The organism is Wandonia sp. (genome assembly GCF_984588085.1).
Window position 1 is genome coordinate 57,672 of the sequence record NZ_CFIGVI010000004.1, and the last position, 57,671, is coordinate 115,342.

Genomic DNA, 57,671 nt, shown 5'->3' on the forward strand with positions numbered 1-57,671 from the left:
ACCTTGAAGTAGCAGATATCGGAAAGCTGCATATTGAACCGGACGCGCAGGAATTGCGACTTCGTCAGGTGAAATCGATGCTTCAATTAGATGAACTCCTTTTCTTGTCTACCTGTAACCGTGTAGAATTTATGTTGGTATCCGGAGGAGAATGTGACCCGGATTTTCTGGAGCGTTTTTTCTTCGATCTTTATCCGGATATGGAAGAAAGCACACGCGCCGGCTTTGTAAAGGCAGCTGAGGTCTTCGAAGGAGAATCAGCCGTTGAACATATTTTACGTGTAGCGTCTTCTATTGACTCTATGGTTATCGGTGAACGTGAAATCATCACACAGGTACGTTCATCATTTGAGTCCTGCAAGCGTATGGGATTAACAGGAGATTTTATCCGCCTGTTAATGCGACACACTATTGAAACCGCTAAAAAGGTATATACCAATACTTCCATTTCTACCAAACCCGTATCGGTTGTTTCTCTTGCCTATCACAGGTTAAGAGAAATGAATATTCCGCTTACTGCCCGTTTTCTGGTCATCGGAGCCGGAACAACCAACACGAATATGAGCCGCTTTCTGAAGAAGCATGGTTTTACAAACTTTGTGGTGTTTAACCGCACACTTTCCAAAGCACAAACACTGGCAGGTGAACTGAAAGGGAAAGCTTTCCCGCTGACAGAGCTTCCGAAATATGCAAACGGGTTTGATGTAATCATTACCTGTACAGGCGCTGAAGGACATATTATTACTCCGGATATATACGGTAACCTCCTTCAGGGAGATACTACCCGTAAAACGGTAATCGATCTTGCTATTCCTTATGATTTGGATCCTCAAATCGCAGATCGATTTGCTGTAAAACACATTTCAGTAGACTATCTGAAGGTCATTAGTGAGGCAAATCTGAAAGAACGCGCCAAAGAAATCAGGTATGTAGAGGAAATTCTACTGAAAGAAATGGACACTTTCCGTATGATGTACAAACAACGTCAGGTGGAAATAGCGATGCGCGATGTTCCTCAAAAAATAAAAGATATCAAACAAACGGCAAAAGCCGTTTTTGCACAGGATATGGACAATCTGGATGATTCTGCCCGGGAAACACTGGAAAAGATGTTGGACTTTATCGAAAAAAAATACATCAGTGTTCCTATGAAAATGGCGAAAGAAATTCTGGTCAAATCCTGATAAAAACAAGCAGACTATGAGAAAAATTATCATTGGTTCCAGAGGAAGCGATCTTGCACTCTGGCAGGCTCATCATGTAAAATCACAGCTCGAAAACATCGGGTGTGAAGTGGAAATCAAAATTATCAAAACACAAGGAGATATTATCCAACACCTCAGTTTTGATAAGATGGAAGGTAAAGGTTTTTTTACCAAGGAGATTGAGGCAGCGTTGCTTGAAAAATCAATTGACCTCGCGGTTCATTCTCATAAGGATCTGGAAACAAATTCCCCTGAAGGATTGGTAATTGCCGCCGTTTCCGAACGCGAAGATCCTGCTGACTTATTGCTCATCCGTAAAGAGTCGGTTGATGCCAATGAAACCTTCCTGCTGAAGCAAGGAGCAATTACCGGAACCTCTTCTGCCAGAAGAAAATCACAAATGATGCGTTTTCGTCCGGATATCGAGATTAAAGACCTCAGAGGAAATGTCCCTACGCGGATTCAAAAATTACGTGATGGAAATTACGACGCAATTCTTCTTGCCAAAGCCGGAGTTTCCCGCCTGAATATTGATCTCTCGGAATTCGCTGTCGTGGATCTCAATCCTCGTGAATTTATCCCCGCTCCTGCGCAGGGTGTACTCGGGCTTCAGATTCGTGAAACGGATACTGATCTTGCAGAAATTCTTCGCCAACTGGATACCCCTGAAGTTCGTCGCCGTATCGCCGTAGAGCGCGGAGTACTGAATAAGTTGGACGGAGGATGCCAACTTCCGCTGGGAGTCTATTGCCCCGATGACCATCATGTTTTTGTTTCTTTCAGTACCAACTGGGAAGAAGGAGCTATCTGGGAAGAGTACGAAGTAGATGACCTTGAAGGAATTGTAGACATAATCGTTCAGGACTTACAGGAAGAACAGGACTGATAATCGTATGAAAACGCTTTTTATCAGTCGGAAAGTTGAAGAGGAAGGAGAATTAGCAACATTTTGTCAAAACCATAGTCTACAGCTGATTGCTCTTCCTCTGATCGGTTTCAAACCGGTTATTGCGACTGATATTCCTACAACGGACGTCCTGTTTTTTACTTCCCCCCGATCGGTTTCATTTTATTTGGAACAGGCTACTATTCTTCCCGAACAACAGGTAGCTACCGTCGGAGAAAATACCTCCAGAGCTTTACGGGAACGTGGTATTACTGTTGATTTCACCGGAAGCACTCCTACTCAACCGGAAAAAATTGCTCTGGATTTTAAAAATTGGGTCGGTTCAAAAACCGTTCTATTTCCACAATCTTCTGTCTCCAACCGTACCATGCAACAAGCTCTGAGTAGTCAACAATACACGGATCTTGTTGTTTATGAAACAGTAGCATGTCCCCGTAAGATAGTTCCGGTTCCCGATCTTCTTATTTTCTCAAGTCCTTCAAATTTCCGTTCGTTCCTGAAAACCAACGCTGTTACAGATCAACAGATACTATTGGCATTTGGCAGTACAACACAAAACTACATTGCAGAGTGCGGATATACCTCCCAGATACTCTCCGGAATTTCAGAAGATGAAATGGTTCGGTTTATTACACCACTCCTACACTGATCACTTATCCAATCTGCTCAGCCGCGTCCTGCTTTTCTTTGCGCTTTGCAAAAATCAGCGCTCCCACAGAAAGAATTGCATACAATACAAGTATGGAGACCATCTCTCCCCATTTTGTAGTCAGTTCATAATACAAAATCAATCCTCCTCCGATCGTAAGTCCGATAATTGCCAAAGTGGTTAACAATGTAGAAGAGTTTGTCTTCGCCCTGATCTTATGGTTTGCTACAGCCATCAATAGTGAAACCAGCAAAAACGTGATACTTCCGAATTCGAGAATCAACTCCAACCCACCCGCAAGAATCAACAGGCTGGCACAGGCAGCCATACAAAGTATCGCGTTTCTGGGAATGTTATTTTTCCGAATAGCTAGCCCTTTTGGGAAATAACCGTCTTTTGCTACTACTGCCATTTGGCGGGAAGAACCGAATACTGTCCCGCTTATCGCACTACTTGTCGCCAAAATTGCTCCCAGGATAACAATGTTTGTTCCCAACGATCCGATTGCATCTCCGGCACCGGCTGCCAGGGCATACTCCTGATTTTTAATGATGTTTTCCGTAGGAATAGCAAAAAGAGCCCCCATAGAGATGACTACATAAATCAGGATGGCCAGAGTAATAGCAGAATAGATTGCCCGCGGGATATTCTTTTCAGGATTTGTCATTTCATTCACCGCATTTATCACCAACTGAAATCCTTCATACGATACAAATGTGATAGAGGCCACGATGAGAATAGAAAAGAAATTCGAATTTTCCGCATCGGTGACAAGGTTGTCTACAAAAGTTGGGAAATCCGTATTTCCATGCTGCATCAATACCACTGAGATAATAATCAACAACACTAGTTTGGTATACACCATTATGTCTTCTATCTTCCCCATTCCATTTACACTCCAGACATTAATCGCAGTGAAAAGCCCTACTACTCCAACGGCTATGAGTTTTCTCAGCAGAACATTGTCCGCAAAGTCCGTACTACTTATAGCATAAGAGGAAAATGTGTAAGCATAGAGTGCCAGGGTGCTGATGTAGCCAAATATAATGAACCAGCCAATCATAGACGCCGAAAACTTCGATCCCGGATAGGTCTTCTTAAAAAACGAATAGGTCGCCCCCTCATCTTTGTAATATAATCCTAACTTCACATAACTGTATGCCGCCAGAGCAGCAATCAGCCCGCCTATTATAATCGCTATGGGAGTAAGGTTTCCAATCATGGAAACGGAAATTCCGAGTATGGTAAAGATCCCTCCCCCGACCATTCCGCCTAATGCGATAGCAATCAGTTCGGGTAGTCCCAGTTCTTTATTCCTCTTTCTATGCTGTGTCATCTCTTGTTTTTATCCGGTTGTATCGATTCGGAAATTTGCGAATTATATCTGAGAATATCAATAACTTCTCTGTAACACTTTATTATTTTTCCGCATTCAACCATCGGGGATTGTACCGTAGTACTTCCTTGTAAACAGGACAATCCTCTGCATGTGCTCCACGGAGATACCCCGAACTCATCAGGAACTCCCCCACGATCTCTCCTCCTGTAAACCGAAAGTTTTTCCTGAACAAGCGTACCCACTCTTCTTTTGACAACGGATGATGATATTCCAGCCACTTTTTAAATGAACCAAACTCCTCCTGTAGTACTAAAATCACCTTTGCATTTTCAATGGCTGCATTTACTTTTAACTTATTCCTGATAATTCCCGCATCTGCCAAAAGACGTTTCCTGTCTTCCTCTGTATAGGCTGCTATTTTCTCAATCGTAAAATTATCATACGCCTTCCTGAATGCTGCTTCTTTACGTAGGATCGTTTCCCAACTTAACCCCGCCTGATTAATCTCCATTATCAGACGACCGAACAACTCATTGTCATCGTCAATCGGAAATCCATATCGGTTATCGTGATAGTCTTTGTGAAGGAGTTTTCGCTCCTCCGAAGGAATGGTTTCTATATAAGCACAATAGGACATATTCTGTTTTTTTAACAAAACGAATATACATGATCTGCAATGTCACGTCAAACTTTTCCTACATTTCTTCTGCCAGTTCTTTATTCACCATAGCCCCGGTAAGATTTCCTGCTGCCACTGCATTAGCTACCGACCTCATCGGAGAAGTAGCATCCCCACAAGCAAAAATATCGGGAACCGTTGTTTTCTGCAATTTATCTGTCTCAATATGTCCTTGTTCTGTCAGGGCACAGCCCAGTAACTCGGGTGTTTCAGAATGCTGAATAAAAGGAATCCGTGCATACATCACCTCACAGATCAACTCCGTATTATCCTTAAAAACAATGCGATCAAGATGTCCGTTTTCATGTTTAATACGATCAATTCCGGATGCAATAATTTCTACAGACAACTTTTGCAGGGTCTCCTGCTCCTCTGCTGAGAATTGAGGTGTACCATTGGTTAATACAATTACCTCATGTGTTAAACTCTTTAGCAACCCGGCTAAGTGTACCGCTGTCGGGCCATTGGCTAATACGGCTGTTTTCTTTGCACGGTATTCATAACCGTGACAATACGGGCAATGAATCACTGAAATTCCCCAACAATCAGAAAAACCTTCAATGTCGGGCATCACATCCCGGACACCTGTAGCAAAAATCAATTTTTTTCCGTTAAAAACAGTCCCCGATAGTGTTTTGACTTCAAAACCGTTTTTCGTTTTATTGGCACTCACGACAAAATCTTCCCTGAATGTTACCGAATCATATTTTTCGACCTGTGCTCTTCCTATCTGTGAAATCTCTCCCGGAGTTTTTCCATCTTGTGTAAGAAAATTGTGAGAATGCGGCGTGTAGGCGTTACAAGGTTTGCCGCTATCTATTACAAGTGTCCGTCTCATCAACCTTCCCAATGACATTGCCGCAGACAGCCCTGCATAACTCCCCCCTATAACAATAGCTTCATAATTCGTATTTCCTAACATACCTTGTTGTTTGCATTTGCAACAAAGATAAGACAAAACACAATTTATGCAACACTGTTGCATAAATAGAATTACTTCTTTTCTCTTGTTTCTTCGCGTTTCTCCAATAAAGCATTATACTTTTCCAGCAGTAACAGGTATTTATTCTTCCAAAATTCTACCGTCTCCGAAGACTGGATATATTGTAATTCACTTTCGTTAAACGTCTCTTTTTCCAGTCTGGCAAAATACTTACTAATTCGGGGTAATAAAGAAGAGAAATCGTAATGGATAATCTTGCCTATCTCCAGGATTGTTTCAACGGGCAATTCGGGATTAGCAAAGAGGTTATAAATATGCCTTCTGCTTTTTCCCAAACGATCCGCCAGCTTTGTTATCGAATAGCCACTTTCGCGAACCGCCTTTTCCACTATTTCCCCTCTATGTATCATGTTTCACAAGTATATGAAGCAAAAGGAGAAATAACATTCCCGTTTTTTATACACAAAAGAGAAATAAAGCCCCGAAACAACGCCGTTTTAGTCCATTTTTTATCTTCCGGTCATTCATTCAACTTTTTATTACTATCAAATTAGTAGAAATTTAAGTTATTATTAATTAGAAAAATGACGAGATCAATTTCTTCTCTGAATCTTTTATTTTGCATAATTCCATAGAAAAGAATAAATCTAAAGCGGGAAATTATAAAAATATACACTTTAGTAAAAACGCCTTCTGTTATCTGATTGAGTCTACCAGTTATCCCTACCTCAACAATCAGGTCACCGACAGTGCATTACTACTATAATTTAGCTCCCTTATTTCTTCAACTACCAATACTTTGTTAAATTTGTCATTCAAATTTCAGAACATGTACAGAACTCATACTTGTGGTGCCTTGCGCGCTCAGAATATTGGAGAAAAAATAACGCTTGCAGGATGGATACAACGTTCGCGGGATCTCGGAGGAATGACCTTTATTGACCTGAGAGACCGTTACGGGGTAACTCAACTTGCTTTTAATATGGAGGTGAACGCTGCTCTTTGTGAACAGGCTCGCAAACTTGGAAGAGAGTTCGTTGTACAAATAACCGGTTTGGTAATCGAACGGGCGAGTAAAAACAAAAACATTCCTACTGGAGAGATTGAAATTCAGGTAGAAGAACTTATTATTCTGAACAGCTCAAAAACACCTCCTTTCACGATCGAAGATGAGACGGATGGGGGAGAAGAATTACGTGCCCAATTCCGTTATCTGGATTTGCGTCGTAATCCGGTTCAACAAAAATTACTTTTGCGCAATAAGGTTTCGATTGAAACCCGTAAATATCTGGACGCCCAGAATTTTATCGATGTGGAAACGCCATACCTTATTAAATCAACTCCGGAAGGAGCAAGAGATTTTGTTGTTCCAAGCCGTATGAATGAAGGAGAGTTCTATGCACTTCCTCAATCTCCACAGACCTTTAAGCAATTATTAATGGTATCGGGATTTGACCGTTACTATCAGATTGTTAAATGTTTCAGGGACGAAGATCTCCGTGCTGACCGCCAACCTGAGTTTACCCAGATTGACTGTGAAATGGCGTTTGTAGAGCAGGAGGATGTATTACAAACGTTCGAAGGACTGGTTAAACATCTTTTCTCGACAATACGCGGCATTGAATTTGAAGGAAACTTCCCGCGAATGGCATACGCAGATGCAATGGCAAAATATGGATCCGATAAGCCTGATATCCGTTTCGGGATGGAGTTCGTTTACCTTGATGAGGTAGCCAAAGGAAAAGGATTTCAGGTTTTTGACAGCGCTGAAACAATTATTGCTATTAACGCTGAAGATTGTTCCGAATACACCCGTAAACAACTGGATGCACTTACAGATTGGGTTAAACGTCCGCAAATTGGCGCAAAAGGGTTGATTTATGTAAAGTGTAACCCGGATGGAAGCTACAAATCTTCCGTAGACAAGTTCTTCAATCAAGAGGATTTAAAAGCCTGGGCAGATGCTGCCGGAGCCAATCCGGGAGATTTATTACTGGTTTTGAGTGGTGACCTTGATACAACTCGTAAGCAAATGAATGAACTGCGCCTGCACATGGGGAATGAACTTGGTCTTCGCAACCCGAATGTATTCAAGCCGCTTTGGGTACTTGACTTCCCGCTACTGGAATGGGATGAAGAATCCGGACGTTGGCATGCTATGCACCACCCGTTTACATCACCAAAACCTGAAGATATTCATCTTATTGACAGTGAACCGGGGAAAGTACGTGCAAATGCGTATGACCTGGCAATGAATGGTGTTGAGTTGGGAGGAGGTTCCATTCGTATCCACGATCGTCAGCTACAAGCCCGCATGTTCGACCTTCTCGGGTTTACAAAAGAAGAGGCACAGGCTCAGTTCGGCTTCCTGATGAATGCGTTTGAATATGGTGCTCCACCGCACGGAGGTTTAGCATTCGGACTGGATCGACTGGTAGCCACAATGGGCGGATCGGAATCAATTCGCGATTATATTGCTTTCCCTAAAAACAATAGAGGTCGTGATGTTATGATTGACGCTCCTGCTCCTTTAAACAAGGAACAACTTGCCGAACTTTCATTAACAGTAGAACTTACGAAAGAAGAAAAATAGTTTCTTCCTGAAAGAGATATTTCCGACAGCCCGGTTGTTTATACGACCGGGTTTTTCTTTTTTACAGGTTTTCTTTCAGGTATTTCATCCGGATTTTTCTGTAGTCCTGTTCGGAGTATTCCCGCGCAAGATTCACATAATAATTATACGGTTTATGCTGAAAAAAACGTGGTTCCTTTTTCTTATAACGCCCATCCGGAAGTGGTTCATAATCCGACAAATCTCCCGGTGCAATTTCAGAAGAATCACGGATTATTTCCGGATACGAAAACGGCTTCAGTTTGTGTAATTCACCCACAGAGACGTATTTAATATCATCCACGTAATCCGGAAATACGATCTCTCCTGCCTGCTTGGCAATCAGTTTATGCAATAACTGATTCGACTTTTTAATATACGACGAAAGTCCGTCTTTGAACTTGCGCATGATTAATTCAAGCCCAAGCTTCCCGATGTCAAATTCTTCTTCGCCACTCAACCAGGATATAATATTCTCAGCAGAGAACATTTCTTCATCACTATAGGTAAACGGTAATGACGCGACAATATCCCCGGGATTAATAATCCGGAAACTTAGTCCCTTTGCGGTAAATTGTTCATTGTATTCATCAGCAAACACCTCATTCCCTGTCATAGGATTGGCAAACGCATACATCTTAAAGGTATTCCCTGAAGAAATTACTCCTTCCTCCAGGTTTTCGAGGTAAGCATGGGTCATGGTGGCAAGTGCCCCCCCCTGGCTATGTCCGGTAATCAAAATGTTATAAACCCCCCGTCTGTTCAACACTTGTACCTGCTGAATAATTTCATCGGACATCAATACCACACCAAGTGCAAACCCACTGTGAACTGCTGCATTCCTCTCTCCGGCAAATCTATACGCTCTTTTTCGGTCATAAACGGTCATCGAACCCATAGCCGGTATCATAGCAGAATACAAATTCTCTATCCAGCTATTCGGATGAACTGTTGAACCCCTGAAGTGAATTACCCCCGTCTTTCCTCTTGTATAGACCTGAAACATATTGTCCATAATGTTAGGGGTAGACGAATAAATCCGGGTATATCCTGACGGTATGATTGCCCTATCCGTACTGTAAATTTCCAGAAAGGTATGGCTGTTACAAATCCGGATCATTTCCAGTGCTTCTCCTTTATCAAAACCCGGTTGCACCTGCGCCGATAGCAAGCCGGGAAAAACAAAAAACAGTAGTATATATATAACCCTCATACTCTTTCAATCTCTACTATCTAACGAAAAAAAGCCAAAATCGTTACTCTATCTCTTACAAAAACCAGTCCGCATCTATTTTTTCTTTAACCACCTTGGCAGCAAAAATGTTCCGATAAACAAATACGGAAAATAACTTATAAGCCGCCAGATCAATGCCAGCGAAACAATCACAAGCCCCGAAGGAGCCAAATCACTTAACAGAGATGAGAACGCCCACTCAGCCACACCACTTGCACCGGGTGTCGGACTTACCAACATCATCACCCACATAACAAACTGCTTGGCAAAAATCAATAAATGATCTACAAATCCAATTTGTAAAAAAGCAATCATAATCATGTTGATCACCAGATAACGACCCGACCAGGAAAGCACCGTACTTAAGAAAACACTTAACCAAAAAGAAAAGGGTTTACCTCTAAACTGGGAAGAAGTCACCTTTATCTCATCTCCTGTATGAATTGCTTTTTCTTTAAAGCGTTTTAAAAAAGGAATACGGGTGAAAAAGGTCAGCAGTTGTTTGATTAAACCGGGAAACAGAAAAATACTAAGAAAAAGTAACACGCAAATGATCAACATCACCGTGTAACCTGTCCAGAAAAAATACGTAATACTGTGCTTCACACTTAAAGCAGTATCGGGAAAAATGGCATCATAATTAATGAACAGCAAAAGAACAGGCACAATCAAAACGAAAAACAGGTTATCCATCAAAGCCGTAATAACAACAATCGCCGTAGAACGCCCCATACTTATCTTTTCTTTGTTCAGAATAAACATGGCAACTGCTGTGCCTCCCACAACTCCTGGTGTAAGAGCAGAAGCAAATTCCCAGATCATAATCACAAAAAAAGACTGCTTCCATGTTAATTGTTTATCCGTAAGCGTCCTGATCCGCAACATATAACCAAAGTCTCTCAGTCCCATCATAAGGAATGCTGCAAACAACCAAAAAACGGATTGAAATGTCCAGTCAATACTTTTTAAAACATCCGTCAGGGTTTCCTCTCTGTAATCTCCGGAAGCATCCGGGACAAACTCATCAGTAATCCAGAAGTCGACTTCCCCATTTCCATTGGAGTCCTTCCATGAATGGGTTCCGGTTTCTGTACCCGAAACTTCAATAAAACGCGTTTCATTGAGACTACGCACCAATAGCCATATCGAAATAGACAGACCTATGAGCAGCGGGATCCAGATACGCCACCCCCGAAGCTGATCCAAAACATTCTTGTCGCTTTTCATCGCTTAAAAGTACGGTTTTTGAAAAACATCCTCTTCTCCGGAAAGAGGTTTTCCCTGACAAACTATTTTGAATCTGTCCCTGATACGTATATTTGTTTCTGCAAACACGCAGTAAGCACCTATGAAAATAAAATACACGCCAAAAGACACTTTTGATCTCTTCCAGCACACCGCCTTCGGGATAGACCTGTGGACATGGATTCGTGTATTAGCAATAAATAAATGGGCTATTCATCCGCTCTACTGGCCCAAAGCGCTTATGATTACACTGATGGCTCTTTTAAGCAGTCCTTTTCATATTCTGGAAGCCCTTCTTTTTGCGCGGAAAATTAAAAAAGTCACCTGTAAAGATCCTGTATTTATCGTGGGGTATTTTCGAAGTGGGACAACTTATTTATTTTACCTTCTGGGTTCCGACCCTAAGTTTGTTTACCCTTCTACCTATCAGGTGCTCACCCCACATTTATTTCTCCTCTTCGGAAAGGGAATGCGAAAGATGTTTAATTCGGTGATGCCCGAAACACGCCCTCAGGATAACGTCAAAATCTCTGCTGAATCACCCAGTGAAGAAGAGTTTGCCCTTGCCAATATGACTCCGTTCTCACTCGTCAACGGATATGTTTTCCCGAGACGAATCAAAGAGACCTGTGAGGATTGTATCCATCCCAAAACGAAAAAGCAGCAAAAAGAATGGAGCAAAAAACTGGGTTACTTCGTCCGCAAGGCAACTCTGGCAAACGGAAATCAACAAATGTTGCTGAAAAGCCCACTGAATACAGCCCGGATTGATGAAATTCTTAAACTCTATCCAAACGCCCGTTTTATTCACATTCACAGAAATCCTTACGAAGTGTACATATCCAACGAAGGGTTGCTGGAAAAGATTCTGCCCAAAATGGCGCTGAATCGTGCGAACGAAAAAGAACTCGAGCAATTTATCATTGACTCCTATCGCGATACCTATCAAAATTTTTTAAAGAGTAAGCAGCAATTACGTCCCGACCAACTTGTCGAGATTCGTTACTCGGAGTTTGAAAAAAAACCAATGGAAATTCTTCAACAAGTTTATGACCAAATCAAACTCGGAGACTTTAGCGAGGTTAGTTCTTTTATCGGGCAAGAAGTAGCGTCCGGTAAATCATATAAGAAAAATCAGCACAAACCTATACCCAGAGAAAAAATAGAGCAAATCAATCGGGAATGGGACTTTATGTTTCAGGAATACGGCTACGAAAAAAAATAGTAGAAAGGAACTATCTGGACAAGGTGTCCAGTTTCTGGTGAATATCTATTCCATCTTCTACAGTAAGACTATCCCCCTGCCACTTATTAAAATACAACTGTGTTTCTTCAATAAAAGGCATGGTCAAAACAGACGTCTTCTTTACCGGTTCGTACAGAAGTGAATTTTCCTTTTTGTCCTCCGGAATAAATTTACTGTTTGGGTCGTACGACTCCAGTAGTACAAACAGAATACTAATTGTGTAGATCATTTTTATCACACTGAAAAGCACTCCTAACCCTTTGTTTAAAGGACTTAAGTTGACTACATCAACCATTTTCTCAAGCGTCTTTCCGGCAAAATACACCATTGCTCCAACAGCTAAAAAAGTAATGGAAAAGGCAACAGCAGGTAAGTATTCAAAATCCTTTTCAAATAAATCTTCGATTTTGGAGGCGGTCCAGTCAGAAAAATGAATACCGGCATAAATCCCTACCAGTAAAGCGAGTAATGTGAATACCTCAACGATCAGACCTTTTTTAAATCCTTTCCAGGCAGCATAGAGCAAAGGCGCAATAATTATGAAGTCCAGATAATTCACAAAGCGAAAATAGCCATTATCCTATTACCGGGAGAAGCGGTTTACAATTCTAATCCAACCCGAATTGTTGATATCTCTCTCCGGCACAGAAAAACAAAAAGAGACACATCCAATGCGTCTCTTTCCAAATTGATTATTTTTCCTTCTAACTAGGCGATATTTGTAAACACCTGTTGAATATCATCATCGTCTTCAATCTTGTCCAGCATTTTCTCAATATCCGCCAGTTGTTCTTCTGTAAACTCAACCGGAGACGTTGGAATACGTTGCAGACTGGATTTCCCTACTTCAATTCCTTTTTCTTCCAACGCTGTCGAAAGTGAACCAAAGTTAGTGTAATCACCATATATAAAAACAGTACCTTCATCTTCCTCTATACTTTCCAATCCGGCGTCGATCAACTCAAACTCCAGTTCTTCCAGATCCATATCGTCTGTTTTATCAAATTCAAAAACAGCTTTGCGGGAAAACATAAATTCCAGTGATCCGTTAGGGACAACACCTCCCCCGGCTTTATTAAAATACGACTTTACATTCGCAACTGTACGTGTTGTATTGTCTGTTGCGCACTCCACAAACACCAAAACACCATGCGGTCCTTTTCCTTCGTAATTCACTTCTGTAAAATCCGCTACATCTTTCTGATGCGCGCGTTTAATAGCCGCATCAATATTGTCCTTCGGCATGTTCTGCGACTTCGCATTCTGAATCGCAGTACGCAATCGCGCATTCATATCCGGGTCAGTGCCACCTTCTTTAGCTGCAAGCGTAATTGCTTTCGCCAGTTTCGGAAATAACTTGGACATCTTGTCCCATCGCTTCTCTTTTGCTGCTCTACGGTATTCAAATGCTCTTCCCATCTTATCAGATTTTTTAGGTGTGTAAAATTAAGAAATTGATTTTGTTGTTGCGATAAATCGATAATTTTTCTCGCTTTAAATCCTTTTCTGCGACATCAGAAGTATCTTTGCACCATGGATTATGAAATAGAAATACGCTTTCAGAAGCTGGTAAAAATATTAGACGAAAAGTTTGGAGGAGGACTGGATGTTCAGTCCATTTTGTTTTTAATTGGTGTGCAGGAACTCGGACAGGGATTCAGAAAATTCAAAAAGAATGAAAAAATGGATTTGATGCACATTGCAGTCTGTACAGTTCTTATGCCTTCCGGACACTATGTCTTTAAAGGAAGAGACGAAGAAGGATGGCCCCACTTTGAACTGAAAAAAGAATTACCCGTTTTGAGCCAACGGGAACAGGAACATCTGATGAAAGAGGCTATTATAGAGTATTTTGCACAGGATGCCGAATTTGCCGTATAGGTTAACTAGCAATTTTCAGCTACTTCCATGATCTCTTTCAGGGCATCAGGGTCGTAACTGTACTTATCGAGAATTGCTTCCATTAACTCCAGGCATTGGTCTCTCCCTTCCGGATTATGAAGGTTTTCCCGAAGACAAGAGCAGTATTCCTGCATCTCCTCTTCAACCGTACCTGAAGAGCAGGAAAGGACGAAAAGGGAGAGTAAAAAAAACGAAATTAGTCTCATTTCCGATAGTGCTTTACGATCACAGAAAGTTAATTCCTTGACGAAGTTACCGATTAGCATTTAAAATATTTGGTGCAATACCATAAAATAGGTATTTTTGCAGCGTGATTCTTCTTAATTTAAATTTAATCTAAATAAGAAGGACCCCCAATTAATTGAAAAAGAAATGATTAAAATAACGGATGCAGCCAGAGATAAAGCACAGGAATTGATGGCTGAAGAAGGAAAAAATAACAGTTTTATCAGAGTGGGTGTTCAGGGTGGAGGATGCTCCGGTTTGATGTATAAGCTTGATTTTGATAGTCAGGAACAGGAAGGTGATAAAGCCTTCGAAGACAACGGTGTGAAAATTGTTGTTGATAAGAAAAGTTATTTGTATCTTATAGGTACAACGCTCGACTACACCGGAGGATTGAACGGAAAAGGATTTATTTTTGTTAATCCCAATGCCGACAGGACATGCGGATGCGGTGAAAGTTTCTCTATTTAATTCTCCCAAAAGAAAAATACAGTATGGCTGAATACACAGAACATGAATTGGCAAAGGACCTGGAGGGTAAAGAATATAAGTACGGATTTGTTACTAATATTGAATCTGAACGTGTTCCGAAAGGTCTGAATGAAGATACTATCCGGTTAATCTCGGCAAAGAAGAACGAACCGGAATGGTTACTTGAATTCCGCCTTGAATCTTTCAAAATCTGGCAACAGATGATTGAGCCGGAGTGGGCACATGTACAGTATCAAAAACCGGATTTTCAGGAGATCACATATTACGCTGCACCCAAGCAATCAAAAAAATACGAAAGCTGGGATGATGTCGACCCGGAGTTGAAAGAAACCATGAAAAAACTGGGGATTTCACTTGAAGAACAAAAACGGTTAACCGGTGTGGCAGTAGACTTTGTTATGGACTCTGTTTCGGTAGCGACCTCATTCAAAGCAAAACTGAAAGAGCTTGGAATTATTTTCTGTTCCTTCTCGGAAGCCGTGCAGGAATATCCTGATCTTGTCAGGAAATACCTGGGGACAGTCGTTCCGAAAACGGACAACTTTTATGCGGCTTTAAATTCTGCCGTTTTTACGGATGGGTCATTTTGCTACATTCCGAAAGGCGTAAAGTGTCCGATGGAGCTTTCTACGTATTTCCGTATCAACGAAGGAGGAACCGGGCAGTTTGAGCGCACACTGGTTGTTGCAGACGAAAGCTCGTATGTTTCTTATCTGGAAGGTTGTACAGCTCCGCAGCGGGATGAGAACCAGCTTCACGCAGCAGTAGTTGAACTTATTGCCTTGGATAATGCAGAAATCAAATATTCAACGGTTCAAAACTGGTTCCCTGGGGACAAAAACGGAAAAGGCGGGGTATTTAACTTCGTAACTAAACGAGGAATTTGTCATACAAATTCAAAAATCTCGTGGACACAGGTGGAAACAGGTTCTGCAGTAACGTGGAAATATCCTTCGTGCATCCTGAAAGGTGATCATTCGGTAGGAGAATTCTATAGTGTAGCTGTAACAAACAACTACCAGCAGGCTGATACCGGAACGAAAATGATTCACCTGGGACGCAATACAAAATCCACTATCATTTCAAAAGGTATTTCTGCCGGAAAATCACAAAACTCGTACCGCGGACTGGTACAAATTCATAAAAACGCTCATAACGCAAGGAATTTCTCACAGTGTGACTCCCTGCTAATGACGGATGAATGCGGAGCGCATACATTCCCCTACATTGAATGTAAAAACAGTTCGGCAAAAATCGAGCACGAAGCAACGACTTCGAAAATCGGAGAAGATCAGATTTTTTACTGTCTGCAACGTGGAATTGACGAAGAAAAAGCAATTTCACTAATTGTAAACGGATATTGTAAAGAAGTCCTGAATCAGCTTCCCATGGAATTTGCCGTAGAAGCACAAAAACTCCTCGCTATTTCCCTTGAAGGGTCAGTGGGATAAATTTGATTTGATATTTGTTGTTTGTACACACTTATGAATAAACAACATAAAGATTTTGTCAACTAGTTAAAAACGCACAAAGAAAATGGGTCCGGCTTCAGTAAGAGAGCTGTGATCCACTAAAATAAAGGTTATGTTAAACATTAAAAACTTACACGCCTCAATCGAAGGTAAAGAGATATTAAAAGGATTGAACCTTGAGGTTAAACCGGGAGAAGTTCATGCAATCATGGGACCAAATGGTGCAGGAAAAAGCACCCTGGCTTCTATTCTTGCCGGTCGTGAAGAATATGAAGTGACAGATGGTGAAGTTGACTTTGAAGGAAAAGACCTTCTGGATATGGATACTGAAATACGTGCCCGAGAGGGGGTCTTTCTAGCGTTCCAATACCCTGTCGAAATCCCGGGAGTTTCTAACATCAACTTTCTGCGCACCGCTTTAAATGAAATCCGTGAGCATAAAGGACAGGAGTCTATTTCTGCAAAAGACTTTATGGCGATGGTTCGCGAAAAGTCCAAACTGGTTGAACTGGATGCCAAGCTGGCCTCGCGTGCTGTAAACGAAGGTTTCTCCGGTGGTGAGAAAAAACGTAATGAGATCTTCCAAATGGCCATGCTCGAGCCTAAACTGGCAATTCTTGATGAAACCGATTCAGGGCTGGACATTGATGCATTACGTATCGTAGCAAACGGAGTTAACAAGCTGAAGTCAAAAGACAATGCAACCATTGTTATCACACACTACCAACGTTTGTTGGATTATATTGTTCCTGATTTTGTCCACGTTCTTTACAATGGAAAAATTGTAAAAACAGGGCCAAAAGAACTGGCACTGGAACTGGAAGAAAAAGGATACGACTGGATTAAGCAGGAATTGGGCGAAATGGCCTAAAAACTTTTAAGTATGAACACAATGACAGAAAGTGCCGTAAAACGCTTTACTGATTCTATACAACCCACTTTCAAAGAAGGAGTTTTAGACGAAAATTCACGTCGTGAGGCACTGGAGAATCTTGAAAATATGGATTTTCCAACAACTCGTGTTGAGGCGTGGAAATATACGCGCGTGACCAAGATCAGCAAGAAGGAGTTCTCTATCCAACCTGGTTCAGTGAACTCCATTGATGCTTTTAAAATCAAAGACCTTGACAGTCATGTTCTGGTATTTGTAAACGGCTTCTTCTCCGCTTCACTTTCTTCTTTCACAGCTGAAGAAGGTATTGAAATTGCTCCTTTGAAAGGAGCAAAAGGAATCGCAGGAAATACTGTTCCTGTTTCGAACGAAGATATTTTTACCGCACTTAACACGGCGTATGCCACAGATGGTGTAGCTGTAAGAATTTCTTCCGGGAAACAGCTCTCCAAACCGATCGAAGTAATTTACATCCAATCCGGAGACGCTGCCATTGCGAACATCAGAAATGTAATTATTGCTGAGAAAAGTTCAGCCGGACAGGTTATCCTGGGTCATTACTCACAGGATGCGAAAAATTGTTTTTCAAATTGCGTTACGGAAGTGGTTGTAGAAGCAAATGCACATCTTACCATTAATAAGATCCAGTACGAAAGCGAAGCGAATTACCAGATCGCAACGGAACAGGTAAAACAGGAGAAAGATTCTACTTTTACAATCAATACGATTACCTTAAACGGTGAATTGGTACGCAATAACCTGAACATTGATGTGTTGGGACAAAACTGCAACACTCACCTGAACGGAGCGTACCTGACAAAGGGAAAACAACACGTTGACAATCATACGACAGTAGATCATACGGTTGCTAACTGTGAATCAAATGAGCTGTACAAAGGAGTAATGGATGACGATTCGACAGCTGTTTTTAACGGAAAAGTATTTGTACGAAAAGACGCACAAAAAATCAATGCTTTCCAGTCGAATGGTAACGTATTACTTTCCGGAAATGCAACAGTTAACTCGAAGCCTGAGTTGGAAATTTACGCCGATGATGTAAAATGTTCGCACGGTTCCACTACCGGTCAGCTGGATGAAGATGCTGTTTTCTACCTGCGTGCCCGTGGATTAAGTGAAAAAAATGCCCGTAAACTATTGGTTTCTGCTTTTATTGCAGATGTACTTGACACTATCGAATCGGAAGAAGTTCGCACCCATATCGACAATATGCTGTTGGAGCGTTTCGGTTGGGAGTTTTAGTAGTACTCCAAAAAAGAAATAAAATAGCCCCGGTCAGTTTTGATCGGGGTTTGTTTTTGCCATCCATCTTTTTAGTTGATGGATCTCTTATTCAGTAATTATATTTAATTGCATATAATGAAGGGACTGGCAGAGTTTGTCAAAGAACGAAGAAAAAAGGTAAACCTTACACAAGAAGAGCTTGCAGAACGAGCTGGTGTTACACTTACTGTTCTTCGCAAAATAGAACAAGGTAAAACCAACCTGAATCTGGACAAGGTTAATCTGGTTCTTCGTATGTTCGGACATGAATTAGCCCCGGTAAAAAGTAAAGACATTGAATTTTGAGACAGGGAAAAGTATTCCATAAAGATTCCCTTGCAGGAACGATCACGGAAACCCATGGAGGAGAATACGTATTTCAGTACGATCCATCGTATGTGAAGGAACATCCCGATGAATTCATCACATTTACCATGCCTATGACTGATAAACCCTATACAGAAAAGCAAATTGAAGGAGCTTTTAAACGAATGGTTAAAAACTATCCGAAAGCGTTAGAATGGATAAAACATTTTTCCTGTCTGATGAAATGAAAAAGGCTTACAAAGAAATCCTGAAAAGCAGATACTTACAATTGGAGTTGTTGTAAAAAAAAATAAGTATTCAAAAAGAAAAAAGCCTCACCTGATGATGAAGCTTCTTGTTGTCCCACTAGGGCTCGAACCTAGACTCTTCTGAACCAAAATCAGACGTGTTGCCAGTTACACCATGGGACAATTGTGGGCACAAAAGTAATACATTTTTTCTTATTAGCAAGAGAAGCATTCAAAAAAAGTTGAAAAAAACGGGGCTGTTGTTGGTTTAAACACGTGTTTTTATGATTTTTTACCACTTTTCACCCTTACCCCAACGGATATATTTATAAATTCGCAAGACCATTACGTAATCAAAGAACATGAACTATAGAAAAACAAACCTTATAGGCGGCTGGCTTACTTTTGCAATTGCCACGATCGTTTATTTGATAACTATTGAAGACACGGTCAGCCTCTGGGACTGTGGCGAGTATATTACTGCTGCCTATAAATTAGAAGTAGGACACCCTCCGGGGGCTCCTTTCTTCATGTTAATAGGACGTCTGTTCTCTTTCTTTGTCGATCCGGAGAATGTCGCCATGATGGTCAACTCTATGTCGGCTTTATCCAGTTCATTCACCATCCTCTTTATGTATTGGTCCATCACCATGCTGGCAAAGAAGATTGCTTTTAAAGACAATAACCGCCAGTTGACAAAAGGACAAATAATTGCTATTCAGGGAAGTGCATTCATTGGTGCTCTGGCTTATACATTCTCCGAATCCTTCTGGTTTTCTGCTGTTGAAGGTGAGGTATATGCAATGTCCTCTCTGTTTACGGCTGCCATTTTCTGGGCTATTCTTAAATGGGACGAAGAATCGGACGCTGTCAAGTTCGGAGAGCTTGTTCACCACAAAAGTTCAACCCGCTGGCTTATTCTTATCATGTTCTTGTTTGGACTGGCTATTGGGGTTCACCTTTTAGGATTATTGGTTATTCCTGCCATCGCCTACGTTATTTACTTTAATAAGTGGGAAAATGTTAATACACTTAGCTTCTTTATAACAGGTATCATTGGAGTAATTGCCCTTGCATTTATTCAGGAAGGAATTATTCCGGGAACAATTTCATTGGCCTCCAAAACAGAGATTTTCTTTGTAAACACGCTTGGTATGCCGTTTAACTCGGGAGCTATTTTCTTCTTCATTGCGGTTATTCTTTTACTCGTAGTAGGGCTGTTCATAACACAGAAGAAAAAGTTACCGATTGCTAATACAGCAATACTTGGTCTGGTTGTGCTATTCATCGGTTATGGTTCATTTGCAACGATTGTTATCCGATCCAATGCCAACCCGCCTTTGGACGAAAATGACCCGGAGAACCTTGTTACGCTTCACTCTTATCTGAAAAGAGAACAATACGGATCGTGGCCGATCCTTTACGGAGAATACTGGAATTCAGCACCCAAAGAAACAGCTGATAAATCCCCTGTTTTCCAACGAAAATTTGTCGTAACAAAAGGAGATAAAGAACTTAAAGGGTTCAAATCCGAAAGTCTGGCAAAAGAATTTGCGAAAGACAATAACGCACAGGTTGTTGAGAAATACTTCATGGTGAACGATGGTAAAAATCAGAAATATGTCTATCATGGCGAACACATGACCGTCTTCCCACGGATGTTCTGGAGTCAGGACCAACGTAAAATTGACGGTTACAAAAAATGGTCCGGTTACAATAGTAACGGTCCTTCTCATAGTGGGAAACCAGCTATTGCCACAACCGATGGTCAGCGTTTACCTACATTTGGTGAAAACCTTACGTATTTTGTAAACTATCAGATTAACTGGATGTATTTCCGTTACTTCATGTGGAACTTTGCCGGTCGTCAGAATGATATTCAGGGACACGGAGATGTAATGCGTGGCAACTGGAAATCCGGTATTGATTTAATCGACTCACAACGACTTGGAGATCAATCCAAGGCTCCTTTATTTACCAGAGACAACCCGAGTAATAATTCGTTCTTTTTCTTACCCCTTATTCTTGGTTTGATTGGTCTGATATTCCATTTCTACAAAGCCCCCAAGGATGCTTTTGTCGTATTTCTGGTATTCCTGTTTACCGGTCTGGCTATTGTTGTCTACCTGAATCAAAAGCCGTACGAACCGCGCGAACGTGATTATGCTTATGCCGCGTCCTTCTATGCCTTTGCCATGTGGATAGGTCTGGGAGTTTACGCCCTCTACGATGCCTTTACAAGTTGGAAAAAAGAACAACTACAGGCAGGCGCTCTAGTTGCAGGAGCCGGGTTACTTGTGTTCTTTGTAGGAGACTTGAATGCAGGAAACTACTCAGGATCACTCAGCTGGCTTTTCATTGCAGTTGTAGGAATGGGTGCGTTGGGTATCATGTATGGTCTCAGAGGAAAACTCAAACAGGAACACCACGGGGCAATCGTTGCACTACTCCTTTCTTTAGCGGTCCCTATAGTCATGGCTGTTCAGGGATGGGATGATCACGACAGAAGCGGAAGAGCTCCTGCCTTAGATCTTGCAAAAAATTACCTCAATTCCTGTGAGGACAACTCTATTATCTTCACCAATGGAGATAATGATACTTTCCCGTTATGGTATCTTCAAGAGGTAGAAGGACATAAGACCAGTGTACGGGTAAGTAACCTCTCACTTCTTCAAACAGACTGGTATACGGAACAAATGACGATGAAAACGTATGAATCGGAACCGCTGCCTATTAAGTTCAGAGAAGACCAATACGCGATGCACATAGGAAAAACAGATGCTGTATATTTCCTGAATTCCTATATGGACATGGCAACTTCGTACGACAAGGCACTTGTTGATGAAGTGTATAGCGAAAAGATCAAAGCGAATCAGAAAATCTTTAACACAGCCTTCCGAAATGCAGGATTCACATTGGCCAACCTACTTGGAAAAACGGAAATTGCCTCACGAAACCCGGAAGTGATGACTTTCCTTACGGAACCACGTGAAGGCAATGCAACACTTGCAGACTTTAACCAGTTCATGAAACTGTCTATTACCTTGTTACAAAGTAGTTCGCAGGGAGGTATCTCGAAAGAAATGTTCGATCAGGTTCAGAAAAACATGCAGAATCTGGAAGATGCAATTGACTACTTGCCTATCGATTACGCATTGGATTTCACAAGAAATGATGATTACCTGATGAATCGTGAAGGACGAGGCAGAATAGAAACTCTTCGTATTTTCCCTTCTTCCGGATTTATTATCCCGGTAGATGACAAGCAAAAGTTAGTGGACAACAAAATCATCCGTGAAGACCAGTTAAGCAAGGTGTCAGAAGAAGGAGTCCGTTTCCGAATGGCTGTTTCAGCGATCACCAAAGAACAGGTTATTATGATGGATATTCTTTCCAACTTTAACTGGGAAAGAAACATCTACTTCTCAAGTCCATATGCTTCTGAAGTTGGAAAAGCATTGTTCCAGTCCGGTTTTGTAACAATGGAAGGAATGGTTTACAAATTACATCCGGTTAAAGGGGAACAAGTGAACCTGAAACAACTGGATAAAAATCTGATGGAGGTGTACAAGTGGGGGAACAAGAAAGATCTTTCTACTTTGGTTGATTACTATGTAAGAAGACATACCAGCCAATACCGTCATTACTTCTTTGTTCTTGCAGAGCAGTATGCACGTGAATACGATCAGCAAACAAAGAAAATTGATCTTTTATCAGAAACGGCTGACTCGCTGCAAACCGGTAACGAACTGAGCAAAGCGATCGAATTGCGGGACCAGGCAAAAGAAGATGTGGTTCGCGTAATTGATTATGCAATGGAAGTTCTGCCACTTGAGAACGTTATTGATTATGGTGAGCCGAATACATCAAGACAAAAGCTTCCTGAAGGAGCAGGATTGGATTATCTGTACAATTACGAAGACGGAAAAGTCCATGAATACGCACGTGTTCTTTATATTGTCGGAGCAAATGAAAAGGCCGAAGCACTTGCCATGAAAGTTGCCGATCATCTGGAAGCAACAATTGATTTCGTTCTTGACTCAAAACCATATATTGCACAGGAAATAGATGTATTTATGTTTGCTGCCATGGATGCTTATCTGAATATGTACGGCGTTGCTGAAGAAAAAGGAGTAAAAGATGCTTTCACAGCACGAGCAGAACGTTATATTTCAGGATTCAGAAACCGATTTAAATCGTTGGTTTCTTCTATGAAAGAAGCAGATGCAGGCAAAGACAGAGCCAGCAAAAAATATAGCGCAGCAATACTTAGTCTTGAAGACCAGGCGCTTCGACTTGGTTTAGTACATGGTATTGAACTGAATTAAGTAATGAAATTCTACCGAACTCCACGTTTGTTCCGTCGGGTTTACCCCGGGCAAACGTGGAGTTTACCTTGTAACAAGCCTGTTATTTACCTCACTTTTGATGACGGACCCACCGAAAAGCTGACCAACTGGATTCTTGATACATTACAGGAGCATAACGCACAAGCTACTTTTTTTTGTGTCGGAAATAATGTGATTAACTATCCCGAACGGTATTCCGAAATTATCAAACAGGGGCATTCCGTCGGAAATCACACCATGCACCACGTAAACGGTTGGAAGACATCTTTACACGACTATCTGGAAAATGTCAATCAGGCTTCACAACATATCTCTTCACCGTTGTTCCGACCCCCTTACGGGAAAATAAAACGATCCCAACAAAAAAAAATAGGGGAGAATTTTCGGACAATTATGTGGTCTTTCCTGACCTATGATTTTGATCCGAATGTCGATATGTACGAGATATTTAATCGCTATATACGATCCTACCAACAAGGGGATATCCTTGTATTACACGACAACGTAAAAGCCGAAAAACAACTCAAAATCATACTTCCTTTGCTTTTGAAATGGGGACAGGAAAAAGGAATCCAATTCAAACGAATTCAGTAATTTTGATCAAACGATACGATCAGAATGAATAGCTGGAAAGAGCAAATTATCGCCTGGAAAGAGGAACTTCTACGTTCTTCGGGAAATGATGTGCTCATTCACCTACCCGAATCGGGAAAAGGTTTTCTGGAACTGGAAGGAAACTCTGTCGAACAAAATGAAATCCGGATTCCCATAACCCCTGTCTGGAAAAAGATAGCAGCAGAAGCAGAGCGTTACCGACAAAACTCGGGTGTAAACAGCCTTTCACTTGTCACCCATATACTCGAGTGGAATGATGGAAAGAAAAATTTCCGCAGTCCTTTCCGGCTTCAGGAGGTTCTCTATTCTACAGACAAAATCAAAAATGAGATCCGGCTCTGTATACAGGAAGAGACCTTTATCAATCCTTTTCTCTCAGGAAAATTAAAAGAACTTTTCGGTATTGAGATACAGGATTCGGAATCACTCCCCGAGGTTGCCGACTGGAATTTGCAAACCTGTTTTCTGTTGGGCAATTTTCATTACCATCGTTTTTCCCTTTTAAAAGACATGGACGATTATCTTCTGGATCCCCATTCAGAAGACTCACTAATCGGCACTTTTTTTAACGGGGCAAGAAGAAATGAACCCACAAATTCTCTTTGTGAAAAGGCGTATGTTTTTCCGCTTGACACCTATCAGCAGGAAGCTATCACCAAAATACAGGATGGAGAAAATCTGGTAATTATCGGTCCTCCGGGTTCAGGAAAGAGTCAACTAATCGTTAATACTCTTTTTCAGCATGCTCTTTCAGGAAAAAAAACGGTTCTCGCTTCTGAAAAACTGGCAGCTTTAGAAGTCATCAAAACCCGTTTTGAATCTGTTGGACTGGGGAAATTTTGCGCCTCTGTTTTTCATACGGAAAAAGAAAAGTCAGACTTTATACAATCCCTGAAGGAAACATGGTTGTTTGTTGAAAACACACCTGTTAAGCAACCACAAATTGCTTCCTATCCGGCTAAAAAGGAAATTCTGCAGAACAAACTGAGCCGATTACAGGGACTTCCAGTTATCGGTTCTATTCCAAACAAGCTTTCCCCTCTGTTTCATTCGGTTCCCAAAAAAGATACTTGGGAAAAACTACATCCTACACTTGATTATTTAGCTACACAATATGCATTGCAGTACGGAACATCCTTTTCAAACTGCAGCTGCTTCTTTCTTAAACCTTCTGTCTTTTTCCGCGACGATTCACTCGGGTCTTTAAAAACCGATCTGAATATTATCCGGAAAACGATAGCATCCCTGTCTCAGGAAGTAGAAGGAATTTCAGAAAACTATCCGCTTTCTGAATGGGCTGTGCTTTATCGAAAGACAATTCACGCACAGGTATTGAGCCATGAACTTTTTTCGCGAAACAAAGCACTCTTTGAACACAACTCAACCGATCAGAAACGCTTTCGAAAACTAACCGGAAAGTACCTCAAGGTGACCCGTGAACTGGAAAACACAGCTCCCTCCGAGCAACAAAAGTGGAAAAAGAACTGGAGCGATACTGAACTGGAAGAAGCTCTGACAGTTTTTACAAAGAAAAAAAACTGGTCGCTTTCCTATCGCAGGTGGAAAACACGATTTATTGCAGATTATGCACCGGTCGTCTTTTCAAGAAAACTTGCCTTACAGGCGCTTTCCCTGAAAAAAGACATTCTCCAAAAACAGAAAGAACAAAGCAAAATAGCTGCACAACTCATTAAATACGGAGTACATTACCCGGAAACAGAAATTCCTTTGTTCGAGTCATTGATCCGGCAATACAATGAACTGGATACACAACTGGTCAAGACCTTACAAGGCAGTTCTGAAAAATTACTCCAACAGTTAGTCCGACATTCCCGGGAAATTACACAGATACACCGATTTATTGTTTTAAACATTCATTCGTCAATGTCCATTTCTCTGAATGAAATAATTCGTCGCATTGAAGAAGAAGTTGATTTTTTATCCGCTCACCGCAAATCCATAGAAAACCTGCTGAAAACAGATGAAGTCTTTTTTTATGAGTTACCGGGCGTGCATGATTTTTCAGTTTTACACGAATTAGTAACACTCGGACAGGTAGAGAACTTTGCAAAATTCCATCCCGAGCTGTATCATTACTCAGGAGAAGAATTTCAGGAAGATCTGAAACAATTAATCCGGGAAGAAGACACCTTTTGTCAGCTCTCCGTTCAAGAATTCAGTTACCGCATTTCACAAAAATTTTCGGACTACCACTTGCTGCTTTCCACACCCGCCGCCCAGCTCAGTCAGGAACAAAAACAGTTGAAAGCCGAACTACGCAAGGGACGATCTATTCTGGTTAAAGAATTTAATAAAACCCGTCAACATACAGGGATACGTAAACTTCTCGACTCTCCGGCCCGACACTGGATTCATTTGTTGAAACCCATTTTGTTGATCAATCCATTAAGCCTGTCTAAAATTATCCCCAACAGGAAAGAAATTTTCGATTTTCTGGTAATGGATGAGGCCAGTCAGATTCCCACAGAACATGCAATTCCGGCACTTTACCGATCTGCCAAGGTATGCCTTGTTGGTGACCCGATGCAAATGCCTCCTTCCACCTACTTTACAAGTGGCACGCGTGAACGGGAAGATATTCTGAACAGAGGGCTGTTTCATTTTAACGCGCATATGCTCCTCGGACACTACAGAAGTCTGCATGAAAACCTGATCTCTTTCAGTAACCACTATTTTTACGGAGGCAAATTGAAAATCCTTCCGGGAAGTCAACTTCCTTCGTATTCAGGGATACATGGACATTTTGTAAAAGATGCTCTTTTCGAAAACAGGAGTAATGTTCAGGAAGCGAAAGAACTTGTCGCATGGCTCAATGAGCTACTTCCTGATTTTGCACCCAACGACCAACTGGGAATTGTTGCTTTTTCGGAAGCACAGCTGGATCTTATCCGACACGAAATCATCCAATACGCTTCTCCTGTACTCAACCAAAAAGTAGATGAAGGAAGTATCTTTCTGTCTACTCTGGAAAATATTCAGGGGGATGAATGTGACCTACTGGTCGTTAGTATCGGTTATGGATATGATGCTGACGGAAAGTTTGCGCTTCGGTTTGGTCCCCTCAATCAAAGCGGGGGCGAAAAGCGGCTAAATGTCCTCTTTACCCGTGCCCGAAAAGGAATACATGTTTTCCATTCTATACGTCACACTGATTTCACTCCTTCTGACAATCGTGGTGTAGAATTATTGAAAGTTTATCTGAGAATGCTGGAAACGGCAGCAACGAACCTTGGTTCTGTTTCACGAACTTTATTTGGGTTAGAAAGCTCCATAGATAATGAAAAAAGAGAAATAACCTTCTTTGACCCTTATTTATCCGAACAAGCCCTACAAAAAATGATGACACTTTTTCGGGTAGTATCCGATCGGAACTGGAAAATAAATGTTGTTTTCAGAAAAGACGGATTACTTCTTCAAAACCCAGGTTGAAATTCCCTGAGAAGAAAATGTATTCATTTCAGTTGCTGCTGCTGACTGATTCTCAAAAGAAGCTATGGTAACCCTGTGTAATCCTTTGTTTACATCCAGAATGCGTGCAGCATATCCTTTGTTCTTAAGGTCCGTCACAAGATTTTCTGCATTCTCCAGAGAACTGAAACAACCTGCAATCAGGTGATAATTCCCTGAATATTGAGGAGACACAACAACGGTTTCTGTTTGTTCAGTTGAGGCTGTTTTCTCGTCTGCAATCAGCCGAACAGGTATATACAGATTCTCATTGAAACGGTAATTGAATACTTCTATTTCCCGGGGTAAATCTTTTGTTAATTCCTCCCAGTCGTAGTGTAACTCTTCTGCTACAACAGCATCCGATAATTTTTCAGCAGAATAGACAGATTCGGGAACAGTTCTGAACGGATTAAAATCAGCCAAAGCTATTTTCCCACTTTCGAGAACATCTGTTTTCATTGGAATCCAATACGCGAAAAATCCAAAAGGAACCATTGCAGCGGCTGCAAGATATTTCCATCCGAAACCACTCTTTGTCTTCTGTTCACGAATCGGAATAATTTTTTCACCTTCCGACGGTGCTTCCTCTACAGGATTCCCTTTCCGGACAGAGATTCCGATCGGTATAACCTTTAGCTCTTTCGCCTCTTCCGCTACAACTTTTTCAGGGGATTCAACCGCTTCCTGCGGTTCAACCTTTGTCAAAATAGGTTGTTCTGCAACTTTCTCTTCTTTCTCCGAAATAAACGTCACCTCTTTTAGCCCGAAAGAACTTAACAACAGATTGAAAAAGCGGTCTTGTTCAAACGCAATTACACCGGAAGTTTCCTTGTACAGAATACCTACCTTTTCGATCTCAATACGCTTCCCTTCACTCAACTGACCTTTCCAGTCCGAAGCCAGTTCTTTCAATAGTTGTTCAGCCTCTTCAAATGAGATGTTACGGGCGTTTGCCAGATAATTCGCAAACAATCCGTCACTCTGAATCAGGTGACTATTAAAAAGTAACTCTTTGGACGGAGGAGCTATCACGCCACGATTCCAGTCAATTTTTGCGGGAGCATAACGTGCAACAAAACCACCGAAACCCGGTATAATCAAACAGTTATGTCTGAGTAACAATTCGCTGACGTATTGAGATGGTATCATATTACAAATATACAAATTTTACGAAATCTCTTTCGAATTTCAGTTGTGCCTCTATGATACGCACGAACACAGGATTTGTTACGCTTTTTCTACGAGAAATTCGCAACTTGTTGTACCTTCGTCCACTGAATAGCAAATTCATGAACCAAACGGTGTACATACTTGCTCCTTATCCCAAATCGGAAGCTCCCTCGCAACGATTTCGGTTTGAGCAGTATCTCTCTTCACTGGAACAAAACGGTTTCGATGTACACTACCATCCCTTCTTAGATGAAAAAGCATGGAAAAATCTGTACGCCAAAGGAAAAGTAATCCATAAAACTTCGGGTATGATCCGGGCCTTTTGCAGAAGATGGCTCTTGTTATTCCAGTTGAAAAAAGCTGACTTTGTATTTATTCATCGGGAAGCTGCACACCTGGGTCCTCCTGTATTTGAATGGATAATTGCCAAACTCTTACGAAAGCGGATTATTTACGATTTTGATGATGCCATCTGGTTACCGAACTACAGTGATACTAATGCACTTTTTCACCGATTGAAGGCCTACTGGAAAGTAAAATACATCATTAAGTGGTCGTATAAAGTGTCTGCAGGCAATCAGTATTTGGCAGATTTTGCTTCCAGATATACAAAACACGTCGAAATTATTCCCACTACGATTGATACCGAAGGACATCATAATCAATCTGCAAACCACGATCATCAGCCATTAATTATCGGATGGACCGGTACACATACGACCATGCGTTATCTGGATGAATTGATTCCCGTTCTGCAGGATCTTGAGAAAAAATATGATTTTCGGTTTCGGATCATCTCCAACCAACCACCACACTACAATTTAAAGAGTCTGGAATTCGTCAAATGGAATAAAACATCCGAAATAAAGGATCTTGCTGAGTTCCAAATCGGTGTCATGCCTCTTCAACCCGATATCTGGGCAGAAGGGAAATGTGGTTTCAAAGCTCTTCAATATATGGCGTTAGGAATTGCCGCTGTTGCCTCTCCTGTAGGAGTTAATACGACAATTATCCAACATGGCGTTACAGGGTTCCTTGCTTCCACCCCCAAAGAATGGAGCGACTGTCTGGAACAACTCATCCGCGATTATGCTATCCGGGTTCAACTGGGTAATGCTGGAAAACTAAGGGTCAAAAATCATTTTTCCGTACTGGCAATTACTCCTCGATTCATTAGTCTATTTTCGTAAGACATCCCGATTTTACAACAATTTAACGCAGTGTCAGATTGCTCTGATTTGAAAATTATGTTATTTTAGACAAAAAATCGTAACTATGAAAATGAAATCTATACTTGTCGCTACTTTACTGTTAGTCGGGACTCCTTTTTTATCAAACGCTTCTCAGGGTACAAAAATTGAAATCAGTGAACTTAAACACGGTGCTATTAAAGTAAGTGTGAAAGTACTTTTCGGTACTTCTCCTATGGAAGGAGCTACGGTTTCAATCATTGAGAAAGGGCAATCTGTGAGTCAGGCAACTTCTGACAGTAAAGGAATTGCTGGTCTTTCCATTGCGGATTATCATAATTCTCCGGTGAATATTGAGGTGAAGATGGACGGTTACCAAACTCATATCCTCTCCGGAGTTTATCTGAAAAACGGACGTCAGTATGATATTGCCCTTGTAAAAGGAAGCGGAACAATCACTACCGAAGTAACTTCTAATGTTTCGGGGATCGAAGCAAAAGGAGCTGAAAAAGTTACTAAAATCGAAGAAAAGACAGAAAAAACCCAGTCGGATCTAGAAAAAACAACGGCACAGGCTGAATCGGCACAAGAACGTGCCAAGCAAGCTGAAACGGAGCGTTTAGAAGCCGAAAAACGTGCTGCTGAAGCTGCTAAAGCTGCCGAAGAGAAAAAAGCGGAAGCAGCCCGAATCGCAGCTGAATCAGGAAAAACACTGGAAGACGCATCTCAGCAAGCTCAACAGGATGCTGCTGCACGCGAACAAGCTCAGAAGCAACGTGAAGAACAGCTAAAGAAACTGGAAGAAGAACAAGCTGCCGCTAAAGCTGAAGAGGCTGCTGCCAAAGCAAAAGCTCAGGCTGAAAAAGATGCTAAGAAAGCTGAAAAGGAAGCAAAAGAGCAAGCAGATAAAGCGAAAAAGGAAGCTGAAGCAAAGCAAAAAGAAGCAGAAGAGCAGAAAAAAGAGGCTGAACAGGCAAAGAAAGAAGCTGAGAAAAAAGCCAAAGAGGACGAAAAAGCGAAAAAAGAAGCTGAGAAAGCCGCGAAAGAAGCTGAAAAAGCAGCAAAAGAAGCTGAAAAGCAATTAAAAGCTGAAGAAGCCTATCAAAAAAGTGCCGAAAAGCTGAAAAACGAGCAAGACAAAATTAAGAGTAATCGCGATGGCTTGAAAAAAGATCAGGAAAAGCTTGATAAGAAAATAGCAAAAGGTAAGATTGATGCCGAAAAAGCTAAAGCAGAGCAGGAAAAGATCAATGCTTCTCACACAAAACTAGACGAAAAACAAGCTAAAGTGGATGAGAAAATCAAGAAACTGAAGAAGAAATACAAGAAATAATTTCTGATAAGTGACTTTCAGAAACCCCGGGTTTTCTCCGGGGTTTTTTAGTTTAAATCAAATCCTTTTACTTAATAATAACTAAATTTACCTCGTGCAATTTAAAGATGTCATAGGTCAGGAAGGGGTCAAAAAGCACCTCGTTGAAGAAGTGAGCCGTAACCGGATTAGTCACGCTCAACTTTTGCTCGGAAACCCCGGGTTCGGAGGTCTCCCTATAGCACTGGCTTTTGCACAATATATTCTCTGTTCTAACCGCACAGAAACGGATAGTTGTGGTACTTGTCCCTCTTGTCAGAAGGTAAGTCAGCTTCAACATCCTGATCTTCACTTTTCTTTTCCTACCGTTCTTACACTCGGCAGTAAATCAGATCTTTTTCTGGGAAGCTGGCGTCAAAAAATCAAGGAAAACCCTTACTTCAACCTGAATCAATGGACATTAACCATTGATGAAAAAGGAAGAAAACCCGTGATCGGAACAGATGAAAGTCAGGAGATCATCAAGAAACTAAGCCTGAAATCATTTGAGGGCGGTTATAAGATCATGATGATCTGGATGGCTGAGGAAATGAACACAACCTGTTCCAATAAGTTGTTAAAAATACTGGAAGAACCCCCTGAAAAAACACTTTTCATCCTGTTGGTTGAAAATGCAGATTCTATTCTTCCCACGATACTTTCCCGGACACAGCTCGTAAAGCTGACCCGAATTCCGGATGATATCATAAAAAACGAACTTAAGACTCGGTTTAACCTGAATGAACAGGCTGCTGCCAGTCAGGCGGCTTTGGCTAACGGAGATTGGGTAGAAGCACTTGAACTTTCCGGAGAGCACCAGCAAAAAGATATCAATCGGGAGTTGTTTGTGCAATGTATGCGGGTCTGCTATAAAAAGGATGTCATTGCTATGATCCAGTGGGCAGAAAAAATGGCCTCCGTCACAAAAGAAGATCAGAAGAATTTTCTTCGTTATGCACTGCACATGTTTCGGCAAAGTATTCTGAACAATTATGTCGGAGACCAAATGACACGGGTTAGTGAAGAAGAAGCCGATTTCCTCAAAAACTTCTCCCGTTTCATTACCGGAAATAATATTCAGGAGTTTATGAAAGAGTTCAGTGACGCGCACTATCATCTTGAAAGAAATGCCAATGCAAAAATTCTCTTTACCGATTTATGCTTTAAGGTAATGCGCTATATTCACTTTGCCTGATGTATCCCTTCTTATTACGCGTAATACAGAATCAGTACCTGAATGCTGTTATTTATAGCATGTAAAACCATAGGCACTATAATAGACCCTGTAGCATTATAGGCAAACGCCAAAGCAAACCCCAAAAGAAAAATAGGGAGAAGCTGTAATAATTGAAAATGCACCCCTGCGAACAATAACGAACTCAGCAGAGCAGCATGAACAAACGATCCTGATTTTTGCTTTAAAAACCCGAATACAGCTTTCCGGAAAAACAATTCCTCTGCAATTGCAGGTATAATTCCAACTACAATCAACGGATACCAAATTGAAGGGGGATTTTTTATTAAATCCGTTATCATCTCTGTATCTCCCAGAGTAGAACGATATAAGTCTGGTAAGTACACTTTACTCCACTGTGTTATCCACTCGTTGAGGGCATTAGCCAGAAAATACGTGATAACAAAAAAGAGAATGGCATACATATAGGAAAGCACTCTCCCTTTCGTCTCCGGAATAAATTCGAATGGTTCAATATACTTCAACCAAACAACAGCAGGGAGCAGAAAAGCAAATATCTGAAACAGCGAAAGAGAATAGAAATATCCGGCGGTATGTCCTGACAACATATCCACTTCCAAACTACCACCGACAAGATAAGCTTGTGCAACAGAGGACAGTATTATACCCACCAAAAGAAGGGCGAATAGTTTCAGAAAAGAAGAAAAAACAGCTTTCATATCTATCTGAGAATTTCTTTGCGTTCACTATCCAGTTTAAGAAGTATGAAGACCATTATTGAAAAGGAGAGTAATGATGATCCTCCATAACTGAAGAAAGGCAGTGGGATTCCTATCACAGGAACCAGCCCTATATTCATCCCGATATTAATCGAAAAGTGGAAGAAAAAGATCATAGCAACACTATAGGCATAAATCCGGTTATATACCGATCGCTGCCTTTCTGCTATCAGGATCGTTTTAACAAGGAATGTCATAAAAATAGCCACAATTGTGATACTCCCCAAAAAGCCCCATTCTTCGGATAATGTACAAAATATAAAATCGGTTTCCTGTTCGGGTACGTGATTAGAACGGGGAGATGCCAGCGTTGCTTCTTTATACCCTTTTCCCGAAAAGCCTCCCGATCCAACTGCCGACATCGCCCGGAAACGGTTATAGTCTTTTCCGTGTGGATCTTCTTTCAGTCCTAACACCAGCTCAATCCGGTCTTTCTGGTGTTCTTTCAATTTATCAAACGCAAAGTCTACAAAAAACACCAACGCACTAAGAAGTACTGCACTCACAATACCAAGAGCCAATAATTTTGACCGCTCTCTTTTCGCTATAAAACGCTGTACAAATAATACAAACAGCACCGTCAGAACAGCAAATATGAATAGTATAATATATACCCCTTTCAAAGGAATGTAAGTAAACGGAATCATCACCTCATTCTCATTAATCAGGAGTGTGGTGACGGAAAGGAAAATCACAACGAATAAAATCGGGATGAAGTTACTCCCGATAATCGTTTTTTTGATTCGAACTCCCGGGAACTGGTTAATAATGAAAACAATCAACGGATCATAGGTAATCCCTTCGCGGTAAAGAACGAACAAAAATGAGGTAAAAACAACTAATGTCCCTGCATCGGGTTGCATGGCAATAAACACCATGGGCAGTAACATAATCAGATTCGCAATCAGAACAGACTTCTTATCCTGTAATTTGATATTTACTTTACTGACGTAGGCACTCAGAGCCAACGCTGTACTGATTTTAGCAAATTCGGATGGTTGAATACCAAACCCTCCTACTCCGAACCAACTTCTGGCTCCGTTAATAGGCGTGGTAAACAGTACCATAATCAACATGGCAAGTACAACCCCATATATGATCCCGGTTGATTTACGGATAAAGTTTGAGTCCAACAGAAAAATAATGAAACCCAAAAAGAGAGAAATACCAAAAAACATGGTTTGTTTACCATAATTCTGAGTAATATCCAGTAAAAAAGGAGCGTCTTCATTATACGAGGCGGAATATATATTTCCGATTCCCAGAACAACCATGATCAGATATAATCCGAACAAGGTCCAATCCATTTCCTTAGTCAATGAATAATTTCTGGTCATTGTTTCTTTTTTGGTAATAAGTCTGCTTCCAAAATTCGTTTCTCTTTTGCCTCATCCGTTATGGCTCCCTTCAGATACTTTTCGATCATCAAGCTCGCGATCGGAGCTGACCATGTCCCCCCGAAACCTGCATTTTCCGTAAATACAGCTATGGCAATTTTCGGGTTATTCATCGGGGCAAAGGCAATGAAAACCGAGTGATCTTCTCCATGTGGATTTTGTGCTGTTCCTGTTTTTCCACAAACAGTGACTCCTTCAATTCGGGCTCGCCTCGCCGTACCTCCGGCTTCTTCCACTACTTTGCGCATTCCTTCTACTACAGGAGCATAATGTACCGAATCCACCATCGTATAGTGCTTCTTTCTAAAAGCTTCCAACGGACCTCCCTCACCAATGGAGCGAACAAAGTGAGGTGTATAATACCATCCCCGGTTGGCCATAATGACTGCAAGATTTGCCATCTGCAAAGGTGTGAGTTTCACCTCTCCCTGACCGATTGAATTACTGCGTATGGTAGAAAAAGCCCACCTGTGTTCTCCGTACCATTTGTTATAGAAATCAACTCCAGGAATCAATCCTGCTCGAACTCCGGGAATATCTGTTTCCAACTTCTGACCTAACCCGAAACTGTGCAGATATTCCTCCCATACTTTTAGTCCGATCTCAGCATCTTTAAAAATGCTCTTCGATTTTCCCTGCTCTATGATTCGCTTGGTAGCATAATAAAAATAGGGATTACAGGAAAACTGAACCGCCTGTTCTACGTTCTGTGCCGTCGGATGGTTGTGACACCCCACCAGACTTTTCGTACAGGGGAAAGACGAATTTTCTGTTATTACGCCTTCCTGCATTCCGATCAGTGCCTGCGTCAGTTTAAAAATCGAACCGGGAGGGTACTCTGCCTGCAAAGGTCTTGGATACAACGGTTTTAGTTCATCCGTGATTAATTTTGGATAGTTTGCCGCGATATTTCGCTTTCCTACCAATAAATTCGGATCATAAGAAGGAGAAGAAACCAATGCCAGAATTTCCCCGGTTTCGGGTTCAATAGCCACAATACAACCCAGTTTGTTGGTCATTAACTTTTCGCCGTATGCCTGCAGGTCGATATCGACACCCAAAATAAGATTGTCTCCCTGCACAGCCATCGTATCCAGCCTTCCACCTTCATACGATTGGGTTGCATTATTCTGAGCATCTTGCAAAAGATATTTTACCCCCTTTTTTCCCCTCAGTTCTTTTTCGTAATACCTCTCGATACCTGCTTTACCAATCTGATCTCCTCTTCTGTAAAAATCATCCTTCTCTATTTCGTTCTCGTTGACTTCAGCCAGATAACCGACTATGTTGGCTCCATTCGCAAACGGATAAGCTCTCATGGATGTCGGGCTCTCGAAGAACCCCGGGAATTTATACAACTCAGGAGCTATTCGGGCAATTTCTTCTTTAGTGAGATCCCTGACAAATGCGTAAACCCTGTTTCTGCGATAGTTTGATTTTCCCTTGTACGTTCCCTCCTGTTTGACTATTTCCTGAAAACGCCAACGGATAAAGGTATCCTCAACTTCCAGTAGTTTTGCCAAAGCATTTGTATCGAGGTGAGTAATGTTCTTTTCAATAAAGTTCAGATTGTAATACGGTCGGTTGGCAATGATCTTTTTACCATTTCTGTCGTATACCACTCCGCGAGGAGGTGTAACTTCTCTACGTTTTTCTGAAATCTGTTCTGCGTTATGCTTCCAGGTATCATCAACCACCTGCATATAGAACAGTTTGAAAGAATAAATAATCCCGACTCCCAGAAAAAGAGCCAGAATAATATATTTTCTTCCTTCAAAATTCATAATTCCTTTTGCTTATTGAAAAAGATTATCTGGATCATTGTAATCATCAATAACGAAGCGAAAGTACTTAACAGTGCCTTTTGTAAGATAAAAAATATTTCGGAGAACTTAAAGATCTCAAAAGTAAAAAACCACAAGTGGTGAAGCAGTAGTCCAACAGCATAAATTGTAAAAAACCAGTTTCTTCCCATATCTCTCAAGAGAGGTCTTTTGAGAGTATCATACCCTTCTCTGGGTTCAAGAAAGCTGAACAATTTTGGTCGGAGATAGGCTAAAAATACGGCAGAAGAAGCGTGCAGTCCAAAGCTATTCGTATACCAGTCGATTGTAATTCCGGTCAAAAACCCCAGAATCATTAAGGTTGCAGGACGCATATCAAAAGGCAATGCCAACACAAACATGGGATAGATCATAATGTGAACCCCTAAACCAATCTCCAACTGATTAAAAACCAGAATCTGACTGAGAATCAGGGTGAGAAATAAAACACTATGGAAGACAAAATTATTCTTCATCTATTCCCTTGATATTTGGAGATTATCAAATTCTTCTTTTAGTAAATTCTTGATGACATAGGCATCACTGATGCTTCTGAAATCGACTGCAAGTTTTACGTGAATTTCCCACAGGGGATCTCCTTCCACGGTGTTAATTTCCGAGACATGCCCGACAACAATACCTCTTGGAAATATTCCTCCTGTTCCTCTGGTTTTTACAACGTCTCCCACACGGACTTCAATATCATTAGCAATTCCTGTAATATAGACTTCCGAAGATGATTTTCCGTCCCATTTTAATAGCCCGAAGGCACCGCTTGATAAAAAGACATCAAGATTAACGTTATCACTAAGGATTGTTTTAACCAGTGAAAAGTGTTCTGACGTTTTAAAGATATATCCAACAGCTCCTTCTCCGTTAAACACTCCCATACCCTCTTCCACTCCCTGAAATGCACCTGTATTTATCGTAAGAAAATTGTTTCTTTTATCATACGTGGAATTCAATACAGTAGCCGGAAGGTATTCAAATTGCTGACGATATAATGTATCGTTGATCTTCACCATTCCCGACTGAAGCGGAATAAAACTTACCGGTAATTGCCTTCTTAATTCAATATTTTCTTCCTGAAGTTTGAGGTTTGCCTTATCCAGATTGAAGTGTTTGGTCACCGAATGGCGGATTTCCATTATTTTTCCGGAAACGTCGCCTGCCGTACTCATAAAACGCGCTCTGGGATAACTCTGATATGAGAAATGGATAGCCAACGCAATGGATTGTAACACTGCGAACACCAAGAAAATTTGGAACTTCTTTAAAAAGGCTATCAAATTACGCATAGCAAAATACGAAAAAAAACCGCCTTCTGGCGGTAATTACATAGTGTTAATCTCTGATAAGGAACTGGAATTTATCGATGTTCTTCAGAGCAATGCTGGTTCCTCTCGCCACAGCTCTTAACGGATCTTCCGCAATGTGCACCGGGAGTTTCGTCTTCATTGAAATACGCTTATCCAGTCCACGTAGCATAGACCCCCCTCCGGCAAGATAAATCCCTGTTTTGTATATATCCGCTGACAACTCCGGTGGCGTCATCTCCAAAGCACTTAAAATTGCTTCTTCAATTTTTGAAATTGATTTGTCGAGCGCATGAGCAATCTCTGTGTACGACACAACAATTTCCTTGGGAATACCCGTCATTAAATCACGTCCTCTAACTGCATAATCTCCGGGAGGGTTATCCAACTCGGGAAGAGCCGCTCCAACCTCGATTTTAATTTGCTCGGCAGTTCGCTCTCCAACCAGAATATTATGCTGTCTTCTCATATAATCTTCGATATCGCTGGTAAAGTCATCACCCGCAACCCGAATCGATTTGTCACACACAATTCCACCAAGTGCAATCACCGCGATCTCTGAAGTTCCCCCTCCGATGTCAATAATCATGTTACCCATGGGCTCTTCAACATCAATACCGATCCCGATAGCTGCTGCCATCGGTTCATGGATAAGGTATACTTCTTTTGCTCCTGCATGTTCTGATGAGTCCCGTACAGCACGTTTTTCCACCTCTGTGATCCCTGATGGGATACAGATTACCATCCGCAATGTAGGATTGAACATACGGGCACCCGGCTTTATCATCTTTATCATACCGCGTATCATCTGTTCAGCACTCTGGAAATCTGCTATTACTCCATCCTTCAGGGGGCGTATCGTTTCAATTAATTTATGCGTCTTACCATGCATCTGTTGTGCCTTCTTTCCTATCGCAACAATTTTACCGGTCTGAATGTCTTTGGCAACAATTGAAGGCTCGTCAACGACCACTTTATCATTCATGATAATCAACGTGTTCGCTGTACCCAAGTCAACTGCAATTTCCTGTACTAAAAAATCAAATAATCCCATTTGCGGTTATAATAATAGCTTGTAGTTCAACATTATCAATTTTAATCAATTAATTTCACAAACACGCCCTTTTTCTTAATATTTTCGATGAACTGGCTTTTTTAGTGCTTGAAATGACGATTTCCGGTAAAGACCATAGCAATCCCGTTTTCGTTGCAATAATTAATCGACAATTCATCCTTGATAGACCCACCTGGCTGAACAACAGCATTGATTCCTTCGTTCCCTGCAATTTCCACACAATCCGGGAAGGGGAAGAAAGCATCTGAAGCCATTACAGCATCCTGTAAATCAAATTTAAATGACTTCGCTTTGTGAATGGCCTGTACCAACGCATCAACACGCGATGTCTGTCCTGTCCCACTGGCAAGCAACTGCTTGTTTTTTGCTAAAACGATAGTGTTTGACTTGGTGTGCTTCACTAGTTTGTTGGCAAATTCCAAATCTTCCATCTGGGAAGCAGTTGGTACACTTGTTGTTTTCGATTCGAAATCTTCTTTCTTATCTGAAATAAAATCTTTATCCTGCTCCAACACTCCATTCAGAATGGTTCTGAATTGACGAGCCGGTAACTCAACCGGTTTCTGACGCAAGATGATTCTGTTCTTTTTACTTTTTAAAACCTCCAGAGCGGCTTCTTCAAAGTCCGGAGCAATAACAACCTCGCAAAATAACTCGTTGATATCTCCTGCTGTTTCCGCATCAATTTTAGTGTTCGCAATCAGGATTCCACCAAAAGCAGAAACAGGATCTCCTGCAAGCGCATCCTTATACGCTTCTCTTATCGAAGAGCGAGTTGCTAATCCACAAGCATTGTTGTGTTTCAAAATGGCAAATGTTGGTCCGTCATTTTGAAACTCTTCCATCAGGTTTACCGCCGCATCAACATCTAACAGGTTATTGTATGACAATTCTTTACCGTGAAGTTTGTCAAAGATGGCATCCATATCCCCATGGAAAATTCCCTTTTGGTGTGGATTCTCTCCATAGCGCAACACCTGAGAATCCTGAATACTTTGTTTAAACAGCTCCTTTTCTCCCTGATTAAAATATCGGAAAATATGTGTGTCGTAATGAGAGGAAACGTTAAATGCGTCTCTTGCAAAAGATTTTCGTTGTTCCAATGTTGTTTCTCCGTCCTGCTTTTCAAGGATTTCAACAAACTCACTATACTGATCAACAGAAGGGATAATTACCACATCCTTGTAGTTCTTGGCAGCAGCTCGAATAAGAGAAATTCCTCCTATGTCAATTTTTTCAATAATTGCCGCATGATCTGCTCCGGAAGCAACTGTTTTCTCAAAAGGATACAAGTCAACGATCACCAGGTCAATTTCCGGGATTTCGTACTCAGCAATTTGTTGCTGATCCTCAGCCAAATCACGGCGATTCAAAATTCCTCCAAACACCTTTGGGTGCAATGTTTTTACTCTCCCCCCCAGAATAGAAGGATACGAAGTAAGATCTTCAACAGGAACTACATTCACCCCCAGGTCTTCTATAAACGCCTGAGTTCCTCCTGTTGAGTATATTGTAACCTGATTTTTAGCTAATTCCCGGATGATTGGTTCCAATCCAGCTTTGTCAAAAACTGAAATTAAAGCACTTTTGATTTTCTTTGAGTCTGCCATAATGATACTGCCTGCTTTTAAAGAACGCAAAATTAGCACATTCTAACGGTAATTAAAAGCATTGACGAAAAAGAAAATCAGCGAATTTCGTCGCTCCGAAAAAACAAATCTCTACTATAGAAATCCAGTAGGTTTTCAGACCTCTTCCTGAGATGAAAAATAATGCTCTGCCAGTTTCAGATCTTTCTGGGTAGTAATCTTACTATTCTCATCATTTCCCTCTACCGTATGAATAGAATACCCTCTGTTTTCAACGACTGAAGCATCATCTGTAAAAGTCGGGTCATACGGTTGATTGTATGATTCGATAAGGATTTTACGCGTAAATACTTGAGGAGTCTGAACGATATAATATTCGCTTCTGTCCAAACTCATACTACCTTGTTCAGTAACCTTCCGGATAGACTGACTAACCGGAACTACAGGAACTGCCGCATGATGAATTTGTGCACTTTCAAACACTCGTTTAATGGTTTCATCACTTACCATCGGTCGCACGCCGTCATGTATAGCTATCAACTCTCCCGTTGCATGATTAACTGCATTCTTCACCGAATGAAATCTCTCTTCTCCTCCTGTGATAACTCTATGAAGCAATGTAAAATTATATTCTCCGCATAATTTTTGCCAGTACTCCTGCCACTCCTGCGGAAGTGTCAATATAAATTCCAGTCCGGAATCAAATGCATAGAATGCTTCCATCGTGTGCATCAAGACCGGCTTTCCTGCAACCGGCAAAAACTGCTTGGGAACAGTCCCTCCCATTCGTTTTCCGATACCTGCAGCAGTGATGATAACTGAATTATGCATAGTAATTGATTTTCAATGTGAATATACGAAAAAAGCGGCTCGCTAATTGCGAACCGCCTCCTGATCTTATACGCTAATCTTTTACAGAATCAACATTGCGTCTCCGTATGAATAGAAACGATATTTTTCTTTAATTGCTTCCTGATACGCTTCCATCATCAACTCATGTCCACAAAAAGCAGAAATCATCATAAGCAATGTAGAAAGTGGTGTATGGAAGTTAGTAATCAAGCAATCTGCAATGCTAAAATCATAAGGGGGGAAAATAAATTTATTTGTCCAACCATCAAAAGGCTTCAATAATCCTTCTGTGGAGACTGATGTCTCAATAGCACGCATAGAAGTAGTACCTACGGCACATACTTTTCTCTTCGATAATTTTGCTCTATTTACTTTATCAGCACACTGTTGCGATATAACAACCTGCTCGGAATCCATCTTGTGTTTGGTAAGATCTTCCACTTCAACCGTACGAAATGTTCCCAAACCTATATGAAGGGTAACTTCCGCAAAGTCAATCCCTTTAATTTCCAAACGTTTCAGCAGTTCACGTGAAAAATGTAATCCGGCCGTCGGAGCAGCAACCGCCCCTTCAACTTTTGCATAAATCGTCTGATAGCGATCCTCATCTTCGGGAACAACCTCTCGCTTGATATATTTCGGAAGAGGTGTTTCTCCTAACTCCGTAATTTTCTTTTTAAATTCTTCGTAAGGACCGTCAAATAAAAAGCGAAGTGTACGACCACGGGATGTTGTATTATCAATTACCTCAGCAACCAATGATTCATCTTCTCCAAAATACAGCTTGTTTCCAATACGGATCTTTCTTGCCGGATCTACCAACACATCCCACAAAAGACTTTCGCGGTTCAATTCACGAAGCAGAAATACCTCAATCTTCGCTCCCGTTTTTTCCTTGTTTCCGTACATTCTGGCAGGGAAAACACGCGTGTTATTCATTATCATCACATCGCCATCATCAAAATATTCTATGATATCTTTAAACAGACGATGCTCTATCTTTCCTGTGTCGCGGTGCACGACCATCAAGCGTGATTCATCTCTATTATCAGAAGGAAACTCAGCGATAAGCTCTTCTGGCAAATCAAACTTGAATTCGGACAATTTCATTTTCATGCCGCCAAAATTTTTATGTTGTTCAAACTACTACAACCGCAATGGGTAAAAAGTCTGCAAAGGTACAAAAAAAGATGACCTATTTCAAGTATTTGGCGCAGAATCAATCAGCGTGACCCATTCTTCAACGGTTTTCGCCTGTTCTACATCAAAATTTCCTGATTTTGTCCTTCTCAATGCAATCAGTGTACCCAACGAATCAACAGCTTTCCCAAAATCCGACGCAAGGCTTCGTATATAGGTGCCTTTTGAGCATACTACCCGAAAATCAATTTCCGGGAAACGCGTACTATCAATTTCAAACTCGGTAATTTCGATGTGACTCTTCTTTACTTCAACCTCTTTACCAGCCCTTGCCAGATCGTACGCACGTTTTCCATCTATTTTTTTTGCAGAGAAAATCGGTGGCTTTTGTAACTGTTCACCTAAAAAACTTTTTCGCGCTTCTTCTAAAAGCTCTTTAGTAATGTGTTCAACAGGTGCTTCGTTATCATACTGGGTTTCCAGATCAAATGAAGGAGTTGATTTCCCCAAAAGAATGGTTCCTGTATACTCCTTTTTATCCGCCATTAGTTCCTCAATTCGCTTCGTGTTCTTCCCTGTACAGATCAGTAACAAACCGGAAGCGAGCGGATCCAATGTCCCTGCATGACCAACTTTTATTTTCTTGACTCCCAGTTTTTTTCGGATATGCCAACGTAGTTTATTTACAACATCAAAAGAGGTCCAGTGCAACTCTTTATCAACTAACAAAAACTCTCCTGTCTGGAAATCAAACGTGCGTTCCAATGAATTCAAAATTATGCGGTAACTATATTAATGTAAGAACAATGCTAATCAGTCCGGCAGCAAAACAATAGTAACTGAAATACTTTAATTGGCTTTTCTTTACCAATGAAATCATCCAGGTACAAGCTATTACCCCAACGATAAATGCGGCAATAAAACCAGCTGTCAGTGGCAGCATAGCCCCAACCCCTTCACTAAAGGCTCCGTCAAGGACATCCTTAGCCATTTTGCCTAAGATTAAAGGAACAACCATTAAAAAAGAAAATCGTGCAGCACGTGACTTATCTACCCCCAACAAAACAGAAGTGGCAATTGTCGCCCCGGAGCGCGATATCCCCGGCAAAATAGCTATTGCTTGAGCAATTCCAATTATGATGGACGAACCAAACGACACCTGCTTGTCCGTCACGCTTGCTCTGTCTGCCAAAAACAACAACAGCCCGGTAACTCCCAACATCGCGCCCACCAAAAGAATCTGTCCGTTAAACAACTGCTCAATCTCATCATTGAATAATACCCCTACTACTGCAGCAGGAATCATCGACAAAAGGATTTTTACAGAAAAGAAAAATTCTTCATTCAGCCGGAACTGAAATAAGCCCCGGATAATTTCGAGTATATCTTTACGGAAAACGACAATAGTACTCAGGGCCGTTGCACCGTGCACCACAACCGTAAATTGCATACTTTCTGAAGGCATCGCTTCAGAGCCAAACAAGGCTTTTCCTATTTCAAGATGTCCGGAACTACTTACCGGAAGAAATTCGGTTAATCCCTGGATTATACCAAGAATTATAGCTTCTATAAGTGACATGTATTGTTACTGTTTCTTATGGCTGGATTTCATAATAGCATACAGTATAATGATATACCCGGCAACCACTAATATCGGCGCAAGAGTTATACGAAGCGGACTGAACAGTTCATCTTCATTAAACTGTGAGAAATCTTCCGAAGCTCCTCCAATCATCAAAACAAAACCTATAATATTAACAGCCAGACCAATAATCAGCCAGATGTAGTTTTGTTTCGTAAATGCAAACTCTATTGTTGGTTTATTACTCATATCTCTGTTCTTTTACCCTGAATGAAAGCACTAATTTAGTACAAATCGTCGAGTTTCATTCGCAAATATTTGTTAAGAGCAATAATCGTTGAAAAAACACTGATCAGAATTCCCATCACCACAATCGCTCCGAATACTTTCAGTAGAACTACTATATCCAATAAATCTGAAATATTAAGCAGAAATTCATTAGTCAGCTGAATAATTGCCATCAGCAGACCCATACCTATAATTGCGGCGAAAATTCCCTGAAAGAATGATTGTACGATAAACGGACGTCTTATAAACCCAGCGGTAGCACCAACAAGCTGCATGGTCTTTATGATAAATCTTTTCGAGTATAATGCCAGACGTATGGTATTATTTATCATGGCAAAAGCAATCAAAAGTAGTAAGCCGGCAATTACTAATATTATATAAGCGATCCTGTCAAAACCAATATTTACATCCTGCAGCGATTCTCTGTTAAGATTAAAATCGGTAATCGCCGGGAAGGCTTCGGTCAATTTTACACGCAAAGCCTCCATGGAATCCTCATTTGCATAATCTGCTTTCGGATGAAAACTAATACTAGGAGGAATTGGAATTTCTCCGTCAATAACAGAAAGATCAAACCCTGCTCCAGCTAATGAATCTCCTGTTTGTAGAGTGATTTCTTCAAACTCTTCCCAGGCTCTTTCGGAAGAAACATACTTTACCGATTTCACTTCGGGGTAGTTCTCCATTTCTCTGGCAATTAATTTTATGTCATCCTGTGTTTTTTCAGCTGAAAAAAACAAATCTACCTGAATCTGTTCCTTTACACTTTCTTTCAAACCGGCCAGACCCAGTACAATTGCCAGTACAACACCCAACATCGTCAGAACAAGAGAGATTCCTACTACTGTGGAAACATAACTCGTTTGCAATCCGCGTCTACTGTATTTTTTTCCTACCTGTGACATTAGTACGAAAGTAGGAAATTCGCAGGACTCTTATTTATTTCTTATCCGTTTTTTGATAACACACCATCGTTGAAAATGAAAAATAAATTAAATACCATGGTAAGTACTAAGGGAATTTCTCTATATTTGCGTATCTTAATTCAGAAATAAAATAAATCGCTATGAAAAAAGTATTTTTAAGCATGTTCGTCTTGGCCGCTTTGGCATCCACTTCCTGCTCAGGAGAAGTAGCAAATGAAGAATCAGCTACAGAAGAGAAAGCTGTTGAGAAAACTACGTATACAGTAGACTCAGATGCAACATCGCTAGAATGGACAGGTCATTACCTGATTGGAGAAGATGTAGATCATTCTCACACCGGGACTGTAAAAGTTGCTTCCGGAACCATCGTAATGGAGGGAGATAAATTTGTAGAAGGTTCATTTACTATGGACATGACTACATTGAACGAGCCTAATCCGATGAGTGAGGAAATGGGACAGAAGTTTATTGGTCACATGAACTCTGCTGATTACTTTAATACTTCTGAATTCGGAAAGTCCACATTCACTGTAAAGTCTCTTGACAAAGACGGAATGACAGGTACACTTTCTGTAATTGGAATGGAAATGGATGTTGATGTTCCTGCTACTGTGTCTATCACAGAAAGTGGAATTACTGCAACGGGAGAATTTACACTTGACATTGCATCGTTAAACCTTCCTGGTTTAGCAATTGATCCTGAAAACCCGGATCAGCGTGTTTCTCCAAAAGTAGATTTCAAATTGAATCTTTCTATGAACAAATAATCACGGATAGATGTAGAACAAAAAAGGCGGTTTTTCAACCGCCTTTTTTTATTTACTCTACATAACTTAATTTCAACATATTTGAATTCCCCTGTTCTTCTATCGGCATAGAAGCGATATTGATAACAAGGTCTCCTTCTTCAAGCAAGCCTTCTTTTTTAAGGATATATTTAATGTCTGCTATTGTATGATCGGTACTTACCATCTTATCATAATAGAATCCGCGTACTCCCCAAACCAGGTTAAGCTGCGTCAGAATCTGGCGGTTTCCTGTGAATACAAAAATAGTCGCCTTGGGACGCTGTGAAGAAATTTTATACGCCGTATAGCCGGAAAAGGTCATGGTTATTACACCTTTCGCCTCTACACGTTGCGCCAAACGACAGGCGTTAAAACAAACCGAATCCGAAATAAACCGGTTCTGATTTTTTTCCGGTAATTCTTCCTTATTATAAATTCCTTCAAAGGATTCCATCTCAGTAACAATCTGTGACATGGCTTCAATTACCTTTACCGGAAATTTACCAACAGACGTTTCTCCGGAAAGCATTACTGCATCCGCACCGTCCAGAACAGCATTTGCCACATCATTCACCTCCGCACGGGTAGGTGAAATATTGGTAATCATACTTTCCATCATCTGTGTGGCTACAATAATTGGTTTAGCATGCTGCAGACACTTTCGGATCAGCATTTTCTGAATCAATGGCACCTTTTGCATTGGAATTTCCACGCCGAGATCACCCCGTGCTACCATAAGTCCATCACTGGTACGTACAATTTCGTCAATATCCTCAAGGGCTTCCGGTTTTTCAATTTTCGCAATCACTCTGGCATTACTTCTTCCCACTGAAATAAGGTGTTTCAGCTCAATTATATCTCGCGCAGAACGAACAAAAGAAAGCCCGATCCAATCCACGTTATGGCTTAATGCAAAATCCAGATCCAAACGGTCCTTCTCCGTAAGTGAAGGAAGTGATATTCGCGTATTCGGAAGGTTCACACCTTTGTTCGAGGAAAGAATACCACCGTGTACAACTTTTGTAGTTACATTTTTCTTCCCATCTGATTTCACAACTTCAACAACCAGCTTCCCATCATCCATCAGAATTGTCTCACCCGGTTTTACATCAGTTGGTAGATTTTCATACGAGATACTAACTTTTTCTTTTGTACCAAGACACTTTTCCGTTGTGAATATCAACTCTTCACCCTGAACCAGTTCCACAGCGTTATTTTCAACTTCTCTTACGCGGATTTTAGGCCCTTGTAAATCTGCAAGCACAGCTACATTCAGTCCCATTTCAGCGTTTAACCCGCGAATCGTTTCTATCACTCCCGCATGATCATCATATGAACCGTGAGAGAAGTTAATCCGGCACACATTCACTCCTTTTATTATCATTTCTTTCAGAACTTCTCTGGAAGAAGATGCAGGACCGATGGTTGCCACTATTTTCGTTTTTTTCATACTTTCTTTATTTGTCTTTCCGGTACTACACCGGAAATCACATTATTCAAATATCATTAATTGTTCACAGGACTTTATCGCTTCTGGATCGTAAGAAAAAGCTGTTACAACAGCAGGAACTTTACGTATCCGGGCTAATAAATCCTCCATTTCAAACACAAAATTATCTTTTACGAAGATAAAGAAATCAATTTGCGATAATTCCGACAACAGAAATTTGCCCTGCGCCTTATTCTTAATAAAAAGATAATCTATGCCATTCTCTTCATCACAGAAAGTATAGGTACTATGCTCCGATACAAACACACCTTTTTTTGTATAGTTTGCATAGTACTCTTCTGATTTTCGAAATGCCCAGTTCAGGTGATGATTTAACTCCCATATCACCCGGTAATCCTGATGATGTGAACATACTCCAATGAGCTCATATTCAAAATCACTTTCAATCTGTAACGTATACTTCGCCATTACGAACGAAATTACCCAAATTCTTTGAATAAAACACTAGATTTCGCCCATCAAAACAAGGGTCTCTTTTGCTGCTTCCTGCTCAGCAGCTTTTTTGGAGGTTCCCGTCCCTCTTCCGTAGGCCAGCCGATTGATAATTACTTGAGAAGTATACACCCAATGTGATCCCTCGTTAGATTCTGAAATAATTTCAAATTCAAGCTCCAACTTGTTTTTTTGCGCCCAGATGAACAACTTGCTTTTGAAATCAATCTCTTCTTCCAGCGTTTTTGACAAATCAATGTAGTTGCGAAAAATATACTGCTCAATAATACTCTTGGCTTTCTCAAATCCGGCGTCCAGATAAACAGCTCCGATTAATGCTTCCAGCGCATTTCCCTGCAATGTAGACAAATTAATTGAGCGTCCTTTGTTATACTTCAACACAGTTGCAATTTCCATTGCCTCTCCCAATTCTGCAAGAGTTTTACGACTAACCAGTTTGGATTTTACTTTTGTAAGATATCCCTCATCTTCGTTCGGGAATTTATGGAATAAGAAATTAGCTATTACTGCATCAAGGATTGCATCACCTAAATACTCAAGACGTTCATTACTTGGATCGTTGGAAAGATTGCTATAGGATTTATGCGTTAACGCCTCCTTAAAAAGTTCCAGATTTTTAGGACGGTATCCGAAACGAATGAGGATAAACTTAATTAGCTGTAAATCCTTATCCGATTTTTGATTTTTCTCAAATAGTTTTTTCCAAAACAAGTTTGCTAAGCCTTAAATTTCTTTACAATAACTGATGTATTGTGTCCACCGAAACCGAATGTATTCGAAAGTGCCGCGTTCACGGTTCGCTTTTGAGCGGTGTTAAATGTGAAATTCAAAGCATTATCAATGTCCGGATCATCCGTAAAGTGGTTGATAGTCGGCGGAACAATATCGTGCTTCACGGACATGACACAGGCAATTGCCTCTATAGCCCCCGCAGCACCTAACAAGTGTCCTGTCATTGATTTAGTAGAAGAGATGTTAAGTTGATATGCATGCTCTCCGAAAACCGCTTTGATCGCTTTTGTTTCAGCGACATCTCCCAAAGGCGTAGATGTTCCGTGAACATTAATGTAGTCGATTTCATCCGGATTCATTCCGGCATCTTCCAACGTGGATTTCATCACGTTGATGGCACCTAACCCTTCCGGGTGTGGCGCTGTCATGTGGTACGCATCTGCGGACATCCCTCCTCCGGCAACTTCTGCATAAATTTTTGCTCCGCGGGCTACTGCGTGCTCATATTCTTCAAGAATAATTGCACCGGCTCCCTCTCCCAAAACAAATCCGTCACGATCCTTATCAAAAGGACGTGAAGCTGTTTTTGGGTCATCATTACGCGTCGAAAGTGCTTTCAGGGCATTAAACCCACCAATACCAACATCGTTTACTCCTGCCTCAGATCCACCTGTGATCATAATTTCCGCCTTACCAAGACGAATCAGATTATAGGCATCAATCAACGCATTCGTAGAGGATGCACAAGCTGACACTGTACAGTAATTCGGTCCTCTGAATCCATATTTAATGGAAATGTGACCTGCTGCAATATCAGCAATCATTTTCGGAATAAAGAACGGATTAAAACGAGGAGTTCCATCACCACTGAAATAGTTTTGGCACTCGTCCTGAAACGTCTTTAATCCACCAATACCAGACCCCCAGATTACTCCGGCTCGGTCCACATTGATTTTTTCAAGATTAAAATTTGCATCAGCCATGGCTTCCTCTACGGAAACCATGGCATATTGTGCAAATTGATCTAATTTTCTTGCTTCTTTTCTATCAATGTAGTCCTCTACATTGAAGTCTTTCACCTCACAGGCAAACTGAGTTTTAAACTTGGAAGCGTCAAACTGTTGTATGGGTGCAGCACCACTGACTCCTTGTATTAAGCCATTCCAGTATGCTTCAAGATTATTCCCAATCGGGGTAAGTGCACCTAAACCAGTTACAACAACTCGCTTTAACTCCATAGTCAAAATTTAAAATCAGTCCTGATCAGTTAAAAAGCTGATTACTTCGCGTTTTCTTCAATGTAAGAAATCGCATCACCAACAGTTTGTATTTTCTCTGCTTGATCATCTGGAATAGCGATATTGAATTCTTTTTCGAATTCCATGATCAATTCTACAGTATCCAAAGAATCTGCACCTAGGTCATTTGTGAAGCTCGCCTCATTGTTTACTTCAGACTCTTCAACACCTAACTTGTCTACGATAATAGATACTACTCTTGATTTGATATCAGACATTTCTTTCTATTTAAGGATTAATTCAGGCGCAAAGAAATAATATCTCAACCAAAAAACAAAATTTTCATGCGAATATTGCTTGGGGAAAGTGTTAATATTTCTAGCTTCCCTTCTCTTGTTAATTACAAATCGCCTGAATTTTGCGGTATTTGAATGATTAATTTCTGATGCGCGCATTACAATTCGTCTCATTACCTGTCGGTTGCGCTTTTCCAGACAACCTGTTATTTACCACATAAACAGTTCTTTAATTGCCTTATCCCCCCAGGGACTACCGGCAAACCGTTTGGACAGCTCCTCTATCATTTCGATTTCCGTAAGGCTCTTGTTGGTCTTGAATTTTGGTAAAACCTGTTGAAAATCCGGCTCAAGTTCTTCTACCTTCGTCGCAAAATAAACCACCCCGCCATCTTCTGTTGCCAAGCCTAGTATAGCCCCCGGTAATCCAAGATAAGATTCGGGACCAACGGACGGAAGAATTGCGTCCGTATACCAAAGATAAATCCGTATGGAATCATTCTGATCAAAACGCACCATTTGGCAATTGTATCCCGCTATTTCTCTTTTCTTGGGAATTACTTTATACGTTCTGTGTTTTAATGTGTCTGCTACCACAACTTCCTCCCCCCATACATTCAGAAGACTGTATCGCTGATCCCGTTGAAGATAAGAAATCACTTTATTCCTGACCGTTGTCCAGTTACTTCGGTCAGTCATATTAATCTCTTCCGGAAGAAAGACACTCATCGTATCATTAAAGTATAAATAAAACATATCGTACTTATACTTCTCGTCACCAATCCACCTTCTCATTTCCTGATCCGGGAACTTTTTATGGAGGTTTGTCTTTCGCTCAAAAGTAATTTTACCAGCGCGTATCTGCCCTTCCGAATACCCTACGGAAAGGAGAAAACACGACAAAAGAACAAAGCCTAATCTATTAAAATTCTTCATCACTATCTACAGCTTTTATTTTGTTCTTAAAGTTATATGTAAGTTTTACCATGAAATACCGGCTGATAATTTGAGTACGGTTGTCCACAATGATGTTCGTTTGAATATTCCTTGATGCCGTAATATTCTGATTCAGTAAATCGTTCGCCCGTAGTTCAAGCACAAGGTTTTCGTCTTTCAGGAAATTCTTTTTCACGGATACATCCCAAATGAAATAGTTCAGATTAAACCCATCAGCCCGCTGGCTCTGAATCACATACCTAGCTTCAGTTGCAAGTGTAATATTCCAGAAAATATCCCAGGCAAAGTTGAAGTTATAATTGTGGGTGAAATACGGTTGGTTTGCTCCTGCATTTAATGTGCTATTCGGGGCGTTGTAATTGATAGATCCTCCAATTTCAAAAAACAAAGAATCTTTATCAAATACAAGATCAAGGCCTCCTCCCACTGAATTGTTTATCGTTCGGTTATCCAACCCGTTAATTTTGTTGTTTATTGAACTTATTCCCGCATTTGCATTTATATTCATCTTAAGTAATTGCTTATACAAAGGAACACCTGTTCCTGCATACACATTACCAAAGTAATTATTGTCGACATTTATCGACTGACTCACTGTTCTACCATACTGATCATATAATAAAGAGCTGGAGAAAGCATTATTGATATAACTAAAGTACGCCCCCGCCCAGGTATAGAACCCGGTAATTGGCTTGAACAGGTGATAATTTAACCTCATCGTATGTGTATAAGTCGGCTTCAAATCCGGATTACCTACTACTATTCGGTTTGGATTTGTATTATCCTGTAACGGCTGCAGCTGGCTTATTGACGGCAATTGGGCATCTGTATTATAATTAAAATTCAGTCGGCTGTTTTGCTTTATTTTATAGGCATACCGGAATCCGGGTAATAGGTTGTTGACATTTTGTTTAAAGCTGTCTCCCGTAAACAAATTGAAATTATCCATTTGCGTATTCCGCACTCTTGCACCTAAACGGACCAAATGCTTCGGGTTTTCAAAACGTACAAATGCACCTCCGAAATTAATCATCTGTTCATTTTCAAAACTATTCGAAAACAAAGAATCCAACTCATTATACTCCTCTCCGACCAGATTAAACGAAGAACGCGATTGATCGGTTTTAAACTGGTTGAACTGATATTCAAATTCCAGTCGCCAAAACTTAGAAAGAGGTTCATGGTACGAAACCCGAGCCAAATGACCGGCACCCTCAAGATTTCCTGTTTTCTTTTGGTTAAACGACTGAATAGTTGAGTCCATAAATGTTAAACCACTACTTGATTCCAGCACTCCTTCCAATGTGTTTTTTTTGTAGTCAAACTGATACGTCACCTCCAGTTTTCTGAATCGCTTCCTGAACAACCTTGTCAGTTTAGCAATATTGGAAAAAGACATTTCTTCGGAACCTGTTTCGTTCAGAACATTTGTCTCGCTGAACGAATTTCTGTCAGCATCAAAGAACTCGGTTGTACTTTCACTGCGTTGTGTTGTCTTGTTTAATTGAAAACGGGGCTTAATTTCCAGAGTAGTCAACGAGTCAAACTTTTGCTCAAATCCAATATTGGCAATATGCTGTTGTAAACGATTTCTATCCGCCCCGGTATCATCTGTTGAATACGTTGTATCCACAAGGAAATACTGAGTTGTTTTGTTTGTGTTGGCGATAACCTGGTTGTCATTGTAGGTATAATTAGCTGACAACTTTGTTTTTTCTCCGATCTTATCTGAAAAATAAAACCCTCCTTTCAGAGATTGAGGAAGACCATCTCTGGGCGTACTTCCTATAAATGTCCAGTTTCCATCTTCATCTATGATGTTCTGGCGTTCATTATCCAGACCATACTGGTTAATATCCGACCAACTGAAACCTGAATTAGGAGTGTTCGTTGCCTGACCGAAAACAGAAACTTTCAGATCTTTATTAAATACACTTGCCAGTACTTCTCCCTCATAGTATTTCTGGAAATCCGAACCTGCTGCGATACGCCCGAAATATCCTTTCTTTGCTTCGTCTTTCAGTTTCAGGTTCATTATTTGTACTGTCTCTGTACTTCCGCTCTCGGCATTCTCACTTTCTTTCTCGTATACCTCCACCGACTCCACGGCTCGGGCACCAAGATTACGTGTAGCAATAAGAGGGTCTGAACCAAAAAATTCATCGCCATCCACAAGCACTTTTTCGACATTTTTTCCCTGTGACTTTATCTTTCCATCCTTATCTACCTCTACTCCCGGTAGTTTTTTCAATAAATCTTCTACCACTGCATTAGGCTTCACATTAAATGAATCTGCTACATATACGAGCGTATCACCTCTGTAGTAAATAGGATCTTTGCTCGCAAAGATTACAACCTCCCTGATTTCTTTCGTTTTCTCCAACGGGATTATATTAGGAATATGAAATTCGTGGTTGTCCTCACTCCCGAACATATAAAAAGACTGATCCAGGAATTTAGGGTGAGTAATCAGTAACTCGACCGTATCAATATCCATATTATTAAATTCAAACCTTCCCTGAAGATCGGTCCGGGTAAAATCTAATAAAACAGAATCCCTGATCCTGATAATTACCGCAGAAGCATTATATAGAGGTTTATTATTCAAGGTGTCATTGATAACACCGGAAATTTTCATTTTATCCTGCCCAACTGATACAAACGAGATCAATAACGCAATAAATAAAAGAAAGCGTTTCGTAAACAACATGAAAATCTGTTTTTTATGTAGAATACGAAGTTAGAAGAAAGTTACAGGTCTGTTAAAAAAAAAGTATGAGCGGTTCAGAATCGTGATTATCTGATTTTTATTATGTATTGGATTTTCACACCATTCAACAATAAATTATTCCTCCTATCATCTTTTCCGTTTCTTCCCCCTTTCTTTTGTATAAAGTTTGGCCGGATTCTTGTATTTTAGTGGTCAAAATTAAAATAACTATGAAAAGATTAATTGGTTTGGCATTTGCGGCTCTGTTTGTTTTCACAGCAAATGCACAAGAGGGACACCTGAAATATACAATCGACATTCAAGGTGATGATCCTCAGGTAGAAATGATGAAGAGCTTTTTTACTGATGCAACAATGGAAATTTTCTATACGGAAGATTTTTCGAGAGTAGACACGAAAATGGGTAGTATGATGAATACTACTATGATTACGAACCTTAAGAAGGAAGAGACTTTGACCCTTATGTCAGGTATGATGGGGAAAATAGCTACGCGTTCAACTCTTGATGAGCTTAGTGCAGCAGAAGGAGAAGAAGAAGCGGAAGAGGAACTTGATCTGGACATCGAATTGATCGATGAAAACAAAGAGATTGCAGGGTTAAATTGTAAAAAAGCGATCCTTACTACAGAAGAAGGCCAGGAATTAGAAATGTGGTATACAGAAGATATCGAAATCAGCGACAAAAGAGGTTTGAACATGGCAAACCAGAAAGGTATTCCTGGTTTCCCTGTTGAATTCAGTATGCAACAAGGACCTATGATTATGGCTTTCTCTTTGATAGAATACAACAAAAAGATCAAAGGAAAGGATGTGTTTGATATGACAATTCCTGAAGGTTATGTTGAAAAGTCAGCAGAAGAATTACAACAAATGGGACAGGGAAGATAAAACCCGGACTCTAAAAAATAGCAAAAGGAGCGTAGTATTTACGCTCCTTTTCTTTTTACTTTTTTCGGTACTACCTTTATGCAAACTGATCGTATGCTGCCGCAAGGTGTTCACCGATCATTTCTGCCGTGCGCCCCTCTATGTGATGACGCTCAATGAAATGAACCAGCTTTCCGTCTTTAAACAACGCTATAGAAGGAGAGGATGGAGGATAAGGCAAAAAGTATTTTCTCGCCTGCTCAACCGCTTCACGATCTACACCTGCAAACACAGTGTACAGTTTTGCCGGCTTCTTAGCGTTATCCAATGACAGCTTAACTCCCGGACGCATACTTCCTGCTGCACAACCACAAACGGAGTTTACCACCACCATGGCTAACCCCTCTTTGTCAGTCAGTGCTTTATCAACCTCCTCAGACGTCAATAACTCTGTGAAACCATTATCTACAAGATCCCTTTTCATCGGGGCAACTAATTCTGGAGGATACATATCTTTCTATTTTTAAATTCTATACAAAATTAGAAATTATTCTATCGGAAACCTAAGAACAAAACTCACTCCGTCATTGTTTGCAAATTCATACGTTCCGTCTATCTGCTGTGTAAGAGACTCTATCAACATCATTCCAAGACTTTCATTCTCTTCCTGATTCTGCTCTGCCGGCATCCCCTTACCATTGTCCCGCACCATAAGATAAACAGAATTATTACTTCTTCTTACATCCACCTCTATTATCCCTTCTTCCCCTTCTGTAAAAGCATGTTTGATACTGTTCGTAATAACTTCATTAACGATAAGACCTACCGGAATTGCTCTGTCAATATCCAAAAATATTTCATCGAGCCGGGTTCTCAACTGTATATTTTTCTTGACCACCAGGGTTCTGTGAATATCTTTTACCAAGTCATCGACATACTCATGAAATGAAATCCGGCTAAGATCGCCGGATTTGTATAATTTTTCATGCACCATTGCCATTGAAATAACCCGATTGGAACACTCCTGTAAAACCGCATCTACGTTCGTTTCCTTTCCCAGATTTCTACTCAGGTTCAGCATTCCTGAAATTATAGCAAGATTATTCTTTACCCTATGGTGCACTTCAGCAAGCAGAACCTCTTTATCCTTCAATACACTCCCCAATTGACGGAGAGTGTCTTCATTTGTTCTGAGTTGATTTGCTAATTGCTCTTTCCCTACAGCTGTTTTGGAATTATGCTGATACAGTATATATACAGTTACCAGTAAACTCAACGCATAGTTAATGGTTTCCAATGTTACATATTTATTGGAAGGAACTGCCGAACTACCAAAAAAACGATCTGTTGCAAAGATAAAGGCATGAATAAATACACTCAGAATCATATGCGTCCAAAACTCTATCTTATGCCTGGGCAGAGGATTAAGAAAGGAAATCCCGGCTATTATCGGAAAAATAAATGCCTGCGAACCAGTAGAATGACCATATCCCAGATTGAAAACAACGATTGAAAAATTACATACATGAACCAATACGGCAACTGCAACAAGACCGTGTCCTCCCCTGTTTAACAATGGAATCATTGCCAAAAAAGGAAGTGTAAAAAGAACGACCAGTCCATAAGTTCCGTCATTAAGAAACAACCCGTAAATACCAGAAAAAAGAATAGTAATACCAGCAAATAATGTATACAGGTTTATTGTTTTTAATCTCTGGACTTCTTCAAGTCTTTCCACCTTGTTTTCAGACATTTTGCAGTACGTTTATCCTGATGTAGTCGGTTAAATGTAAGCAAAAAATCTAAGTTGGGGCATTCTTAGCATATCAGGAGTTTTTCAGATTTCGTCGTTTTGCAAATCGCACCAAATCCGCATCTTTCAGAAGAGGCTTGTTTTCCGTAACCCTTAAAAAAATCTCACCGGCAAAATAGGGTGCCAAAAGATATCCTTTCGTTCCCAATCCATTGAAGAAGTATAGATCGTCTCTTTCCGGATGAACTCCCAACAATGGTCTCCTGTCATCCGTTGTGGGTCGGACTCCTGCTTCCTGTCCTGTAACAGAAAAAGGAACACCAATAAGTCCTTCTACCTTTTCTTCCAGTTCCTTTCGCGCTTCCGCTGTAATCAGTGTATCCGGTGAATCCCATTCATAGGTAGCCCCCGCTTTAAATGTTCCGTTTTCGAGAGGAAGAACAAAGCACTTTCTATTCAATACTTCCGACCGATTCGTCACCAGTGGAATCTCCAAATCAAGAATCTGTCCTTTTGTTGAATTTACAGGGAGATAGCTGAAAAATGGATTCTTACGAGACCGGTATCCCTCACAAAAAATAATCTTATCAAACCGGATTCCATTTAGCAGACACCCTTCATCTGTAACACAATCGTAATCGAACGTATCTTCGATTAACACTCCCTTTTCTTTAAAAAATGAACGATTTGTATCAATAAACACTTTGGTTTCCACATAATGAACCCGATGCACCATTTCATTCCCAAAAGGAGCATTCAGATAGGTTGGTGGTGGTGTTGCAGAGCCCGGAGAGTCTATATATCCGTTAAACTCTTCTAAAGCAGATTTTTGTTTCCACCAATCCTTCTCCTGCTCACTTGAGAAAGCTCTTCTGATTTCTCTTTCGAATAAAAAACGAACACCCAGTAACTCCTCTAACTCCCGATATTGTCGAACAGCTTCAGGCAAACATTGATCCACCATCCAGCTCTTCGTTACTCTACGGAAAACAATCGGATTCATAATTCCGGCTGCCACCCTTGAGCTTTCATTCACTCCCGGATCAATAATTTTAAATGCTTTTCCTGTCTTTAAAAACTGGTGAGCCAACATTGTTCCGGCCAATCCCTGACCCACAATAAGATACTGCATACTTTATTTTTTTGCCATTGCAAGACTTACTACACTAATTTTCACGCCCGGTATTTCCTTTTTCAGTTTTCTGATACAGGATTCCAGCGTTGATCCGGTGGTAATTACATCGTCTATGATACAAATGTGCTTATTTTTCCATCGCGACGGATGATTTACACTAAAAATATCCTCTACATTATCCCACCTTGCATATTTCCCCTTCTTCGTCTGCGTTTGGGTATGCACCCT

General features: G+C 40.8%; 54 protein-coding genes and 1 tRNA gene (2 of these 55 cut by a window edge). 20 read left to right on the plus strand and 35 right to left on the minus strand.

Annotated elements, in window-relative coordinates; genetic code table 11:
- The 3 genes in view from hemA to AC4PL9_RS02825 are tightly spaced (at most 16 nt apart) and all read left to right on the plus strand, a layout consistent with a single transcriptional unit that may run on beyond the window.
- Positions 1 to 1,184: the 3' portion of a glutamyl-tRNA reductase gene (gene hemA, locus AC4PL9_RS02815; protein ID WP_491603266.1), read on the plus strand. It extends 94 nt beyond the left edge of the window; the window shows 1,184 of its 1,278 coding nt (coding positions 95-1,278); the start codon falls outside the window, past its left edge; its stop codon occupies positions 1,182 to 1,184.
- Between the two features lie 16 nt (positions 1,185 to 1,200).
- Positions 1,201 to 2,091: a hydroxymethylbilane synthase gene (hemC, locus tag AC4PL9_RS02820; protein WP_491603267.1), complete on the plus strand. Its 891-nt coding sequence runs from the start codon at positions 1,201 to 1,203 to the stop codon at positions 2,089 to 2,091.
- Positions 2,092 to 2,098: 7 nt separating this feature from the next.
- The gene (locus AC4PL9_RS02825; protein ID WP_491603268.1) at positions 2,099 to 2,761 is read left to right on the plus strand and encodes a uroporphyrinogen-III synthase; all 663 of its coding nucleotides are present in this window, start codon (positions 2,099 to 2,101) and stop codon (positions 2,759 to 2,761) included.
- 4 nt (positions 2,762 to 2,765) lie between these two features.
- Here AC4PL9_RS02825 and AC4PL9_RS02830 read toward each other — a convergent pair whose 3' ends face one another.
- The 4 genes from AC4PL9_RS02830 to AC4PL9_RS02845 form a co-directional block, all read right to left on the minus strand.
- A complete protein-coding gene (locus AC4PL9_RS02830; RefSeq protein WP_491603269.1) occupies positions 2,766 to 4,097 on the minus strand; it encodes an APC family permease in 1,332 nt (443 codons plus the stop codon).
- Positions 4,098 to 4,179: 82 nt separating this feature from the next.
- The gene (locus tag AC4PL9_RS02835) at positions 4,180 to 4,737 is read right to left on the minus strand and encodes a DNA-3-methyladenine glycosylase I (protein ID WP_491603270.1); all 558 of its coding nucleotides are present in this window, start codon (positions 4,735 to 4,737) and stop codon (positions 4,180 to 4,182) included.
- A 58-nt stretch (positions 4,738 to 4,795) separates the two neighbouring features.
- Complete coding sequence (locus AC4PL9_RS02840) at positions 4,796 to 5,701, minus strand: NAD(P)/FAD-dependent oxidoreductase (RefSeq protein ID WP_491603271.1); 906 nt, start codon at positions 5,699 to 5,701, stop codon at positions 4,796 to 4,798.
- A 71-nt stretch (positions 5,702 to 5,772) separates the two neighbouring features.
- Positions 5,773 to 6,132, minus strand: a complete 360-nt coding sequence (locus AC4PL9_RS02845) for a helix-turn-helix domain-containing protein (protein WP_491603272.1) — start codon at positions 6,130 to 6,132, stop codon at positions 5,773 to 5,775.
- 419 nt (positions 6,133 to 6,551) lie between these two features.
- Between AC4PL9_RS02845 and aspS the strand changes: the two genes are divergently transcribed.
- Positions 6,552 to 8,315 carry an aspartate--tRNA ligase gene (aspS, locus tag AC4PL9_RS02850; protein WP_491603273.1) on the plus strand — a complete coding sequence of 588 codons (1,764 nt, stop codon included), beginning with the start codon at positions 6,552 to 6,554 and terminating at the stop codon, positions 8,313 to 8,315.
- Between the two features lie 61 nt (positions 8,316 to 8,376).
- Here the strand turns inward: aspS and AC4PL9_RS02855 are convergent, their stop codons facing one another.
- Both AC4PL9_RS02855 and AC4PL9_RS02860 read right to left on the minus strand, forming a co-directional pair.
- Complete coding sequence (locus AC4PL9_RS02855) at positions 8,377 to 9,546, minus strand: lipase family protein (RefSeq protein ID WP_491603274.1); 1,170 nt, start codon at positions 9,544 to 9,546, stop codon at positions 8,377 to 8,379.
- Positions 9,547 to 9,621: 75 nt separating this feature from the next.
- Positions 9,622 to 10,794 carry a lysylphosphatidylglycerol synthase transmembrane domain-containing protein gene (locus AC4PL9_RS02860; protein ID WP_491603275.1) on the minus strand — a complete coding sequence of 391 codons (1,173 nt, stop codon included), beginning with the start codon at positions 10,792 to 10,794 and terminating at the stop codon, positions 9,622 to 9,624.
- 121 nt (positions 10,795 to 10,915) lie between these two features.
- On the opposite strand from AC4PL9_RS02860, the gene AC4PL9_RS02865 reads away from it, so the two are divergent.
- Positions 10,916 to 12,037 (plus strand): sulfotransferase family protein, encoded by a 1,122-nt coding sequence (locus AC4PL9_RS02865; RefSeq protein ID WP_491603276.1) that lies wholly within the window; start codon positions 10,916 to 10,918, stop codon positions 12,035 to 12,037.
- Positions 12,038 to 12,047: 10 nt separating this feature from the next.
- On the opposite strand, the gene AC4PL9_RS02870 is transcribed toward AC4PL9_RS02865, so the two are convergent.
- Both AC4PL9_RS02870 and AC4PL9_RS02875 read right to left on the minus strand, forming a co-directional pair.
- Positions 12,048 to 12,617, minus strand: coding sequence for a CvpA family protein (locus AC4PL9_RS02870; RefSeq protein WP_491603277.1), 570 nt, complete (start codon positions 12,615 to 12,617; stop codon positions 12,048 to 12,050).
- A 149-nt stretch (positions 12,618 to 12,766) separates the two neighbouring features.
- Entirely contained in the window at positions 12,767 to 13,477 is a 711-nt protein-coding gene (locus AC4PL9_RS02875) for a YebC/PmpR family DNA-binding transcriptional regulator (RefSeq protein WP_491603278.1), read from the minus strand.
- Between the two features lie 114 nt (positions 13,478 to 13,591).
- Between AC4PL9_RS02875 and AC4PL9_RS02880 the strand changes: the two genes are divergently transcribed.
- Positions 13,592 to 13,939, plus strand: a complete 348-nt coding sequence (locus AC4PL9_RS02880; protein WP_491603279.1) for a hypothetical protein — start codon at positions 13,592 to 13,594, stop codon at positions 13,937 to 13,939.
- 5 nt (positions 13,940 to 13,944) lie between these two features.
- Here AC4PL9_RS02880 and AC4PL9_RS02885 read toward each other — a convergent pair whose 3' ends face one another.
- Positions 13,945 to 14,166, minus strand: coding sequence for a hypothetical protein (locus tag AC4PL9_RS02885; RefSeq protein WP_491603280.1), 222 nt, complete (start codon positions 14,164 to 14,166; stop codon positions 13,945 to 13,947).
- A 166-nt stretch (positions 14,167 to 14,332) separates the two neighbouring features.
- Here AC4PL9_RS02885 and erpA point away from each other — a divergent pair, with 166 nt between their 5' ends.
- From erpA to AC4PL9_RS02915, 6 genes are all read left to right on the plus strand, one after another.
- Entirely contained in the window at positions 14,333 to 14,656 is a 324-nt protein-coding gene (gene erpA / locus AC4PL9_RS02890) for an iron-sulfur cluster insertion protein ErpA (RefSeq protein ID WP_491603281.1), read from the plus strand.
- A 23-nt stretch (positions 14,657 to 14,679) separates the two neighbouring features.
- Positions 14,680 to 16,128, plus strand: a complete 1,449-nt coding sequence (sufB, locus tag AC4PL9_RS02895) for a Fe-S cluster assembly protein SufB (protein ID WP_491603282.1) — start codon at positions 14,680 to 14,682, stop codon at positions 16,126 to 16,128.
- A gap of 133 nt (positions 16,129 to 16,261) precedes the next feature.
- A complete protein-coding gene (sufC, locus tag AC4PL9_RS02900; RefSeq protein ID WP_491603283.1) occupies positions 16,262 to 17,020 on the plus strand; it encodes a Fe-S cluster assembly ATPase SufC in 759 nt (252 codons plus the stop codon).
- A 12-nt stretch (positions 17,021 to 17,032) separates the two neighbouring features.
- Entirely contained in the window at positions 17,033 to 18,301 is a 1,269-nt protein-coding gene (gene sufD, locus AC4PL9_RS02905; RefSeq protein WP_491603284.1) for a Fe-S cluster assembly protein SufD, read from the plus strand.
- Between the two features lie 117 nt (positions 18,302 to 18,418).
- Complete coding sequence (locus AC4PL9_RS02910; protein ID WP_491603285.1) at positions 18,419 to 18,628, plus strand: helix-turn-helix domain-containing protein; 210 nt, start codon at positions 18,419 to 18,421, stop codon at positions 18,626 to 18,628.
- Positions 18,625 to 18,876: a HipA N-terminal domain-containing protein gene (locus AC4PL9_RS02915; protein ID WP_491603286.1), complete on the plus strand. Its 252-nt coding sequence runs from the start codon at positions 18,625 to 18,627 to the stop codon at positions 18,874 to 18,876. Before AC4PL9_RS02910 ends, AC4PL9_RS02915 begins: the two co-directional genes overlap by 4 nt.
- Before the next feature lie 110 nt (positions 18,877 to 18,986).
- Here AC4PL9_RS02915 and AC4PL9_RS02920 read toward each other — a convergent pair.
- Positions 18,987 to 19,059: transfer RNA gene (locus tag AC4PL9_RS02920), tRNA-Gln, on the minus strand.
- Between the two features lie 179 nt (positions 19,060 to 19,238).
- Between AC4PL9_RS02920 and AC4PL9_RS02925 the strand changes: the two genes are divergently transcribed.
- From AC4PL9_RS02925 to AC4PL9_RS02935, 3 genes are read left to right on the plus strand one after another with little or no spacing between them, the layout of a single operon-like run.
- On the plus strand, positions 19,239 to 23,204 hold the full coding sequence (locus tag AC4PL9_RS02925; protein ID WP_491603287.1) for a glycosyltransferase family 117 protein: 3,966 nt from the start codon (positions 19,239 to 19,241) through the stop codon (positions 23,202 to 23,204).
- 3 nt (positions 23,205 to 23,207) lie between these two features.
- A complete protein-coding gene (locus AC4PL9_RS02930; protein ID WP_491603288.1) occupies positions 23,208 to 23,819 on the plus strand; it encodes a polysaccharide deacetylase family protein in 612 nt (203 codons plus the stop codon).
- A gap of 24 nt (positions 23,820 to 23,843) precedes the next feature.
- Positions 23,844 to 27,290 carry a DEAD/DEAH box helicase gene (locus tag AC4PL9_RS02935; RefSeq protein ID WP_491603289.1) on the plus strand — a complete coding sequence of 1,149 codons (3,447 nt, stop codon included), beginning with the start codon at positions 23,844 to 23,846 and terminating at the stop codon, positions 27,288 to 27,290.
- On the opposite strand, the gene AC4PL9_RS02940 is transcribed toward AC4PL9_RS02935, so the two are convergent.
- Positions 27,267 to 28,460 (minus strand): HU domain-containing protein, encoded by a 1,194-nt coding sequence (locus AC4PL9_RS02940; protein WP_491603290.1) that lies wholly within the window; start codon positions 28,458 to 28,460, stop codon positions 27,267 to 27,269. The genes AC4PL9_RS02935 and AC4PL9_RS02940 overlap by 24 nt on opposite strands.
- A gap of 140 nt (positions 28,461 to 28,600) precedes the next feature.
- On the opposite strand from AC4PL9_RS02940, the gene AC4PL9_RS02945 reads away from it, so the two are divergent.
- The 3 genes from AC4PL9_RS02945 (at position 28,601) to AC4PL9_RS02955 (ending at position 32,217) form a co-directional block, all read left to right on the plus strand.
- The gene (locus AC4PL9_RS02945; protein ID WP_491603291.1) at positions 28,601 to 29,671 is read left to right on the plus strand and encodes a glycosyltransferase family 4 protein; all 1,071 of its coding nucleotides are present in this window, start codon (positions 28,601 to 28,603) and stop codon (positions 29,669 to 29,671) included.
- 85 nt (positions 29,672 to 29,756) lie between these two features.
- Positions 29,757 to 31,004 (plus strand): hypothetical protein, encoded by a 1,248-nt coding sequence (locus AC4PL9_RS02950; protein ID WP_491603292.1) that lies wholly within the window; start codon positions 29,757 to 29,759, stop codon positions 31,002 to 31,004.
- Positions 31,005 to 31,098: 94 nt separating this feature from the next.
- Positions 31,099 to 32,217 (plus strand): DNA polymerase III subunit, encoded by a 1,119-nt coding sequence (locus tag AC4PL9_RS02955; RefSeq protein ID WP_491603293.1) that lies wholly within the window; start codon positions 31,099 to 31,101, stop codon positions 32,215 to 32,217.
- A gap of 14 nt (positions 32,218 to 32,231) precedes the next feature.
- Here the strand turns inward: AC4PL9_RS02955 and AC4PL9_RS02960 are convergent, their stop codons facing one another.
- The 13 genes from AC4PL9_RS02960 to AC4PL9_RS03020 all read right to left on the minus strand — a co-directional run bounded on the left by AC4PL9_RS02960 (position 32,232) and on the right by AC4PL9_RS03020 (position 44,963).
- The gene (locus AC4PL9_RS02960) at positions 32,232 to 32,936 is read right to left on the minus strand and encodes a CPBP family intramembrane glutamic endopeptidase (RefSeq protein WP_491603294.1); all 705 of its coding nucleotides are present in this window, start codon (positions 32,934 to 32,936) and stop codon (positions 32,232 to 32,234) included.
- Between the two features lie 2 nt (positions 32,937 to 32,938).
- The gene (rodA, locus tag AC4PL9_RS02965; protein WP_491603295.1) at positions 32,939 to 34,333 is read right to left on the minus strand and encodes a rod shape-determining protein RodA; all 1,395 of its coding nucleotides are present in this window, start codon (positions 34,331 to 34,333) and stop codon (positions 32,939 to 32,941) included.
- Positions 34,330 to 36,177, minus strand: a complete 1,848-nt coding sequence (locus AC4PL9_RS02970) for a penicillin-binding transpeptidase domain-containing protein (RefSeq protein WP_491603296.1) — start codon at positions 36,175 to 36,177, stop codon at positions 34,330 to 34,332. The genes rodA and AC4PL9_RS02970 overlap by 4 nt, the downstream gene beginning before the upstream one ends.
- Entirely contained in the window at positions 36,174 to 36,692 is a 519-nt protein-coding gene (locus AC4PL9_RS02975) for a hypothetical protein (RefSeq protein ID WP_491603297.1), read from the minus strand. The genes AC4PL9_RS02970 and AC4PL9_RS02975 overlap by 4 nt, the downstream gene beginning before the upstream one ends.
- Positions 36,693 to 37,469: a rod shape-determining protein MreC gene (gene mreC, locus AC4PL9_RS02980; RefSeq protein WP_343784561.1), complete on the minus strand. Its 777-nt coding sequence runs from the start codon at positions 37,467 to 37,469 to the stop codon at positions 36,693 to 36,695.
- 91 nt (positions 37,470 to 37,560) lie between these two features.
- Positions 37,561 to 38,586 (minus strand): rod shape-determining protein, encoded by a 1,026-nt coding sequence (locus tag AC4PL9_RS02985; protein WP_343784560.1) that lies wholly within the window; start codon positions 38,584 to 38,586, stop codon positions 37,561 to 37,563.
- Positions 38,587 to 38,687: 101 nt separating this feature from the next.
- Positions 38,688 to 40,217, minus strand: a complete 1,530-nt coding sequence (gene purH, locus AC4PL9_RS02990) for a bifunctional phosphoribosylaminoimidazolecarboxamide formyltransferase/IMP cyclohydrolase (RefSeq protein ID WP_491603298.1) — start codon at positions 40,215 to 40,217, stop codon at positions 38,688 to 38,690.
- Positions 40,218 to 40,352: 135 nt separating this feature from the next.
- Positions 40,353 to 41,027: a 2-C-methyl-D-erythritol 4-phosphate cytidylyltransferase gene (locus tag AC4PL9_RS02995; RefSeq protein ID WP_491603299.1), complete on the minus strand. Its 675-nt coding sequence runs from the start codon at positions 41,025 to 41,027 to the stop codon at positions 40,353 to 40,355.
- 81 nt (positions 41,028 to 41,108) lie between these two features.
- Complete coding sequence (gene queA, locus AC4PL9_RS03000) at positions 41,109 to 42,158, minus strand: tRNA preQ1(34) S-adenosylmethionine ribosyltransferase-isomerase QueA (protein WP_491603334.1); 1,050 nt, start codon at positions 42,156 to 42,158, stop codon at positions 41,109 to 41,111.
- 90 nt (positions 42,159 to 42,248) lie between these two features.
- Positions 42,249 to 42,962, minus strand: a complete 714-nt coding sequence (gene truB, locus AC4PL9_RS03005) for a tRNA pseudouridine(55) synthase TruB (RefSeq protein WP_491603300.1) — start codon at positions 42,960 to 42,962, stop codon at positions 42,249 to 42,251.
- Positions 42,963 to 42,975: 13 nt separating this feature from the next.
- The gene (locus tag AC4PL9_RS03010) at positions 42,976 to 43,767 is read right to left on the minus strand and encodes an undecaprenyl-diphosphate phosphatase (RefSeq protein WP_491603301.1); all 792 of its coding nucleotides are present in this window, start codon (positions 43,765 to 43,767) and stop codon (positions 42,976 to 42,978) included.
- 6 nt (positions 43,768 to 43,773) lie between these two features.
- Positions 43,774 to 44,019: a DUF3098 domain-containing protein gene (locus AC4PL9_RS03015; RefSeq protein ID WP_491603302.1), complete on the minus strand. Its 246-nt coding sequence runs from the start codon at positions 44,017 to 44,019 to the stop codon at positions 43,774 to 43,776.
- Between the two features lie 35 nt (positions 44,020 to 44,054).
- Positions 44,055 to 44,963, minus strand: a complete 909-nt coding sequence (locus AC4PL9_RS03020; protein WP_491603303.1) for a cell division protein FtsX — start codon at positions 44,961 to 44,963, stop codon at positions 44,055 to 44,057.
- 161 nt (positions 44,964 to 45,124) lie between these two features.
- Between AC4PL9_RS03020 and AC4PL9_RS03025 the strand changes: the two genes are divergently transcribed.
- The gene (locus AC4PL9_RS03025) at positions 45,125 to 45,751 is read left to right on the plus strand and encodes a YceI family protein (RefSeq protein WP_491603304.1); all 627 of its coding nucleotides are present in this window, start codon (positions 45,125 to 45,127) and stop codon (positions 45,749 to 45,751) included.
- 52 nt (positions 45,752 to 45,803) lie between these two features.
- Here AC4PL9_RS03025 and pyk read toward each other — a convergent pair whose 3' ends face one another.
- The 7 genes from pyk to AC4PL9_RS03060 all read right to left on the minus strand — a co-directional run bounded on the left by pyk (position 45,804) and on the right by AC4PL9_RS03060 (position 53,668).
- A complete protein-coding gene (gene pyk, locus AC4PL9_RS03030; RefSeq protein WP_491603305.1) occupies positions 45,804 to 47,222 on the minus strand; it encodes a pyruvate kinase in 1,419 nt (472 codons plus the stop codon).
- A gap of 42 nt (positions 47,223 to 47,264) precedes the next feature.
- A complete protein-coding gene (locus tag AC4PL9_RS03035) occupies positions 47,265 to 47,690 on the minus strand; it encodes an IPExxxVDY family protein (protein WP_491603306.1) in 426 nt (141 codons plus the stop codon).
- A gap of 36 nt (positions 47,691 to 47,726) precedes the next feature.
- A complete protein-coding gene (rnc, locus tag AC4PL9_RS03040) occupies positions 47,727 to 48,446 on the minus strand; it encodes a ribonuclease III (protein ID WP_491603307.1) in 720 nt (239 codons plus the stop codon).
- 5 nt (positions 48,447 to 48,451) lie between these two features.
- On the minus strand, positions 48,452 to 49,705 hold the full coding sequence (gene fabF / locus AC4PL9_RS03045; protein WP_491603308.1) for a beta-ketoacyl-ACP synthase II: 1,254 nt from the start codon (positions 49,703 to 49,705) through the stop codon (positions 48,452 to 48,454).
- A gap of 41 nt (positions 49,706 to 49,746) precedes the next feature.
- Positions 49,747 to 49,983 (minus strand): acyl carrier protein, encoded by a 237-nt coding sequence (locus AC4PL9_RS03050; RefSeq protein ID WP_343784537.1) that lies wholly within the window; start codon positions 49,981 to 49,983, stop codon positions 49,747 to 49,749.
- A gap of 228 nt (positions 49,984 to 50,211) precedes the next feature.
- On the minus strand, positions 50,212 to 50,937 hold the full coding sequence (locus AC4PL9_RS03055; RefSeq protein WP_491603309.1) for a GLPGLI family protein: 726 nt from the start codon (positions 50,935 to 50,937) through the stop codon (positions 50,212 to 50,214).
- Positions 50,924 to 53,668 (minus strand): outer membrane beta-barrel family protein, encoded by a 2,745-nt coding sequence (locus AC4PL9_RS03060; protein ID WP_491603310.1) that lies wholly within the window; start codon positions 53,666 to 53,668, stop codon positions 50,924 to 50,926. The genes AC4PL9_RS03055 and AC4PL9_RS03060 overlap by 14 nt, the downstream gene beginning before the upstream one ends.
- A 230-nt stretch (positions 53,669 to 53,898) precedes the next feature.
- Between AC4PL9_RS03060 and AC4PL9_RS03065 the strand changes: the two genes are divergently transcribed.
- A complete protein-coding gene (locus AC4PL9_RS03065; protein WP_491603311.1) occupies positions 53,899 to 54,576 on the plus strand; it encodes a hypothetical protein in 678 nt (225 codons plus the stop codon).
- Between the two features lie 76 nt (positions 54,577 to 54,652).
- Here the strand turns inward: AC4PL9_RS03065 and AC4PL9_RS03070 are convergent, their stop codons facing one another.
- The 4 genes from AC4PL9_RS03070 to AC4PL9_RS03085 form a co-directional block, all read right to left on the minus strand.
- Positions 54,653 to 55,066 carry a BrxA/BrxB family bacilliredoxin gene (locus AC4PL9_RS03070; RefSeq protein ID WP_491603312.1) on the minus strand — a complete coding sequence of 138 codons (414 nt, stop codon included), beginning with the start codon at positions 55,064 to 55,066 and terminating at the stop codon, positions 54,653 to 54,655.
- A 36-nt stretch (positions 55,067 to 55,102) separates the two neighbouring features.
- Entirely contained in the window at positions 55,103 to 56,308 is a 1,206-nt protein-coding gene (locus tag AC4PL9_RS03075) for a sensor histidine kinase (RefSeq protein WP_491603313.1), read from the minus strand.
- Positions 56,309 to 56,381: 73 nt separating this feature from the next.
- On the minus strand, positions 56,382 to 57,440 hold the full coding sequence (locus tag AC4PL9_RS03080; RefSeq protein WP_491603314.1) for an NAD(P)/FAD-dependent oxidoreductase: 1,059 nt from the start codon (positions 57,438 to 57,440) through the stop codon (positions 56,382 to 56,384).
- Between the two features lie 3 nt (positions 57,441 to 57,443).
- A protein-coding gene (locus tag AC4PL9_RS03085) for a ComF family protein (RefSeq protein WP_491603315.1) crosses the window boundary here: on the minus strand, positions 57,444 to 57,671 show its 3' portion. The gene runs 495 nt beyond the window's last position; only the last 228 of its 723 coding nucleotides appear in the window; its start codon lies beyond the right edge, outside the window — the gene reads right to left on this strand; its stop codon occupies positions 57,444 to 57,446.

What these genes read in the sequence shown, in the direction of transcription:
- hemC (WP_491603267.1), top strand. Translation starts at nt 1,201, where the DNA reads ATGAGAAAAATTATCATTGGTTCCAGAGGAAGCGATCTTGCACTCTGG.
- AC4PL9_RS02825 (WP_491603268.1), top strand. Translation starts at nt 2,099, where the DNA reads ATGAAAACGCTTTTTATCAGTCGGAAAGTTGAAGAGGAAGGAGAATTA.
- AC4PL9_RS02830 (WP_491603269.1), bottom strand. Translation starts at nt 4,097, where the DNA reads ATGACACAGCATAGAAAGAGGAATAAAGAACTGGGACTACCCGAACTG.
- AC4PL9_RS02835 (WP_491603270.1), bottom strand. Translation starts at nt 4,737, where the DNA reads ATGTCCTATTGTGCTTATATAGAAACCATTCCTTCGGAGGAGCGAAAA.
- AC4PL9_RS02840 (WP_491603271.1), bottom strand. Translation starts at nt 5,701, where the DNA reads ATGTTAGGAAATACGAATTATGAAGCTATTGTTATAGGGGGGAGTTAT.
- AC4PL9_RS02845 (WP_491603272.1), bottom strand. Translation starts at nt 6,132, where the DNA reads ATGATACATAGAGGGGAAATAGTGGAAAAGGCGGTTCGCGAAAGTGGC.
- aspS (WP_491603273.1), top strand. Translation starts at nt 6,552, where the DNA reads ATGTACAGAACTCATACTTGTGGTGCCTTGCGCGCTCAGAATATTGGA.
- AC4PL9_RS02855 (WP_491603274.1), bottom strand. Translation starts at nt 9,546, where the DNA reads ATGAGGGTTATATATATACTACTGTTTTTTGTTTTTCCCGGCTTGCTA.
- AC4PL9_RS02860 (WP_491603275.1), bottom strand. Translation starts at nt 10,794, where the DNA reads ATGAAAAGCGACAAGAATGTTTTGGATCAGCTTCGGGGGTGGCGTATC.
- AC4PL9_RS02865 (WP_491603276.1), top strand. Translation starts at nt 10,916, where the DNA reads ATGAAAATAAAATACACGCCAAAAGACACTTTTGATCTCTTCCAGCAC.
- AC4PL9_RS02875 (WP_491603278.1), bottom strand. Translation starts at nt 13,477, where the DNA reads ATGGGAAGAGCATTTGAATACCGTAGAGCAGCAAAAGAGAAGCGATGG.
- AC4PL9_RS02880 (WP_491603279.1), top strand. Translation starts at nt 13,592, where the DNA reads ATGGATTATGAAATAGAAATACGCTTTCAGAAGCTGGTAAAAATATTA.
- AC4PL9_RS02885 (WP_491603280.1), bottom strand. Translation starts at nt 14,166, where the DNA reads ATGAGACTAATTTCGTTTTTTTTACTCTCCCTTTTCGTCCTTTCCTGC.
- erpA (WP_491603281.1), top strand. Translation starts at nt 14,333, where the DNA reads ATGATTAAAATAACGGATGCAGCCAGAGATAAAGCACAGGAATTGATG.
- sufB (WP_491603282.1), top strand. Translation starts at nt 14,680, where the DNA reads ATGGCTGAATACACAGAACATGAATTGGCAAAGGACCTGGAGGGTAAA.
- sufC (WP_491603283.1), top strand. Translation starts at nt 16,262, where the DNA reads ATGTTAAACATTAAAAACTTACACGCCTCAATCGAAGGTAAAGAGATA.
- sufD (WP_491603284.1), top strand. Translation starts at nt 17,033, where the DNA reads ATGAACACAATGACAGAAAGTGCCGTAAAACGCTTTACTGATTCTATA.
- AC4PL9_RS02910 (WP_491603285.1), top strand. Translation starts at nt 18,419, where the DNA reads ATGAAGGGACTGGCAGAGTTTGTCAAAGAACGAAGAAAAAAGGTAAAC.
- AC4PL9_RS02925 (WP_491603287.1), top strand. Translation starts at nt 19,239, where the DNA reads ATGAACTATAGAAAAACAAACCTTATAGGCGGCTGGCTTACTTTTGCA.
- AC4PL9_RS02930 (WP_491603288.1), top strand. Translation starts at nt 23,208, where the DNA reads ATGAAATTCTACCGAACTCCACGTTTGTTCCGTCGGGTTTACCCCGGG.
- AC4PL9_RS02935 (WP_491603289.1), top strand. Translation starts at nt 23,844, where the DNA reads ATGAATAGCTGGAAAGAGCAAATTATCGCCTGGAAAGAGGAACTTCTA.
- AC4PL9_RS02940 (WP_491603290.1), bottom strand. Translation starts at nt 28,460, where the DNA reads ATGATACCATCTCAATACGTCAGCGAATTGTTACTCAGACATAACTGT.
- AC4PL9_RS02945 (WP_491603291.1), top strand. Translation starts at nt 28,601, where the DNA reads ATGAACCAAACGGTGTACATACTTGCTCCTTATCCCAAATCGGAAGCT.
- AC4PL9_RS02950 (WP_491603292.1), top strand. Translation starts at nt 29,757, where the DNA reads ATGAAAATGAAATCTATACTTGTCGCTACTTTACTGTTAGTCGGGACT.
- AC4PL9_RS02960 (WP_491603294.1), bottom strand. Translation starts at nt 32,936, where the DNA reads ATGAAAGCTGTTTTTTCTTCTTTTCTGAAACTATTCGCCCTTCTTTTG.
- rodA (WP_491603295.1), bottom strand. Translation starts at nt 34,333, where the DNA reads ATGACCAGAAATTATTCATTGACTAAGGAAATGGATTGGACCTTGTTC.
- AC4PL9_RS02970 (WP_491603296.1), bottom strand. Translation starts at nt 36,177, where the DNA reads ATGAATTTTGAAGGAAGAAAATATATTATTCTGGCTCTTTTTCTGGGA.
- AC4PL9_RS02975 (WP_491603297.1), bottom strand. Translation starts at nt 36,692, where the DNA reads ATGAAGAATAATTTTGTCTTCCATAGTGTTTTATTTCTCACCCTGATT.
- AC4PL9_RS02985 (WP_343784560.1), bottom strand. Translation starts at nt 38,586, where the DNA reads ATGGGATTATTTGATTTTTTAGTACAGGAAATTGCAGTTGACTTGGGT.
- purH (WP_491603298.1), bottom strand. Translation starts at nt 40,217, where the DNA reads ATGGCAGACTCAAAGAAAATCAAAAGTGCTTTAATTTCAGTTTTTGAC.
- AC4PL9_RS02995 (WP_491603299.1), bottom strand. Translation starts at nt 41,027, where the DNA reads ATGCATAATTCAGTTATCATCACTGCTGCAGGTATCGGAAAACGAATG.
- queA (WP_491603334.1), bottom strand. Translation starts at nt 42,158, where the DNA reads ATGAAATTGTCCGAATTCAAGTTTGATTTGCCAGAAGAGCTTATCGCT.
- AC4PL9_RS03010 (WP_491603301.1), bottom strand. Translation starts at nt 43,767, where the DNA reads ATGTCACTTATAGAAGCTATAATTCTTGGTATAATCCAGGGATTAACC.
- AC4PL9_RS03015 (WP_491603302.1), bottom strand. Translation starts at nt 44,019, where the DNA reads ATGAGTAATAAACCAACAATAGAGTTTGCATTTACGAAACAAAACTAC.
- AC4PL9_RS03020 (WP_491603303.1), bottom strand. Translation starts at nt 44,963, where the DNA reads ATGTCACAGGTAGGAAAAAAATACAGTAGACGCGGATTGCAAACGAGT.
- AC4PL9_RS03025 (WP_491603304.1), top strand. Translation starts at nt 45,125, where the DNA reads ATGAAAAAAGTATTTTTAAGCATGTTCGTCTTGGCCGCTTTGGCATCC.
- pyk (WP_491603305.1), bottom strand. Translation starts at nt 47,222, where the DNA reads ATGAAAAAAACGAAAATAGTGGCAACCATCGGTCCTGCATCTTCTTCC.
- AC4PL9_RS03035 (WP_491603306.1), bottom strand. Translation starts at nt 47,690, where the DNA reads ATGGCGAAGTATACGTTACAGATTGAAAGTGATTTTGAATATGAGCTC.
- fabF (WP_491603308.1), bottom strand. Translation starts at nt 49,705, where the DNA reads ATGGAGTTAAAGCGAGTTGTTGTAACTGGTTTAGGTGCACTTACCCCG.
- AC4PL9_RS03050 (WP_343784537.1), bottom strand. Translation starts at nt 49,983, where the DNA reads ATGTCTGATATCAAATCAAGAGTAGTATCTATTATCGTAGACAAGTTA.
- AC4PL9_RS03055 (WP_491603309.1), bottom strand. Translation starts at nt 50,937, where the DNA reads ATGAAGAATTTTAATAGATTAGGCTTTGTTCTTTTGTCGTGTTTTCTC.
- AC4PL9_RS03060 (WP_491603310.1), bottom strand. Translation starts at nt 53,668, where the DNA reads ATGTTGTTTACGAAACGCTTTCTTTTATTTATTGCGTTATTGATCTCG.
- AC4PL9_RS03065 (WP_491603311.1), top strand. Translation starts at nt 53,899, where the DNA reads ATGAAAAGATTAATTGGTTTGGCATTTGCGGCTCTGTTTGTTTTCACA.
- AC4PL9_RS03070 (WP_491603312.1), bottom strand. Translation starts at nt 55,066, where the DNA reads ATGTATCCTCCAGAATTAGTTGCCCCGATGAAAAGGGATCTTGTAGAT.
- AC4PL9_RS03075 (WP_491603313.1), bottom strand. Translation starts at nt 56,308, where the DNA reads ATGTCTGAAAACAAGGTGGAAAGACTTGAAGAAGTCCAGAGATTAAAA.
- AC4PL9_RS03080 (WP_491603314.1), bottom strand. Translation starts at nt 57,440, where the DNA reads ATGCAGTATCTTATTGTGGGTCAGGGATTGGCCGGAACAATGTTGGCT.